The following is a 55,334-nucleotide window of genomic DNA, read 5'->3' as shown; positions in this document are numbered from 1 at the left end:
GGCGGCGCCGGTATCGGCCTGCGCCGGGGCCGCGGCGGCAGGTCCCGCCAGGGTTGCCGGTCCGGCGGCGGCGAGCACGGCGCAGGCGCTGACAGCGCCGGCCGCCCGGACGATGTGGTGGAACACGGACATGAAGGGCTCCCCTCGAGGTCACGAGTCGTGAGGGGAAGGTACTCCGCTGACCAGCGCATTCCGGTCATTTGCTCCGGCATGCCGGACCAGATTCGCGAGGCGAACCGGTCGGTTCAGGCGTTGGCCGGAGCGGCCGAGACCGAATAGCCCAGGTTCGCCAGCACTTCGCTGGTGGCCTTGGCGAAATTCAGGGTGATGAAATGCAGGCAGGGCGCGCCCTCGGAGATCAGGCGTTGCGCCATCTCCGTGGCGATCTGGATGCCCTCGGCCCGGACCGCCGCGCGATCCTCCTCCGGCCCGGTGCCCGCGGCCTTGCGCAGCCGCTCGATCACCTTCGCCGGGAGCGGACGCCCCGACAGCTCCTCCGCGCGCTCGACCGTGCGCAGGGAGGTGACCGGCATGAGCTCGGGAATGATCGGCTTGGCGCCCTCGATCGGATCGGCCGCGATGGCCCGATCCCGCAGGCGCAGATAGTGATCCACGTCGAAGAACATCTGGGTGATCGAATACTCCGCGCCCGCGCGCAGCTTCGACACCAGGAAGCGGGTGTCGTCGTCGAGGTCGGTGGAGCGCGGGTGGCCCTGCGGGAACGAGGCGACGCCCACGTGGAAGTCGCCCAGCTCGCGCACGATGCGCACCAGCTCCTCGGCGTACTCGACGCCCTCGGGGTGCTTGAGCCACTCGCCCAGCACGTCGCCCGGCGGATCGCCGCGCAGCACCAGCAGATTGCGGATGCCCGAGTCGGCGTAGGCGCCGACGATGGAGCGCAGTTCGGCGACCGAGTGGTCCACCGCGGTCAGGTGGGCGACGGTCAGCAGCGTGGTCTCGCGCGCCAGCTCGCCGGTGACCCGGATGGTGCGGTCGCGGGTGGAGCCGCCCGCGCCGTAGGTCATGGACACGAACGCCGGATGCAGCCGCTCGAACTCGCGGGCGGCCCGCCACAGGCGCGCCTCGCCGGCGGCGTCACGCGGCGGATTGAACTCGACCGAGAACGGAACCGACCCATCGGGACGTGGGCCCAGCTGCTGCACCACGGAGCGAGTTCCGGACACATGAGGTGTGCGGGAAACTCGGCCAGGGGTCGAATATCCCCGTACATTGTCGAAACTCACGCCAGTATTTTACGGGCCCGCACCCGAGCCCCGGACCCCGACCTGTGCCTATCCCAGCAGGTGGGACCGGACCGGGCCCGACCGATTCCCGGTCGCGACCCGGTGGTCGGTAGAGTCGGGGCGAACCCCGCGCGCGGACCTGACGCCCGCGCGATCGGGCCGGTCAATAGGGGCGTTCGCCATCGTCGCACGCACACCGGGACCGATCACCGGGGAATCGCGCTCGCGCCGCGCCGCGCACTCACCAAGGAGGCTCCCCTGTCCGCCGGACCCGGTACCCCGACCCGCCACCCGGTCGGCGCGGGATCACTCGTCGCCGCCGTGGAGGACCGTCTCACCGCCTTCTTCCGCACCCGGGAACCGATCGTCGAACCCCTCGGCCCCGTCTTCGTGGACGCGGCCGCGGCCCTGGAGGACTTCGTCATTCGCGGCGGCAAGCGCACCCGCCCCGCCTTCGCCTGGACCGGCTGGCTGGGCGCGGGCCGCAGCCCCGAGGACCCGGACGCCGACGCGGTGCTCACCGCCTGCTCGGCGCTGGAACTGGTGCAGGCGTGCGCGCTCATCCACGACGACATCATCGACTCCTCGCGCACCCGGCGCGGCTTCCCGACCGTGCACGTGGATTACGAACAGCGGCACCGCGACCAGCACTGGACCGGTGACGCCGACCACTACGGCGTCAGCGTCGCCGTCCTCATCGGCGACCTGGCCCTGGCCTGGGCCGACGACATGACCCGCGACGCCGGGCTGCCCGCCGACGCCGCCGCCCGCTTCGCCCCGGTCTGGGCGGCCATGCGCACCGAAGTGCTGGGCGGCCAGCTGCTCGACATCCACGGCGAGTCCGCCGGCGACGAGTCGGTGGAGGCCGCGCTGCGGATCAACCGGTTCAAGACCGCCGCCTACACCATCGAACGCCCGCTGCACATGGGCGCGGCGCTGGCCGGGGCCTCCCCCGACGTGATCGCCGCCTACCGCGAATTCGGCACCGATATCGGCATCGCCTTCCAGCTGCGCGACGACCTGCTCGGGGTGTTCGGCGATCCGGCCGTCACCGGTAAGCCGTCCGGCGACGACCTGCGCGAGGGCAAGCACACCGTGCTCATCGCCGAGGCCCTGCGACGCGCCGACGCCACCGCGCCCGCCACCGCCGCGCTCATCCGCACCAGCCTCGGCACCGACCTCAGCGCCGAGCAGGTCGCCCAATTGCGCACGGCCCTCACCGAACTCGGCGCGGTCGACGCTGTCGAGCAGCGCATCGCCTCGCTCACCGAGCAGGCCCTGACCGCGCTGGACGCCAGCACCGTGACACCGGAGGCGGCCCGGCAGCTGCGGGGCATGGCTCTCTCGGCCACCGCGCGGCACTACTGACGCCGGATCCGACAGACAGCACGCCGCAGGAGGGTGGCATGAAAACGGTTGCGGGACCGACCGATCGGGTGGTCGTGGTCGGCGCGGGACTGTCCGGGCTGGCCGCGGCGCTGCACCTGCTGGCGGCCGGGCGACAGGTGACCGTGCTGGAACGCGATGACCGCCCCGGCGGCCGGGTCGGGTCCTACCGCGGGCCGGACTACGAGATCGACTCCGGGGCAACGATTCTCACGCTGCCCGAACTCATCGACGAGGCGCTCGGCGTGGTCGGGCACACCCGGGAATCGGTCGGCCTGACGATCCTCGACATGGCCCCGGCCTATCGGGCGCGATTCGCCGACGGCACCCGGATCGGCGTCTACTCCGACGAGGAGCGCATGGCCGAAGAAGTCGCGCGAGTGCGCGGACCCGCCACCGCCCGCCGCTACCGGCGGCTGCGCGGCTGGCTGCGAGGCGTGTACGAAGCCGAGTTCCGGCAGTTCATGGACACCAACTTCGAGTCGCCCCTGGACATGGTGCGGATTCCGGAGAAGCGGACCGCGCTGGCGCGGCTCGTGCGGCTCGGCGCCTTCGGGCGACTCGGCCCCAAGGTCGGTCGCGTGATCCGGGACCCGGACATCGCCCGGCTGTTCAGCTTCCAAGCCCTCTTCGCGGGCATGGCTCCGAACAAGGCGCTCGGCGTCTACGGCGCGATCCCGTACATGGACACCTGCCTGGGCGTCACCTACCCCGAGGGCGGCATGCGGGCCATCGCCGCGGCGCTGAGCCGCGCGTTCACCGCCGCCGGCGGGACCCTGGAACTGAACGCCGAGGTGATCGGCGTCGACTACACGGGCCGCCGCGCCACCGCCGTGCACACCGCCGACGGCCGCGTCTTCGACTGCGACGCCCTGGTGGTGACCGCCGACATCGGGTCGCTGACCCGGTTCGGGCTGCGGCATCGCCGCGGACTGCGGGCCTCCCCGTCCGCGGTGGTCGCGCACGGCACCATTCCCGCGGAGGTGGCGGCCGCCTGGCCGGTGCAGGCGCATCACACCATCGACTTCGGCGCGGAATGGGACCGGACCTTCGCCGAGATCGCCGCCCGGCGCGGCAGCGGCGCGCTGATGAGCGACCCGTCGCTGCTGCTCACCCGCCCCGCCCTCACCGATCCGACGCTCTACATCGACCGCCCCGAACAGCACATCGACGCTGCCGGCCACCTGCGCGACACGGTCCGCTACGAACCGCTCTCGCTGCTCGCCCCCTGCCCGAACCTGGATGCCGCGCCGCTGGCCTGGGACGAACTCGGCCCGCACTACCTGCGCGAACTGCTCCAGATCCTGGAAGCGCGCGGCTACCAAGGCATTTCGCGGTACTTCCGGGTCGACCACCTCGACACCCCGCGCACCTGGCGGGCCAAGGGCATGCTCGCGGGCACCCCGTTCTCAGCCGCGCACCTGTTCCGGCAGACCGGGCCGTTCCGGACCCGGAACCTGGTGGCCGGTCGCGCGAATGTCGTTCTCGCGGGCTCGGGCACCGTACCCGGCGTCGGCGTGCCGACCGTGCTGCTTTCGGGCAGACTGGCGGCGGCACGCATCACGGGTGACGTACGACATGCCGGTATCGGATCCGCCGACACCGGGGCGGTGGCGTCCGCGCACACGCACTAGACTGACCGCGTCCTGAACCAACGCGGCTGCCGCCGCTGACCTTTCCGGGGGGAACGACCGCCTATGCCGACCCCCGATGTGGACGCAGCCACCCCCGACACCGGCGCTGTCGCCACGCGTCCCGCCGGCGCCTCGAGCACCGCCGATGCCGCAGATCCGGACGTTCCGTCTCCGAGCGCCCGGATGAGCTGGCAAAACCGGGTGCGCCACGCGGCCGACTTCGCCCGCACCCCCGAGGGACACGCGGCCACGCTCGGCTTCTTCGGCGCCCTGCTGATCACCTTCGGCGGCTTCGGCGCGGGCGGCGTGCGGCGCAGCGATCCATTGCTCGAGGCCATGCACCTCTCGTGGCTGCGGTTCGGGCACGGCCTGGTGCTGTCGTCGATGTTCGTATGGCTCGGCGTGATCGCCATGATCACCGCGTGGGTCCGGCTGGGGCGCATCGTGATCGGCGGCCAGCCCGGCGCCTCGGTCACGCTCAACGAATTGCGCGGCATCGTCGGCGTCTGGACCTTCCCGCTGCTGTTCGCGGTCCCCATGTTCAGCCGCGACGCCTACTCGTATCTGGCGCAGGGCGCGATGCTGCGCGACAACATCAACCCGTACCTGTACGGGCCCGTGGAGTTGAAGGCCAACGCCGCGGTCCTGCTCGACAATGTCAGCCCTGTCTGGACCACCACCACCGCGCCCTACGGGCCGGTCTTCCTGCTCATCGGGCGCGCCATCACCACCATCACCGGTGACAACGTGGTGGCCGGAACCATCGCGCTGCGGCTGGTCATGCTGCCCGGGCTGGCGCTCATGGTGTGGGCGGTCCCGCACCTGACCAAGCATCTGGGCGGCAAGCCCACCACCGCGCTGTGGCTGGCCGTGCTCAACCCGCTGGTGCTGATCCACCTCATCGGCGGCGTGCACAACGAGATGCTCATGGTCGGCCTGATGGCCGCCGGCATCGCGCTGGTGCTCGAACACCATCACGCCGCGGGCATCGTGGTGGTCGCCATCGGCGTCGCCGTGAAGGCGACCGCGGGCGTGGCGCTGCCATTCCTGGTGTGGATCTGGATGATTCACGAACGCGAACGCCGCGCCGCCCAGCACGAGGGCGAACTGCCGCATCCGCTGCGCACCTTCGCCAAGATCGGCGCGCTCGGCGTGGCGGTGTTCGCGGCCGTGTTCGCCGTCGCCACCTTCGCGACCGGGCTGCGCGATCACCAGATCGGCTGGCTCACCGCGCTGTCGGGCTCCAAGAAGATCATCAACTGGCTCTCGCTGCCGACCATCATGGCCCACGTCGTCACCTGGGTGACGCCGCTGCCGATGGACAAGGTGCTGCCGTGGACGCGCATGCTGTGCGCGATCGCCATGGTCGCCATCCTGGTGTGGGCGTGGTGGCGGTTCAAGAACAGCGAGAAGGAGGCCGTGCTCGGCATTCTGGTCGCGTTCGTGGCCATCGTGATCCTGTCCCCCGCCGCGCTGCCCTGGTACTACTCGTGGCCGCTGGCCCTGGCCGCGGGCTTCGCGCTCTCCACCCGGACATTGCAGGTCCTGGTCGGGCTGTGTACCTGGCTCATGCTGATCTTCCAACCCGACGGCGCACCCGTGTCCGACTACGTGCACGGCACCCTCGCGATCGTCGCCGCCGTGGTGGCGGCGGTCTCGCTGTGCAAGGTGGATCCGCTGAAACTGCGTGCCGGACGCCCGCATTCCGATCAGTTCGGCGGCGCGCCGGCGCCCAGCCCCGCGTGATGCTGGACCGCGCCTACCGCGACTGCCGGCGCATCGCCGCCGCCCACGGACGCACCTACTTCCTCGCGACCCGGCTGCTGGAACCCGAGCGAAGACCGGCCGTGCACGCGCTGTACGCCTTCGCCCGCCTGGTCGACGACATCGTCGACGCGAGCGACGCGCCCAGCCGCGCCGCCGAATCCGCGGCCCGGCTCGACCGGATCGAACACGAACTGCGGGCCCGCCTGGCCGACGCGCCCACCGAACCGGGTGACAGCCGCGAACAGCGGGTGCTGCTCGCGGTCTCCGATACCATCCGCCGGTACTCGATTGCCGCCGAACACTTCTGGGTGTTCCTCGACTCCATGCGCATGGACATTCCGGGCGCACCCCAATACCGAGACCGCTACCCCACCATGGGCGAACTCGAGGACTACATGCGCGGCTCGGCGGCCGCCATCGGGCTGCAACTGCTGCCGGTGCTGGGCACCGTCGTCCCGGTCGCCGAGGCCGAACCGGCCGCGGCCGCGCTCGGGGAAGCCTTCCAGCTCACCAACTTCCTGCGCGACGTCGGCGAGGACCTGGGCCGCGGCCGGGTGTACCTGCCCGCCGACGAACTGGCGGCCTTCGGCGTGGACGACGAATTGCTGTTCCACTGCCGCGAATCGGGCCGGACCGAGCCGCGGGTGCGGCGTGCGCTCGCGCATCTGATCGCGATCAACAGGGGTGTCTACCGTCGCGCCACCCCGGGTATCGAGCTGCTGGCCCCGCGCGTGCGCCCGGCCATCCGGACGGCGGCCACGCTCTACGGCGGCATCCTCGACGAGATCGAGCGCGCCGACTACGCGGTCTTCACGAGCCGTGCGGTGGTCCCCCAGCACCGCCGGCTCCGGGTCGCGGCACGCGAATGCTTGTCCGCCTCTTCGCGGCTCTTGCCGACCTTGGGCGAGCCCCACCGGTAACCGGCCGGACCGGCGGTAGATGATGGTCGGCTTTCGGACGTTCCCGAGGAGTTACTCATCCGGCGCTGAATCAGTTGGCGCCGTGGGCATCGGACCACGCGCGGTGCATCGAGCACCGCGCGCGGAGTGGCGCTATGTCAGAAGGGATCCGCGGCGGCGCGGCGGATCACTTCGCGGGCCAGTGGCCCGTGGATGGCGTCGATGGGACGGCCGGGCAGGGTCTCGTCCTCGGTGTAGATCCACTCGAGGATTTCCTCGTCGGTGTACTTGCCGTCACGCATGACCGTGATCAGACCGGTCAGGTGCTTGGCGACGGCGCCGGTGGAGTCGAAGAACTCCTTCGGGACTCCGGCGATACCGTCGCGGCGGACCGCGATGATCTGATGGTCACGCAGCATCTGATGGACCCGGGTCACCACCATGCCCAGCTGCTCGGCCACGTCGGGCAGCGGGATCAGGGTCACCGAATCCGGCAGGACGTCTTCGCTGCAAGGAAAGGCACTCACGCCGACCACGGTAGTCTCTCGCGTCGCCACAGTCGCATCACACCCCGACGCGGCTACCATCGGGTGAGCCGCGCTGGGCGGCATCGACGAAAATCGGAAGGGTCGCAGTTGATCGGCCAGATGCTGGAAGGGCGCTACCGCATCGACGCGCCGATCGCGCGTGGCGGTATGTCCATGGTGTTCCGAGGGGTGGACACCCGGTTGGACCGACCGGTCGCCATCAAGGTGATGGACCCGAAGTTCGCCTCCGACCCGCAATTCCTCACTCGCTTCGAACTCGAGGCGAGAGCGGTGGCCAAACTCAAACACCCCTCCCTGGTGGCGGTCTACGACCAGGGCGTGGACGGTGACCACCCGTTCCTCATCATGGAACTGGTCGAGGGCGGCACCCTGCGCGAACTGCTGCGCGAACGCGGCCCCATGCCCCCGCACGCGGTGCGCGCCGTCGCCGAACCCGTGCTCTACGCCATCGGCGTGGCCCACGCGGCCGGACTGGTGCACCGCGACATCAAGCCGGAGAACGTGCTCATCTCCGACTCCGGCGAGGTGAAGATCGCCGACTTCGGTCTGGTGCGCGCCGTCGCCGAGGCCAAGATCACCTCCGACAGCGTCATTCTCGGCACCGCCGCCTACCTCTCCCCCGAGCAGGTCACCAGCGGCAGCGCCGACGCCCGCAGCGACGTCTACTCCGCGGGCGTCCTGATCTTCGAAATGCTCACCGGCCGAACCCCGTTCACCGGCGACAACTCGCTCTCGATCGCCCTGCAGCGGGTCGAGAAGGACGTGCCCGCGCCCGGCCGCCTGATCGGCGGCGTGCCCACCGAGATCGACGAGCTGGTCGCGCACGCCACCGCCCGCGAACCCATGCACCGGTTCTCCAACGCCACCGAGATGGCCGACGAACTGCGCCGCGTCGCCCGCGAACTGCAACTGCCGGACTACCGGGTGCCCGCGCCGACCGAATCCGCCGAACACCTCAGCGCCAAGTACCGGGTCGGGCCCACGCCCGCCCCGCGCGGCCCCGTACATCCCCCGTCGCGGCCGATTCCGGGCGCGGCCGACCAGACCACCCGGTTCCAGGCCGATGCCACCACCCGGCTCCCGGCCGACCCGCCGACCGTGTTCGCGCCGACTCAGCAGCCCCAGCACACGCGGGTCATGACCGCGGCGCGCGAGATCCCGGCCGAGTACCGCCAGCACGACTACGCCCCGCCGCCGGGCACCCAGCACCCGGGCTCGGATCTGATCGAGGATCGCGGCAAGTCGCGGCGCCGGGTCGTCGTGTGGCTGAGCATCGTGGTCGCGCTGGCGGTGCTGCTGGGCATCGGCGGCTGGTGGCTGGGCGTCGGGCGCTACTCGCCGGTGCCCACCATCGCCGGCATGGACACCCAGCGCGCGGTCGCGACGCTGAAGGACGCGGGCTTCGAGACCGAGACCCGCAACAAGCCCTCCGACATGATCCCGGTCGGCAATGTGGTCGGCACCGATCCGCCCGCGGGCACCCGCGTCACCAAGGGCTCCCTGGTCGCGGTGCTGGTCTCCAGCGGCAAGCCGAAGGTTCCGGATGTGAGCCCCGGCCAGGACGTCAGCTCGGTCAACAAGGCCATCAGAGACGCCGGGCTCACTCCCGTGGACGCGGGCGAGGTGGGCAGCAGCGCACCGAAAGGCTCGCTCGCCAAGGTGGATCCGGCGCCCGGCACCGTCCTACCGGCCAACGGCCAGGTGAAGGTCTACCGCAGCAAGGGATCCCTGCCGGTGAAGGTGCCGGACCTGCGCGGCAAGACGCAGGAAGAGGCCAAGATCGCCCTGCAGAAGGCCGGGCTGACCGTCAGCTCCACTCGCGAGCAGTTCGATCCGAAGATCAAGTCCGGTCAGGTGATCGGCACCGATCCGGCCGCGGGCGCCAGCGCCGAATCCGGCTCCGGCGTGGTCCTCATCGTCAACAGCGCCCTCGACATGCCGAATCTGCTGGGCGCCAATGTCGGTACCGCGCGCGGCAAGCTCCAGCAAATGGGGCTGTCGGTCACCGTGCGCCAGCTGGCCAGCAATGACGGCTCGATCGTCATCTCGCAGAGCATCGCCCCCGGCGACGCGGTCGAACCCGGTTCCACCGTCACCATCGTCGCGATACCGTAACCGCCTCCCCGCGACTTCAGCGGGCAGCTGAGCGCCGCTGACCGTCCCGCATCCGGACCTCGGTGAGTACCGAACCGCTTCTGGACGTACCCGACGAGTCACCCCAACCGTTACGAGATCAATAGTCGCCTTGGACAAGGCGATACAGACGCGAGTGCCCGGACCGCTGACGTGGTCCGGGCACTCGGATCTCGGCAAGCCGCATCCGGCTAACGCAGCATCTCCGCGACCAGGAAGGCCAGTTCGAGGGACTGCTGGGTGTTCAGGCGCGGGTCGCACGCGGTCTCGTAGCGCTCCTCCAGGTTGAGGTCCGAGATGTCCTGCGCGCCGCCGAGGCATTCGGTGACGTTCTCACCGGTGAGCTCGATGTGCAGGCCGCCCGGGTGGGTGCCCAGCGCGTGGTGCACCTCGAAGAAGCCCTGCACCTCGTCGACGATGCGGTCGAAGTGGCGGGTCTTGTAGCCGGTGGAGGCCTCGTGGGTGTTGCCGTGCATGGGGTCGCACTGCCAGATCACCTGGTGGCCGGTGGCCTGCACCTTCTCGATGATCGGGGGCAGCACGTCGCGGACCTTCTGGTTGCCCATGCGGGCCACGATGGTCAGGCGGCCGGGCTCGTTGTTGGGGTCCAGGCGCTCGACATACTCCACGGCCTGCTGCGGCGTGGTGCTCGGGCCGATCTTGAGGCCGATCGGGTTGGCGATCAGCTCGGCGAACCCGACGTGCGCGCCGTCGAGCTGACGGGTGCGCTCACCGATCCACAGGAAGTGCGCCGACAGGTCGTAGAGCACCGGCTCCCCGGTGACGGGGTGCTCGCTCAGGCGCAGCATGGCTCGCTCGTAGTCGAGCACCAGCGCCTCGTGGCTGGCGTAGAGGCGGGCGCTGGACAGGTTGGGGTCGTTGACCCGGCAGGCCTTCATGAAGGCCAGCGCGCGGTCGATCTCGGTGGCCATCTGCTCGTAGCGGGCCCCGGCCGGGGACTGCGCCACGAACTCGCGGTTCCAGTCGTGCACCTTGTGCAGATCGGCCATTCCGGCCGAGGTCAGCGAACGCACCAGGTTCATCGCCGCGGAGGCGTTGGCGTAGGCGCGGACCAGGCGCGACGGGTCGTGCTCGCGCAGCCCGGCGTCGGCGACCAGCGAGTTCACCATGTCGCCGCGGTAGGACTTGAGGCCCAGCGAATCGACGTCGGCGGAACGGGGTTTGGCGTACTGGCCCGCGATGCGCGCCACCTTCACCACGGGCAGGCTCGCGCCGTAGGTGAGCACCACCGCCATCTGCAGCAGAGTGCGGATATTGCCGCGGATGTGGGGTTCGGTGTTGTCGGCGAAGGTCTCCGCGCAGTCACCACCCTGCATGAGGAAAGCCTCGCCGCGCGCTACCTCGGCCAAGCGCAGGCGCAGTTCCTCGACCTCGGCGGGCACGCAGATCGGCGGCACGCTCTCGAGGACGGTGCGCATCTTCTCGGCCTGCTCGGGATCCCAGGACGGCTGCTGCAGGGCCGGTCTGGCGAGCGCCTCGTCGAGACGCCGACGGAGCTCATCAGGCAGCGGAGGAAGTTCCGGCAGGCGATCGATCGGTACGTCGACAGTCCAGTTCACTGTTTCAGAATACGGATTGCTCCGGGTGAACTGGACTACCCCCAGGGCTTGAATTGCTCACACCGCGGTCGGGCCGCGTGGCGCGGCCGCTTAGGCTGGGACCGGATTGCCCGGAAGCATCCCGGACCCGAGCTGAGGAGAGACCCATCTCATTGCGGTACTTTTACGATTCGGAATTCATCGAGGACGGCACCGTCATCGACCTCGTCTCCATCGCGGTGGTCTGTGAGGACGGACGTGAGTTCTACGCGGTCTCCACCGAATTCGACCCCGAGAAGGCCGGGCCGTTCGTCCGCCGCAATGTGCTGCCGAAGCTACCGGCGCCGTCCTCGCCGCTGTGGCGTTCCCGTCAGCGCATCCGCGACGAACTCTACAAATTCCTGGTCCCGCGCCCCAGCGTGGAACCCGAACTGTGGGCCTGGGTCGGCGCCTACGACCACGTCGCGCTGTGCCAGCTGTGGGGTTCCATGGTGGACCTGCCCAACACGCTGCCCCGCTACACCAACGAACTGCGCCAGCACTGGGACCAGCACGGCCGCCCGCCGCTGCCGCCGGTGCCGAAGGACGCGCACGACGCGCTGGCCGACGCCCGCCACAACCTGGCCAAGTTCGAGGCCATCGAAGCCCACCGACTCCGCCGCCACTCCGCGACTTCAGCGGGCCTCTGAGAGCCGCCAACCGTCTCGGACCCGTGCCGGCGGGTGGGAGCCGAAACGATTCCGGCCGTACCCGGTGAGTTACCGCGATCGATGCGAAATCAGTCGTCACCTTTCATCGAACAGGCCCCCGGAGCTGAGCTCCGGGGGCCTGTTCGCGAACTGCGTTGTGGCGGTGGTCAGCCCGCCATCGTCTCGGGGACGCGGTCGGCGTCGGGGCGGCTGCCCGAGGGCACGCCCTTCTTCAGGCTCGCGGCGTAGACGTCCACGTACTCCTGGTCGCCCATCCGCATCAGCTCGTACATGATCTCGTCGGTGACGGCGCGCTCGACGAAGCGGTTGCCGCCCATGCCCTCGTAGCGCGAGAAGTCGATGGGCGCACCGAACTTCACGGTCACCTTGCGCGGCCGCCAGCGGAACGGACCGGGCGGGCACACCTCGTCGGTGCCGATCAGGGCGACCGGGATCACCGGCACTCCGGTCTCCAGGGCGAGGCGTGCCACACCGGTCTTGCCCTTGTAGAGGCGGCCGTCGGGCGAACGAGTGCCCTCGGGGTACAGGCCGACCAGGCGGCCCTCACCGAGCAGCTTGCGCGCGGTGTTGAGCGCCGACTCGGCGGCGTCCGCACCGGAACGATCGATGGGGTACTGGCCGGTGCCGGAGAAGAAGAACTTCTGCAGCCGACCCTTGAGACCGGGGGTGGTGAAGTATTCGGCCTTGGCCAGGTAGGTGATCCGGCGAGGGCTCATCAGCGGGGTGAACAGCCAGTCGGTGAACGATAGGTGGTTGCCGGCCAGAATGGCCGCACCCTTCGGGGGAATGTTCTCGACGCCCTCGACCTCGGGCCGGTTGATGAGATGCATCAGCGGCCCCACCAAGACGAACTTCAGCAGCCAGTAGAACATTGCGTCCTTTCCCCTGTTTTCGATACCCGGGACCGGCCTCATTGCGGGCACCACCACTCGCTTGCCTACCCTACCGCTGAGACCTGAGAGCAACCAACCGTGGTGACCGGATTCTCCGATGTCGGGACGAACGTCCCATGCTCCGGAATGCGGAACCCGGTGAGCAGGTACGGATCAGCGGCGCGCCGGAGCGACCGGCACGGCGGCGGACTTCGCGAGCACCGCCGCGCGCGCCAGTTCCGCCGCGCCGATCATGCCGGCGGCCTCACCCAATTGGGCGGTGCGGATACGGGCCAGGCGGCGGTGCCGGGCGCCGGTGATGGAACCGGCGTAGTGCTCGCGGGCCTCGTCGAGGAACAGTGGGGCCGAACTGCTGACGCCGCCGGCCACCACGATCAGGTCCGGATCGAAGAGGTCGCTCACGAAGGCCAGACCCAGGCCGAGCCAGCGCGCGAAGTCCGCCATCACCTCGAGGGCGACCGGATCGCCGTCCTGGGCCGCGCCCGCCACCCGGCGACCGGTCAGCGAGCCCGGGTCCCGGCCCGCCTCGCGCGCCAGCACCGTGGAGCGCTGCGGGTCGGTGGCCAGCAGTTCCAGGGCGGTGTCGACCAGAGCGGTTCCGCTGCAATACCGTTCCCAGCAGCCACGCTTGCCGCACGCGCAGGCCCGGCCGTTCGGGACGACCTGCAGATGCCCGAGTTCCGGTGCGACGCCGTAGCTTCCGCGATACAACTGGCCGTTGATCAGGAGAGCCGCGCCGATGCCGGTGCCGATGGCCACCAGCACCACATTGCGCCCGCCCGCCGCCGCGCCGAACCGGTACTCGGCCCACAGCGCGGCATTGGCGTCGTGCTCCAGGATCACCGGCAGGCCGAGCCGATCGGTGAGCCGCTGCGCGACCGGGGCGTCCTCCCACGGCAGATGCGGGGCGAAACGCACGGTGGCGCGGTCCTCGTCGACGAAACCCGCCACGGCCAGCCCGACCGCGCCGATGGCGTGCCGGCCGCGCAGTTCGCGCACCGCGCGGGCCAGGCCGTCCTCCAGGGCGCGCGCCGAATGCGGGGTCGGCGCGGTGACGGTGTCGAGGACCTCGCCCGCACCGTCCACCACCGACGCCCGAATATTGGTGCCGCCCACATCGATACCCACGGTCAACGGCACATCCACACCGCCCGTCATGCCTTGATGGTTACGTCGATGGGCACATACTTGCCGCGTGTCGGCCGCCGCCCGGACTGCGCGGCGCGGCCGGACACGGAGGCTTCACGACCGGAGGGTCCCGCGGCGGGACCGCCCGCATCAGCCGATCGGCCGGGGTCGTCGGCCGGGCGTGCCACCGGCGGCCCGAACGGTTGCGCCGCGGCCCCGACCCGATCGTCGGCACCGTTCGCGGCGCGAAAGCCCGTGCCCGACACCGGGTCCGGGTCCTCGGGACGGCGCGCGGCACCGGGGCCCTGCCCCATGGGTTCGTCGGACCCGTCGCTGTGGTGGGCCCGGGCCGCGGCACGACCCTGCGCGCCCGCGACGAAGCGCGCGAACACCGCCGCGAGGTTCGCGGCCGCGCCGTGGTGGCCGGCGGATTCGGCTGCGCTCGCCGTGGACTCGGGTCCCTCGCCCGGCCCGTCCTTCCCGTCGTGTTCGCCGCGGGCGTTCGCGTAGGCGTCGGCGAACGGCAGATCGCCTGCACCGGACCCGGTTCCGGTCCCGTGCGAATACCGGTGCCAGGCTTGATATTCCGGCGATTCCGGATCCAGATCCGGCGGGATCACCGGGTCCACCGGCACCCCGGCGAGCGCCTCGCGCAGCACGGTCACGATGGCGGTGCCGTGTTCGGCGATGGCGGCCACCACGTCGTGGTGCTCGCCGCGCACGATCGCGGCGGCCGCGCACACCGGGCACCAACTGCAACTGGACCATTCGGTGCGCCCGTCGGAGGCGGTGCGGCGCAGCACCGGTTCCACGCGTTCGAGCAGGGCTTCGGCGAGTAGCCGTAGCTCCTCGGCGAATTCGCCGAGGTTCTCGTCCGGTTGGCCGGGGCGCGGGTGGTGCGTGGTCGTCATTTCGGCCAGACCTGCGGGTCGGGCCGGAAGCGGATCACCAGGTGGTCGCCGTCGAGTTCGGCGGCGTCGACCGTGCACCGCCGCAATACCGGGGCCAGCCGCAATCGCCGCCGGACCCCGTCCGCTCCCACGATCAAATCGTCCTCCACTCGTCCCAGCCGCAGTGTCGACGCATCGACCACCGGCAGATGCATGCGCATCGCGAACACCGAAGCCACCCCCGCCCCGGACTCGAGCCGGACCACCGGTTCCGCGGCGACGGGCGGCTCCCCGTCCGCATCTGTGCCAAGCATAGGGACCGGACGCCATCCCACCCAGTTACCACTCGCGTCCACCGCGTAGGACAGTGCGGCCAGCGAGCCCAACCCCACCGGTTCGGTCCCGGCGTGCCCCACCACCTGCACCGGAACCCCGCGCAACCGCTTGCGCAGCTCGGTCACCACGTCGAGTTGCTCACCGCGCCGGTTGAAGTACCACTGCACGGCCGGATGCGGCGGCGCGGCCGGATGCGGCTCCGGCATCTCCGGCAGCACCTTGTTGACCAGCACCGCGTCCAAACGCAGGCCCAGCAGTGCCGCGGCCGAGCGCACCCGCGCCGATTCCGCCACCGCCACCTGTTCGGCGACGGTCACCAGGCGCGCGCCGGTGCGGGTCCGATCCGCCAGCAGGTCACGGGCTTCGGTCACCGCCTCCACGATCTGCTCGACGGTCACCGCCAGCACCGCCTTGCGGAAGTCGGCGCCGATGGCCTCCATGGTGCGAGAGTGCGCGGGCCACACCCGTTCCAGATAGCCGAGCAGGGTGTCGGGGGCGGTGACGATGCGCAGCATGTCCGCCGAGGGCGGGCAGTCCAGCACGATCACGTCCCACCGCTTGTCCTTCGCGAACTGCGTGATCTCCAGCAGCGCCAGCAGTTCCTGCACCCCGGGCAGCCCGGTGAGTTCGGCGGGATCCAGTGCGCCCAGATCGAATCCGTGCTCGTGCCCGGCGCCGGAGGCCATCATCAGCACCTGCCGGAACCGATCCTCCAGCAGCGCCAGCGAATCCACCTCGATGACGTCGAGGGTCGGCGCGGCGGCGGACCCGATCACCGGCAGCCCCGGATCGGTGGCCTCGGGATCGCTCGCGAGATCCGGTGCGGCCGTGGCGAACACGGGCAGCGGCACACTGGCCACCGCCGGTTTCGCGCCGTGCCGCAGCCGGTAGCCGAGCGCGTCGCCCAGGGAATGCGCCTGATCGAGGGAGGCCAGCAGCACGCGCCGCCCGGTCCGCGCGTAGGCGATCGCGGTCGCACAGGCGAGGGTGGTCTTTCCGACGCCGCCCTTGCCGATGAACAGCTCGACTCGGGCGGCGGGGCGGGTCGGGCGTTCGGTACCGCCGGCGGTCAGCCTTCGACCCGTTTCTTGAGTTCCTTGAGGGCGGTGTCGGTGATGACCTTCTCCGCCTTGCGTTTGAACATGCCGATCATCGGGATGTTCAGGTCGACGGTCAGCTCGTAGACCACCTGGGTGGTGCCGTCGGGCAGGGCGATCAGTTCGTAGGTGCCGTCCTGCGCCTTCTGCAGCTCCCCGGCGACCAGGCTCCAGCTGACCGCGCGGCCGTCGGGCCGCCAGGTGTAGGCCAGCGTGTAGGTGTCCTTGACGACCCCGGCGTCCAGCACGAAGCGCGCGGTGCGGGCCCGGCCGTCGGGTAGTTTGTCGAGGACCTCGACCGAGCGGGCCGCGGAGACCCATTCCGGATACGACTCCAGGTCGGCGATGACGGCCATCACTCGGTCCGAGGGGGCGTCGATCACGATCGACCGCTGAGTTCGATCGGCCATGGGCGGCAACGCTTCCTTTCTAGTGAGCGGCCGCGGGCGCGACCCCGGCCTTGCGCCCCGCCTCCAGGCGGGCCTTGATCTCGAACGACATGACCTTGCCCGCGACCCGGCGGGTGCGGTTGAGCGCCAGCAGGTCACGCCCGGACATACCGGCGACGCCGCCGCGCGGTTCGGCGTGCATGAAGTAATGCATGAGGACGCCGTCCAGCATCGGCTCGAGCCAGAGCTCCATGGTGCCCTCGGCGCCCCCGCTGACGGTCCAGCGGATTCCCTTGTCGCCGCGATCTTCCCGCACGTCCAATTGCAGGTCCGGCCACCACTGACGCCACCGGCCACGATCGGAGAGGATCTCGGCGACGGCCTCGCCCGGCGCGGCGATGAAAGTCATATCGGCAACCTGGATACTGCTCACAGTGCTTATCTTGCCCTACGCTTCGCTCCGGGCGGGTTCGCGGCCCCGAAGTCTCGATTCTTTCCTCCTCCGCTCCCCCACTCCAAGCGCGGGGAGGCGGAGCACAGTCCAGAATCGAGACGGCCGCGAACCTTCGGGTGCGGCTTCAGCGCCTGGTGCCCATCGCCGCGTGGTTCGGATCCAGCAGCTGCTGTAGTCGCTGACCCATCAGGTCCCAGCGCCACTGCTGCTGCACCCAGGCGCGGCCCGCCGCGCCCATGGCGGCCGCCGCGTCACGGTCGGAGAGGATGTCGACGATGGCGTCGGCGAGCGACTCCAGCTTGCGGCCGTTGACCACCCGGCCGGTCTCGCCCTCACGCACGGTCTCGGGCGCACCGCCCGAATTGCCCGCGATCACCGGCACTCCCGTGGCCGAGGCCTCCAGGAACACGATGCCCAGACCCTCGACGTCCAGGCCGGCGCCCCGGGTCCGGCAGGGCATGGCGAACACGTCGGCGATGGTGTGGTGGGCGGCCAGCTCCTGCGACGGCACCCGGCCGGTGAACACCACGCTGTCGGAAACGCCCAGGGCCGCGACCAGTTCGCGCAGCTTCTGCTCGTAGGGTCCGCCGCCCGCGATCACCAGCACCGCGCCCTTGACCCGCTTGCGGATGTCGGGCATGGCCGCGATCAGCGAATCCTGACCCTTGCGCGGCACCAGCCGCGAGAGGCACAGGATGGTCGGCCGGTCCCCCAGCCCGTAGCGCGCCCGCAGTTCGGCGCGCGCGGCCGGATCCGGCTTGAACACCTCGGCATCCACGGCGGGCGGCAGGTATTCGAGCGCCGACTGCGCGCCGAACGCCGCCGCGAACCGCCGCCGCGTGTACTTGCTGACATAGGTGACGACATCGGTGTGATCGCCGATGACGCGCAACGCCTGCCGCGCGCCGGGCAGCATCGACCAGCCCACCTCGTGGCCGTGGGTGGACGCGAGAATCCGTTCGGCCCCGGCCTTGCGCAACACCGGCGACATCAGCGCCAGCGGCGCCGCCGCCCCGAACCACACCCGGTCGCATTGCTCGTCGCGCAGGAGCTTCTTGGCCCGGCGCGCGACCAGCGGAGTCGGCAGCATCAGTGTCGTGGGATGCCGCACCACCTGGAACGGCTGCTGCGCGTCGAACTTCCAGTGGCTGTCGCCCTTCCAGCGCGGCGCGTACACCACCAGCTCGTCGGCGGGCAGCTGCAGGGCGAGCGCGTGCAGATACGACTGAATCCCGCCTGGTCGCGGCGGGAAATCATTGGTAACCAGCAGAGTTCGCCCCATGCGACAAACCTACTGCACCCGCGGATCGGGCGGCCTTACGCGCCCTCGGTCGTACGGCTGGTGAGCCAGGCGCGCCACTCGCCGACCAGGTCGGTGTAGGTCGTGCCGAGCGAGTCGCGCAGCACGGCTGCCACGGCGGCCCGGTCCTTCGGTCCGGAGGCCAGCTGCCGGTACAGGTCGACCAGGGCCGGATCGCCGTAGCGGTCGGCGATGAAAGCGCAGGCGGACCAGCCCTGTTCGTAGGCGAGCGAGGCCTTGCCGCTGGACGGTTCGAACATCGCGTCGGCGGGGAGATCGGCGGGCAGGTCACCGGCGCGGGCGCGGGCGGTGAGGGTCGGGGCGATCTGGGTGATGGGGTGGCGCATACCCCGGTGCGCCGAATACTCGGCGAAGCCCTCGAGCATCCACATCGGCGAACCGTCGACGGTCACCGCACGGCTGGCCATGTGGGTGAGTTCGTGGCGCAGCACCGAGCGCAGGCCGTCCGCGCCGAGGCGGCGTCCGGCGTCGGGCCCGAAAACCACGCGCTGTCCGGTCAATTGCGTGCCGGGCCGGTACGGGTCGGCGACGGTGGAGGCGGCGACCTCGGCGGGCACGTCACCGGTGGCGCGGGTCAGCGCCGCGAATTCCGAAGGGCTGGAGGCGACCACCACGACCGGCGCCCGATTCCAGTCCTGACCCCACAGCGCGGAGACCGCCGCGGTGGATGCCGCGAGTTCGCTCGCCAGCACATCGAGATCGGCGCGCTGGCCCGGATGGCCGAGCACGATGCCGGTGCGGCCCGATCCGGTCGGCACCGGTTCGGCGACCACCTTCCCGTAGGCGTCCATGGACCGCTTCACCAGCGGCACCTGCGGATCGGTGGCCTGGCTCGCGTCCTGGCCCGGCACCACGGCGCGCAGCGTCGGCAGCACCGAGTTCGGCAGCATGAGCAGCGCGCCGCACGCGGCGGTCAGCGCGCTGACCATGACCAGGGTGAGCACGAACTGGAACCGTCGTTTCGCCGACAGCCAGCCGCGGACCTGCCGCAGAGCGCTCATCGCCGCCTCTCGTTCAGTACCGACGAGCCGAATGGAACGGTGTCGAACCCAGTGGCGCGACCTGGACGGGAACGCCGAAAGTCGAAGCGTGCAGCATCAACCCGTTGCCGGCGTAGATGCCCACATGCGAGATGTCCGAGTAGAAGAAGACCACATCACCGGGCTGTAGGTCCTTCTGGTCGACCGGCGTGCCGTATCCGGCTTGCTGCTGTGAGGTGCGCGGCACGCTCTTGCCGACCTGATGGAAGGCCCACTGCACCAGGCCTGAGCAGTCGAACTGGTCTGGTCCGGTGGCTCCCCAGACGTAGGGATCGCCGACGCGGGTCAGGCCCGCGGCCAGCGCGCTGGTGCCAGACCCTGGGACCAAACCCTTGAGCAGGCTGTCGCGATCGAAGCCGGGCGGGAACATGGAGCCCGCCAGCGCGGACTTGTCACCGGCCGAGAGCTGGCCCCACGCGGCGATGACCTGGGCCATCGAGCCTTGCAGCGCAGCCCGTTTGGCCTCGAGGTCCGTACGGACGCGGTCGGCGGCGGCGCTGGCGGCGCGGGCGGAGTCGGCGGCGGCGCGGGCGCCGGATTCGGCGGCGGCGGCCGCGGTGGTGGCCTTCTGATACTGGGCCAGTTGATCATTGGTGCGCGCGCCCACCAGGTCCACGATCGACATCTGGTCGAGCAGCTGCTGCGGCGAATTGCTGACCAATAGCGAGGTGATCCGGTTGGTGCGGCTGCCGAGCAGCGCGGAGGTCGCGGCGCGTTCGATGACCGGTTGGTAGCGGCGGATTTCGGCCTTGGCGGCGTCCAGCGTGGCGGCCGCGTCGGCGGCGCGCTGGTCGGCGGCGTCGGCGGTGGCGGACTTGGCGTCGAGATCGGCCTGGGCGTCGAGCGCCTGCTGATTCATCTGCTCGGACTGCCGGGAGAGATCGATGAGCTTCTGCACCGCGTCCCCGGCGGAAGCCGGTGCGGCCACCGGATCGGCGCCGGCGAAGCCGTAGCCGCCGTACGTGCCGACCATGAGGGCCCCGACCGTGAAGGCTCCTCCTACCAGTCGCCTGGTCCGCTCACTGTGTGTCCGCTGATGTCGCTGCTGCGCTGCCACCGCTGGTGTCGTCCCGTTCTCTTACCCCGAGCCGGTCAGAAGGTCTCGGTAAGATTACGAAACGGCGACCGCTTGTGTCCAGCAGGCCACGGAAGCATTACGGTCGCCGCTTCTCCCGCGGGTCGTCCGCCCACGGTCGGCTGGGAGACGAATCCCCCGGTAGAGCAAGGGATCAGATACGCGTGGCGCCCGAGAACGGCATCGACGAGATCGGGGCGACCTTGACGGGCTGACCGGAGGTCGACGCGTGCACGACATTGCCGTCGCCGATGTAGATGCCGGAGTGGCCGCCGCCGTAGAACGACACCACGTCGCCCGGCTCGAGGGCGTCGTAGGAGACCGGGCTGCCCGCGCCGGCCTGCTCGTAGCTGGTGCGCGGCAGGCTGACACCGGCCTGGGCGTAGGACCACTGGACCAGACCCGAGCAGTCGAAGGCGTTCGGGCCGGCGGCGCCGTACACGTAGGGGTCGCCGATGCGGCTCATGGCGGCGTCGACCGCGGCCTGACGGAAGCTGCGCTGCGGACCCGGACCCGGGACACCCGGAACCCCGATGCCGGGCAGGGCCGGGATGGTGATCGGCAGGGACTCGGGCAGGCCCGGGATCCCGGCGGGAAGCTGGATGGCGTCGGGCACGTCGATGGTTCCGACGGGGGTGTTGACCGGCTGGGCCGACGCGGGCGTGGCGGGCAGCAGCAGCGCGCTCAGCGTGGCAGCGCCGACGGCACCGGCCGCGGCGGCGCGACGCGCAGTGCGCTGCATGCCCCGGACCTGTCGCTTGACGGTGGTGGTCGCCATGGTGAGGTACTTCCAATCTGCCCCGCGACGCCGCACCCGGTGGTGCGTCGGACTCCGCGAGGTCTCAGGAAGATTACGAGGACATAACGGTGCTTTGTAAAGCCAAGGCCGCCGGCGCGTGACTCAAAATTGTTGCGCACTCGCATTTCGGTGCGACAAACGTCACAACAATCACGAAACGATAACAGCGGCCGTTTTTCTGAGAGCGTCCTGAGAGCTACCCGTCGGTAGAAAGCACCCACCCAAGGCCCCTCCGACCTTGGCAAATTCCGCATAAACCCAGGTCAGAGCCATGGCCCGCGACCTGGGGGATTCCCGGACCGACATCCGGCGCGCCCGGGCGCGGGGCACCGGGCCAGCACCCGCCCCGCGCGAATCCGAACCAACCGCCCTCCCCAACAAAATTGATCCATTTTGCGAATAACTGTGACCCTGGCCACAAAGCTGCATATTCGCTCAATTCGGGGATTTCATCTCGAGAATCGCCGTCACATATTCGATCATTTCCCCAGGTCGCCTCGAAAGATCAACTTCGGGCGGAGTTGTCGGACCCTGCGCCTAGGCTTGCCCCTCGTGTCCGGACAGCTGGCCTTCGATGAGCTCGAAACCCCGCTCTATGACACAACGTTCGTGGTCGTAGACCTGGAGACCACCGGAACCAGCCCCGAGGGCGACTCGATCACCGAGATCGGCGCGGTCAAGGTGCGCGGCGGTGAGGTGCTCGGCGAGTTCGCGACCCTGGTCAATCCCGGCTGCGCCATCCCGCCGCAGATCGTGCAGATCACCGGCATCACCACCGCCATGGTGATCGATGCACCCCGGATCGAGCAGGTGCTGCCCGGATTCCTGGAGTTCGCGCGGGGCGCGGTGCTGGTCGCCCACAACGCCCGCTTCGATCTGGGCTTCCTGAAGGCCGCCGCCGCGAAGTGCGCAGTGCCCTGGCCCGCCTTCCAACACGTGTGCACCGTCCAGCTGGCCCGCCGCGTGCTGCCCAAGGACGAGGCGCCCTCGGCCAAACTCTGGTACCTGGCGCAACTGCTCGGCGCGGAGACCCGGCCGACGCACCGCGCCCTCGACGACGCCAAGGCGACGGTCGACGTGCTGCACGCGCTCATCGCCCGGGTCGGCAATCAGGGCGTGCACAGTCTCACCGAGCTGCTCGACTATCTCCCCGAGCTGACCCGCCGCCAGCGCGCGAAACGCGTGATGGCCGCGGACCTTCCGGCGACCCCGGGCGTGTACCTGTTCCGCGGCCCCTCCGACGAAGTCCTCTATATAGGGACGGCGGTGAATCTGCGCCGCCGCGTCCGCAACTACTTCACCGGCTCCGACACCCGCCCGCGCATGCGCGAGATGGTGCAGCTCGCCACCCGCGTCGATCATGTCGAATGCGCGCACGGCCTGGAGGCGGGCGTGCGCGAGCTGCGGCTGCTGATCGCCCACACCCCGCCCTACAACCGGCGCTCGAAGTTCCCGCAGCGCGCGTGGTGGCTGACCCTCACCGACGAGCCCTTCCCCCGCTTCGCCGTCTCGCGCACTCCGACCCGGGATGCGCTGGGCCCGTTCACCTCCCGCACCGACGCCCAGGAGATCGCGGCCACCCTCGCCGAGCAGTCGGGCCTGCGCACGTGCACCACCCGCATCCCGCGGACGGGCCGCCACGATTGCCAGCCCGCCGTCGTCGGCGGTTGCCCCGCAGCCGCCGAGAACAGCCCCCTCTATATAGAGGAGTACGAACCGGCGCCCGCCGCCATCCGCGCCCTGTTCACCGGGGTGGACGACACCCTGCTGCACACCATCGCCGCGAGACTCGAAACCCTGTCCACCGCAGAACATTTCGAGGCAGCAGCCCGCCTCCGGGACCGCACGGTCGCGGTGGTCCGCGCCCTGCGCCGCACCCAGCGCCTCACCGCCCTGGCCGCCATTCCCGAACTGATTGCCGCCCACCCCGACGGCGCCGGTGGCTGGCAGTTCGCGATCATCCGCCACGCCCGCCTGGCCGCCGCGGGCACCGCGGTCCGCGGCATCTCCCCCATGGCCGTCGTCGACCACCTCGCGGCCGCCGCCGAAACCGTCCTCCCCCAACCGCTCCCGGACTCCGGCGATTCCCCCGCCTTCCCTCCACTGCGCGGCGCCCTCCCCGAGGAGGCGGGCCTGCTGGTCCGCTGGCTCGAACAGCCCGGCACCCGCATCGTCCGCACCACCGACGGCTACGGCGAACCCCGCCTCGGCGCGGGCCCCTGGCTCGCCTGGACCGACCGCGCCGAGGCCGCGCGCTCGACTCTCGACCCAGCGGACTGACGAGCCGCCGCACCCCATCGCTGCCAGAATGGCGTGATGTACCTGCCCGACGCCGAGCGCTGGAACCACAACATCGAGTACCACCCGCTGCTGGCCGACGCGGTCTCCGGCGCCGAGAACGTCCTGGACGTCGGTTGCGGGGAAGGCATGTTGGCCAGGCGAATCCGCCGCGCGGGCGCGACGGTCACCGGCATCGACCCCGATCCCGCGAGCATCGCGCTGGCCCGGGAGCAGTCCCCGGACGACGACATCACCTACCTCGAAGCCGACTTCCTCACCCGCCCCTTCCCGCCGGAGTCCTTCGACGGCATCGTCTCCGTCGCCGCACTGCACCACATGGACACCGTCGAGGCCCTCACCCGCATGCGGACCCTGCTCCGCCCCGGCGGCACCCTGGCCGTCATCGGCATGGCCCGCAGCACTTTCCCCGCCGATCTCCCCTGGGAGGCGGCAGCTCTCCTCACCAGCATCAAGGACCGTCTCTTCCGAGCCCAGTGGGCCCACCCCTCCCCCGTCGTCTGGCCCCCACCCCAGACCTACCCCGAAACCCGCCGCACCGCGGCCGAACTCCTCCCCGGCGTCCGCTACCGCCGCCACCTCCTGTGGCGCTTCTCCCTGATCTGGACCAAGCCCTAGGAACGGGGAAGGCCCCGAGTCGAATTCGACTCGGGGCCTTCCCTGGTGACGATCCGATCAGTGATCGGTCTGCTTGCCGGAGGCGGCGTTCTGGGCCGCTTCCAGCACGGAGAGCATCTTGTGCTCTTCCTCGTGGGCGATGGCGACGTTCTCCGCCTGCTCCGACACGGGGTCGGGGCGCATGAACGAGCCGGTGCCGGGCTTGCCGGCGGAACCGAGCTTGACCATCTTCTTGGGCACCGGGGCGCCCTGGTACTCCAGCGGGATCGGGTGGCCGTGCGAGTCGACCGGGCCGAGGGGCTGGTGGACCTCGATGTACTCACCGTGCGGCAGTCGCTTGATGACACCGGTCTCGATGCCGTGCTCGAGCACCGCGCGGTCGGACCGCTGCAGGCCGATGCAGAAGCGGTAGGCCAGGAAGTACGCCAGCGGCGGGGCCAGCAGCAGCGCGATGCGGAAGAACCAGGTGGTGGCGTTCAGCGAGATGTCGAACTTCAGCGACAGGATGTCGTTGACACACGCCAGGGTCAGCACCATGTAGAACGTGATGGCCATGGCGCCGATGGCGGTGCGGACCGGCACGTCGCGCGGACGCTGCAGCAGGTTGTGGCGGGCGGTGTCGCCGGTGAGGCGCTTCTCGATCCACGGGTAGGCGATCAGCACGGTGAACACCAGGCCCATGATGAGGGCGACCCAGAACGGCGCCGGGATCGTGTAGCGACCCAGGTACAGCTCCCACGGCGGCATGAGACGCGCCATGCCGTCGGTCCACATCATGTAGAAGTCCGGCTGCGAACCCGCGGAGACCTGAGACGGGTTGTAGGGACCCAGGTTCCAGATCGGGTTGATCTGGAAGACGCCACCCATGATGGCGACGACGCCCAGGGTGAAGGCGAAGAACGCGCCCTGGTCGGCGGCGAACACCGGGATGATGCGGGCGCCGACGACGTTCTTCTCGGTGCGGCCCGGTCCGGGGAACTGGGTGTGCTTCTGGTACCAGACCAGCGCGACGTGCGCGGCGATGAGCGCCAGGATGATGCCCGGCAGCAGCAGCACGTGCGCGATGTACAGACGCGGGATGATGATGGTGCCCGGGAAGTCACCGCCGAAGATCAGCCAGTGCATCCAGGTGCCGATCACCGGCACACCCATGGTGATACCACCGAAGGCGGCGCGCAGACCGGTGCCCGACAGCAGGTCGTCGGGGATCGAGTAGCCGAAGAAGCCCTCGAACATGGCCAGGATGAGCAGCAGCGAGCCGATCACCCAGTTGGCCTCACGCGGCTTGCGGAACGCGCCGGTGAAGAAGATGCGGAACAGGTGGATGATGATCGACGCCGCGAACAGCAGCGCCGCCCAGTGGTGCACCTGGCGCACGAACAGACCGCCGCGCACCTCGAAGGAGATGTTCAGCGCGGTCTCGTAGGCCCGCGACATGGTGACACCGCGCAGGGGCTGGTAGGCGCCCTGGTACACGGTCTCCGACATGGACGGGTCGAAGTACAGCGTCAGGTAGATACCCGACAGCAGCAGGATGATGAACGCGTACAGCGCGATCTCACCGAGCAGGAACGACCAGTGGGTCGGGAAGACCTTGTTGATCGATCGCTTGGCGAACGCCGCCAGGTGGTAGCGCTCGTCCATTTCGTTGGCCTGGACGGCCGCTTTGCTAGGGCTCATGAACGACGCTCCCAGTAGGCCGGGCCGAGCGGCTCGATGAAGTCGCCGGCGGCGACCAGGTAGCCATCGGCATTGACGGTGATCGGCAGCTGCGGCAGCGCGCGGGCGGCAGGACCGAAGACCGGCTTACCCCATTCGGTCGCCGAGAACTGCGACTGGTGGCAGGGGCACAGGATCCGGTTGGTCTGCTGCTCGAACAGCGAGGTGGGGCAGCCGAGGTGGGTGCAGATCTTCGAGTAGGCGAAGTAGTCGCCGTAGTTGAAGCTCTCCTGGCCCTTGCGCTTGATCGCGGTCTGGGCGTCGTGCGGGCGCAGACGGATCAGCATGACCGCGTTGCGGATGCCGCGCAGCGACTGCAGGGTCGCGTGCTCGTCACCGCGCCAGGATTCCTTCCAGGGGAAGACGGTTTCCATGGCGCCGCCGTCGAGGTCCTCCGGCTTGACGAGGACGATGTCCTCGGGACGGCCGGTGTCGCGACGCAGGTAGACGGTCTCGCCCGGGTAGTCCGGGGTCCAGCCCGAGACCCACAGCGGCGACTTGTCGCGCTTGGCCCACGGGTTCTTGATCATGCCGCCGACGAAGACGAACAGCGCGCCGACGCCGACCAGGCCCGCGCCCAGACCCGCGGTGCGGGTGATGAGCTTGCGGCGGCCCAGGGTCGAGGTGTCGGCGGCGTCCTGCAGCTGCGCGACCAGGGTGCGCCGGTTGACCTCCGAGGACGGGCCGTCGTGGCGGTCCTGGATGGAGATCTCGGCGGGGATGAAGTGCTTGCGGATGAGCACGACCGCGATGCCGATGGCCAGCACGGCGATGCCGAGGGTCAGGCCGTACAGCGGAGTGGTCAGCGTGTACATCGCGTTGCCGTCCTGGTTGCGGCCCTTGTACTCCCAGGGCCAGAACAGGAAGACACCGATCAGCGCGGCACCCGCGAGCGCGGAGATGCCGAACCACAGGGCGACGCGGCGCTCGGCGCGCTTCTCGGCGCGCGTGCCCTCGACCGGCCAGCGGGGGGCGCGGTAGGCGACGTCGACGCCGTCGAGCTCGGTGCCGAGCTTGACCAGCTCGTCACGCGACATGGCGTCGAGCTGCTCATCGGTGGGTTCGGTGGGGTTGTCCCCCATGGTGTTTCGCTCCTGTTCGCTCATGACCGGGAACCGATCCACATCGCGGAGCCGACCAGGACCACGATGCCGACGACCCAGATGGCCAGGCCCTCGGTCGCGGGACCGAAGCCGCCGAGGCCGTAGCCGCCCTCGGACGGGGTCTCCATGCGGTCCTTGATGTAGGCGACGATGTCCTTCTTCTCATCCGGCGTCAGCTGCCGGTCGGAGAACTTGGGCATGTTCTGCGGGCCGGTCAGCATGGCCAGGTAGATCTGCTGCTCACTGGCTTCTTCCAGCGGCGGCGCGAACTTGCCGGAGGACAGCGCGCCACCCTTGCCGGTGAAGTTGTGGCAGGACGCGCAGTTCATGCGGAACAGCTCGCCACCGCGGCCGAGGTCGCGGCCCTCGATGAGGGATTCCTGGGCGATCTCGCCGTTGGCGTCGCGCACGACGGTGGGGCCGCCACCGTTGGCCTGGACGTAGGCGCTGATCGCGTCGGTCTGGTGCGCGTCGAACTTCGCCGGCTTGCGCACGATCTGCGCCTCGTTGCGGGCGGCGGGCATGCGGCCGGAGGAGACCTGGAAGTAGACCGCGGCCTCACCGACGCCGATCAGGCTCGGGCCGCGATCCTGGACGCCCTGCAGGTTGACACCGTGGCAGGTGACGCAGGAGGTGTCGTAGATCTGCTTGCCCTCGCGGATCAGCGCGGACTGATCCTCGTGCGCGGTCGCCACCTGAGCCTGCGGGGTCAGGGCCGATGCCGCGAAGCCGGCTCCGACGAGGCCCATCAGGAGGACCAGACCGCCGGCCAGCTTCCGGCGAATGCGGCGCTGCTTGCGGGTCTTGGTGGCCTGGCCGATCCCCTCGGGATCTGGCGCTGACGGGGGAGATGAACTCATCTGTGTCCCTTTGGAGTAGACGGAACCGACTTGTACAAGTTTGTGGTTGCCGGGGCGGGGGCTGACTGCTCCGGCGGGTGTCCGGTGTTAGCGGACGAAGTAGATCGTCGCGAAGAGGCCGATCCAGACGATGTCGACGAAGTGCCAGTAGTACGACACGACGATCGCCGCGGTGGCCTGCGCCGGGGTGAACTTGCTGAGCTTGGTGCGCACCAGCAGGAAGATGAACGCGATGAGACCGCCGATGACGTGCAGACCGTGGAAGCCGGTGGTGATGTAGAACACCGAGCCGTACACCGAGCTGGAGATCGTGGTGCCCTCGTGGACGAGGTTGGTGTACTCGTAGCCCTGGCCGGCCACGAAGAACGCGCCCATGATGAAGGTGAGCAGGTACCAGCGGCGCAGGCCGAACACGTCGCCCTTCTCCGCGGCGAAAACGCCCATCTGGCAGGTGAAGGAGGACAGCACCAGCACCGTGGTCACCGGCACGGCCAGCTTCAGATTCAGCTCGGTCGGCTCCGGCGGCCAGACGCCGTGTGCCTGGGCACGAGCAACGAAGTACATGGCGAACAGGCCGGCGAAGAACATCAGCTCGCTCGACAGCCAGATGATGGTACCGACGCTGACCATGTTGGGCCGGTTCAGCGAATGCACACGCTGGGTAATGGCCGATCCTGGGGTCCCTACTGCGGTCGTCACGCCGGTAAGTATGACTCGTCGTAGTACGACAGGTGTAGGCGGGTACGAAACTTTGTCGTCCGTGTCGGAAAGCCCAGGGCGAGCGTGGCTCTCGCGGGGTTCCCGGCGTGTCCCCGCAGAGCCTAGATTGCGCAGGTAAGAGGAAGCTGAGGCCCGTTTCGGGGCCCGCGAGAGGGAGTGGACGTGAAGTCGTGGTGGCGGCGGTGGCGAGGGCGCGGCGGCGCAACACAACTGGATCCGGCGCGCCCGGATCTGGTGGTGGTGGCATCGAGTTTCGATGACGCGGAGGCCTGTTCGGCGGCCCTGGGCAAGGCCATGGACTGGACGGCGGACCAGCCGGTGGTGCTCAGGCACCATTTGCGCCTGCCCGCGGCCCAGGTGAATGCGGTGCAAGTCATTGCCGCGCAGGGCGGCTATGAAACCGCCTCGGTCTCCGCCGCGGACCCCGCGAAGCTGGTCCTGCAGCGAGTGCAGCTCCTCGACGCCGTGCACTGCTCCCAGGAGCGTTCCCGCATGGCGGGCCTGGCCCAGCGTCATGACGGCGACGCTCTGGGCTGGGACGCCCTGCAACCCGCCGAGCGGCCCCGATAGTCGGGGGTTCGGAGGCGAAGCACCCTGAGAGTCCCGGGAGTCGGGTTCTCGGCACTAGGCTTGCCTCCGAACCACACTGGTGTCCGGGCATCCGGCAACGGGAAGAGAAGGCAATGAGCGCGCGCAGCTGGCGAGAAGTTCTCGGCATCCTCACCGACGGCAACGACCTGTCCTCGGACGAGGCCGCGTGGGCGATGAACGAGATCTTCACCGATAACGCCACCTCGGCGCAGATCGCGGCCTTCGGTGTGGCCCTGAAGATGAAGGGCCCGACCCCGTCGGAGTTGAACGGCTTGGCCGGGGGCATGCTCGCGCACGCGCGCCGGGTGCGCCACGACGGCGCGGCGGTGGACATCGTCGGCACCGGCGGCGACCGTTCGGGCAGTGTGAACATCTCGACCATGTCCTCGATCGTGGTCGCGGCCTCCGGGGTTCCGGTGATCAAGCACGGCAACCGCGCGGCCTCCTCCAAGAGCGGCGGCGCGGACGTGCTGGAGGCGCTGGGCGTGAAGATCGCCCTGGGCCCGGAGTCGGTCGAGCAGTGTGTGCGGCGGACCGGGATCGGGTTCTGTTTCGCGCCGGTGTTCCATCCGTCGCTGCGGTTCGCCTCGCAGGCGCGCGGTGAGATCGGGATTCCGACGGTCTTCAATATCCTGGGCCCGCTGACCAATCCGGCGCAGCCGGGCGCGGGTCTGATCGGCTGCGCGTTCCGGGAGCTGGTGCCGGTGATCGCGGGCGTGTTCGCCGAGCGCGGGGCCTCGGCCCTGGTGGTGCGCGGCAATGACGGCCTGGACGAGATCACCACTGCCGACACCTCCGACGTCTGGGTGGTGGCGGGCGGCAAGCTGCACGAAACCACCATCGACCCAACGACTCTCGGCATCGAGCGGGTGGATCCGTCGGCGCTGAAGGGCGGCGACGCGGTGACGAACGCGGCGATCGCGCGGGCGATGTTCGCCGGGGAGCCGGGTCCGGTGCGTGACGCGGTGCTGGTGAACTCGGCGGCCGCGCTGGTCGCGTTCGACCTGACCGCCGACGACGTGCACGCCGATCTGCACGGCAAGCTGGCCGAGGCCCTGAAGCGGGTGGCGGAGACGGTGGATTCGGGTGCGGCCACCGCGCTGCTGGAGCGCTGGGTGACCGTCTCCAACGAGCTCGGCGCGGACTAGCCGCCTAGGTCGTGGCCTCGATGAACCGGCGCATGGCATCGAAACTCTTGATGCCGGGCGCGGTTTCGAGGGAGCTGGACACGTCGACGCCGAAGGGCCGGTGGGTGGCGATGACCTCGGCGACATTGTCGGGGGTCAGCCCGCCCGCCAGCACCACCTGACCGGGCGCTTTCTCGAGCCAGTCGGGGAATTCGGCGAAGACGCCGGAGCCATGGCTGGCGTCGTAGAAGAAGTACCGGCAGCTCTGGCCGGGTTCGGGCCGCTCGGCCGAGCAGTAGGCCAGGTTCGGCAGGTCGGTCCAGTGGTAGAGCTGGATGACGTCGAAGTCGTCGATCACCTCGTCGACTTCGCTCCGGTCGAAGGCGACTACGAACGATTCGATCCGGCCGCGCGCGTAGGCGGCGAGTTCGCGGGCTCTCGCGGGTTCGACGTACCGCTTGCTCTTGGTGGTGCCGACCACGCCGATGGCGGTGTAGCCGAGGTCGACGGCCCAGTCGATCTGTTCTTCGGTGGTCAGTCCGCAGACTTTCACGAACATGGGTTCCTGCCTTTCCCTGGGCGGATTGCTCAGAGTGTCCTGGGAGTTCGGGTCCCTCGGCGCCGCGTGGTCGTTCGGCCGTCCACGGCGGCGTTACAGTTCCGCTATGCGATACGCGGTGGTGCTACCCGGCCTGGTGGTCGTGCTTCTGGGCCTCGGAGTCTCGGTGAGCGCCGCTCATCCCTCGGCCCGGGCCGAGGCCACTGATGCCGGAGGCCTCTCGGTGGACGGCCGCGGCTACGGCGTTCCGTCCGATTGTGTGACCGTCCGCCGCTGGCCGCATCGGCTCGAGGTCGCCAATTCGACCAGCTTGCCGGTCAGCGTGTACCTGCTTCCCGGGTGCAAGGGTGGGGTGACGCACGTGATCGAACCGGGTCGGAGCGGCCGGGCGCTGGGCGCCTCGGTGCTGACCCGCTGATCCGGGCGGCTATTCGCCGATCGAGAATCCGGCTTCCACGTCCGCGCGCGAGTAGGACTTGAACGCGATGTGGGTGGCGGTGCGCAGCACGCCGGGCGTCTTGTTGATGTGCCCGGTGACGACGTCGGCGATCTCCTCGTGGTCGCGGACCCGGACCTTGGCGATCAGGTCCACATCCCCCGCGCACGAATAGACCTCGGTCACCCCCTTGATGTCGGCCAGTTCCTGCGCGGTCTCCGGAATCCGATCCGGTTCGGCGGAGATCAACACGATCGCGGTAATCATGTGCCCAACTCTAGTGGTTCGCCGAGCAGGTCGGCGGCGGCGTGGTGGATCTTGGCGAGCGCGGACATCAGGTGTTCGCGTTCGTCGGCGGTGAGGTCGGCGGTGACCTTGTCCGACAGCGCCTTCCGGTCGGCTTCGACGGGTTCGCGCAGTTCGCGGCCGTGATCGGTGAGCCAGAGCCGGACCAGGCGGTTGTCCTTGTCGTCGCGGCGGCGGGTGAGCAGTCCGGCGGCGGCCATGCGGGTGGCCATCTTGACCACGGTCGGCGTGGTGACGTTCAGCGCGGTCGCCAGCTCCCCCGGGGTGCGCCCGTCCCGTTCCCACAGCGCGGCCAGGACGTGGTTCTGCCCCAGGTGCAGGCCGAGGCGGCGCATATCGCGATCAGCCAGGGCGCGCAGGACTTTCGAGGTGCGGCCGTGCAGATCGAGGAACTCGGTCACGGAGCCTCCATACGGGTGTGGTCGGGCATTGACGCTCAATCGTTAGCCGTCTAGTGTTTTTCACTAGACGGCTAACGATCTGGAGATCTCATGCTACTGCTGACCGGAGCGACCGGGAACATCGGCCGCGAACTCACCCGGATTCTCGATTCCCGCGACACCGATTTCCGCGCCCTGGTGCGCGATCCGGCGCGCGCGGCGACCCTGCCCGCCCGCGCCGAGGACGCACTCGGCGATCTCGACGACCCCGCGAGCGTGGACCGTGCCATGTCCGGAGTCACCGCTCTATTCCTACTGGTCCCCGGCATCGGCCTCGACCACACCCGCACCCTGCTGCGCGCCGCCGAACGAGCGGAAGTGCGGCGAATCGTCCTCGTCTCCTCGGCCCACGTCCTGATCGACCCCCTGCCCGCCATGGGCACCTGGCACCGCGATCGCGAGAACCTGGTGCGCGACACCGGAATTCCCGCCACGATCCTGCGCCCCGGCGGCTACATGTCCAATGCCCTGGAGTGGATCCCCCATCTCCGCTCCGGCGACCCGATCCTGGACCCCTCGGGCCCCGGCCGTTTCGCCCCCATCGACCCGGCCGACATCGCCGAGGTCGCGGCCCGCTGCCTGACCGAGCCCGGCCACACCGGGCAGGCCTACCATCTCACCGGCCCAGACCCCCTGACCGTCGCCGAACAGGTCGCGATTCTCGCCCGAATCCTGAACCGGGACATCAAGATTCGCGACACGACGACACCCGAGGAGGCGGTTGCCGCCCGATACCCCCAAGGCGCTCCCCCCGCCCTGGCCGCCGCCATCATCGAAGGCTTCGCACTGCTGCGAGCCAATCGCGCCGACGCCCGGACCGACACCGTCACCGAACTGCTCGGCCGCCCGCCACACACCTTCGCGGCATGGTGCGAGGCACACCGCACCGCCTTCACCGACTGACGGACTCCCCGAATTCTCTTGCACCGGTCGCGGGATGCGAACCGCGACCGGTGTACTCGGAACCGCTACTTCCTGGCAGGCTCGATCGCTAATGTCGAGCGCATGGACGCGGTGCAGGTGCAGAAGAAGCTCGAGCTGTCTCCTGATGAGGACTTCATCCTCACGGTGTGGCAGTACCGGATGATGCAGCGCGACATCGCCGCATCGAAGGGCAAGCACCTGCCGTCCAAGCGCGAAATCCGCAATGCCTTCCGCGACGCCGCGGTTGCGGCGATCATGCAGCGCAGCGAGAAAGATTGGTCCCGCGCTATCGCTGAGGTTGTCAGCCAGATCCTGGTGGAGGGCGAGTCTCCGAATCTCGAGGCGCTCGAATCCGCTGGGCCAGAGATCTTCTCGGTCGTGGCCCGAAGGTCACGAGCTCTGCTTCTGCTGATCGACTTGTATGGCTTCGAGCCATGGGTGGAGGGCAGGTGGGAGAAGGCTGTCCGCGCCGAGGCTCTCGTCGCAGCTCATGGGTCGATGGATCAACTTCATCCAGAAGACCTCCATGCTGTGGAAACCGCATACAAGGACGCGATCAAGAAGCTGTCGAAGGCGAGTAACTGGAGCAAGTACGCGCTCCTCGCCGGAGCCGGTCTCGGACTCGGTGTCCTGACCGGCGGTCTCGCCGCACCCGCAATCGCGGGTGCGTACGGAGCGCTTGTTCTCGGCTATTCGGGCGCGGTCGCTACTTCCGCGGGCATGGCCGCGATCGGTGGCGGCTCTCTTGCCGCCGGTGGTCTGGGAATGGCCGGTGGTGCTGCCATCATCACCGGCGTCAGCGGCGCCGTAGGGGCCGGGGCAGTCACGCTCGCGGGTAAGGCATCCGGGTTCACGGCAGCTCGCATCGCGGCCGACGCCATCCGACTCCACGTCGTGACTCAGCTTGTCCTTCGTGATGTCGACGGAAACGAAGAGGCAGCGAAGGCCGTCATCGTCGGTCTCCGCGCGCGAGTCACAAACCTCGGCAAGACCGTCGTGGCCCTTGCCGAGCGAATCGACGATCTCCGTGCGCAACTCGAGGCCAAGCAGGCGGAGCTGAGCGCGGAGAGGGGCCAACGCCTGGCTGCCGAAGATCGCGTCGCTCGCTTCCGCATCGTCGCCGACCGGCTCAAGGAGCGTGTCGCCGGGCCTGAGAGTGAGGAACTCCAGGCCCTGATCGCCGAACTCGAAGACCTCGAGAGCGAGAAGAAGACCGTCGAGGGCCTTGCTCAGGGCGTGTGCCTCCTCGCAGACGACCTCGAGGACGCGGCGTGAGCACCGCCGGCAACGACTCCAGCGACCGGGTCTCGCCGATCGATGACGACTACATTGGCAACTTGGACGCACTCACACGCGACCTGGACGACATCGAGCTGATCGCCGCAACAGCGCTTTCGGACAAGCCGATCGACCAGGCAGCGAGTGAGCGTATCGCGAGCATTCCGACAGACCTCACCTATTCCGAACTCACATCCTGTCATCAGGATCGTCGCGCAGTCGAGGGTTGGGGAGAGCCCGAACTGGCCGATATCCTCGACCCGATCGCGCTGGAACAGCTCGATGGATGGCGGGCAGCCCAAGGATTTCGTGGGAACGAAGCGACCTGGTGACGGTCGGCATCGCGGGGCTTATCGGCGCGTTCGGCAACCTCTACGACAACTGCGTAGACGCTTCGGTTCTCGGTGGCCTGTCCTTACTGAAGAAGAGCGACCTGCTGCGCCGGTGGGAGAGGGAGGCCGCCCGACTTCCGATCGATTACACCGGTCCAAGATTCGGCGGTCCGGCCCATCGCGTCCGGTCCGCGGGCCACGACATCGGCCGGTTCTTCAACGCCCTCGATCAGATCCGCACCGGAACCTTCGAAGGAACCTGGTGGAACGACGGACAACGGATGGTCGAGCGCGTGACGGCAACTCGATCCGGTCTACCGTTCGTGCAGGCACCCGAGCCACGTCTCGCGCTCGCTCTCTTGCTGAAGCACTGGGTCGCCGACTTTGTCACCCCGATGAACCTTCCGCTGCCCGGGTGGACGCTTCTCTGCGAGATGCCGAATCCCGACCTGCGGAAGTTCGCCAATGACGCGTACGCAGGCACCAATGCCGGTAACGGGTTGAACCTTCGCTCCGCAGTATTGACACCTGGGCTGGGGATGGTCGCGACCGATATAGTCGTGCGAACCCACTCGCACCTCGGGGCCTACCTTTCCACAGGCACCGCACGCCTGACGACCTCCGCGAGGGCCAAACACACGGAGATGCTTCTCGCCGCGCACTCGGTAGCCGGAGCGGTCAGCTTGTCGAAGACCGCGGCGGCGACAATCGCTGGTGAAACCGCAGTTGCCGCTCGACATCTCAATATTCCTGTTCTCATGCGGATCGGCATGCTCGCGCTGAAGGTCCGCTCCGATGCCGCGGCCCGCGCGGAAGCCGGAGCACCGTCGTGGGAACAGCTGCTCGCTGCGGAAGCCGCGACTTGGACCTTGCCCGAGGCCGTCACCATCGCAGACCTGTTGATGACCTAGCCGTGCCCGGACGCCCAGGACGTGCCGGGGCCCCGGAAAACCTGCGGACCTGTGCCGAGGTATCACGACTTCGAGCCCCGTCAGCTTCCGACAGCGCATTCCATCGAATCCGTCTGCATGGCCGCGCATTCCAGCCGAGGCGAACGAGCTGCTGCGCCCAATTGCGGTGGCGGGCACAACACCGGAAGCCATCCAAACCTGCCGTATCCACGAATCACAGTGGTGCAGGTGCGGAGACGATGTTCCGCAGATACGGAGGAATCCTCCGTGAAAACGCGGAAGAAATCAGTGTGTAAATGCGGAAAATATTACCCCGGAAAGCCGCCTTGTAGTGCATAGTAACGGCATGGATGTCCTGCTCACAGGAATCGCGCCTCGTCGGCTCTGCAACGTGCTTCAGGCTCGGGTCGCCGAGGAGCCCGTTGTCGTTCTCAATGGACCTCGCACTGTCGGCAAGAGCACCCTGTTGGCGCACCTCGCGGCCGCCACCAATCGGAAGGTCATCGACTGTGATGATCCAGCGACCCGGGCCGCGGTCCGCAACGACCCGGGGCGATTCGTCGGGGGAGACGACTTGGTGCTGATCGACGAGTATCAGCTTGTCCCGGAACTACTCGATGCGATCAAGGCCGAACTCAACCGCGACCTGCGGCCGGGACGGTACGTACTCGCAGGGTCCACTCGCTATTCAACGCTCCCACAGGCCGGCCAGTCATTGACCGGCCGAGTCGATATCCTCGACGTCCTACCCTTGTCCCAGGGCGAAATCGCCGGCACACGAGAGAGTTTGATTCACAGCCTCCTGGAGGGCGACCAGCCGGACTTCAGCGGCTTCACATCCGATACCAGCCGGGACGAGTACGCACGCCGGATCACCTCCGGCGGCATGCCGGTCGCCCTGCGCCGCCCGCCGGGACGATCACGAAACCGATGGTTCGCGAACTACCTCGAGCTCGTCCTCGAACGGGATGTGATCGAACTCAGCCGCGTTCGCCAACGAGAGATGCTGCCACGTCTGCTCGAGCAGCTCGCCGCCCGCACCGCGCAGGTGCTCAACATCTCCACGGCAGCACAGAACATCGGCATGGAGAAGTCCAGCGCCGAGAACTATGTCCGGCTGCTCGAAGCCGTCTTCCTCGTCCACCGACTGCCAGCCTGGGGAACCACCCTTGGCTCACGGATTGCCCGCCAGCCGAAGCTGCATGTCGTCGATTCCGGCGTCGCGGCCTGGCTGCTCGGCCTGACACCGGGCAAGATCGCCGCGGCAGATCCAGCAGTCCTCACCCAATACGGCCATCTCACCGAAACCTTCGCGGTCGGAGAGATTCTCAAACAACTCAGCTGGTGGGATGCCCCGGTCACGGTCGGCCACTTCCGCACCGGTACCGGTGATGAAGTCGACCTCGTGGTGGAGGCGGACGACGGCTGCGTGATCGCGTTCGAGTTCAAGGCCGGAACCCGAATCCACGGCGAAGATCTCCGCGGCATCCGCGCGCTCCGAACCAAACTCGGCAACCGCCTGACGACCTCGATCATCCTCTACACCGGCCCACACGCCTACCGCCATGAGGAAGGCAGCCTGGTGCTCCCGCTCGATAGTCTGTGGACCGCGTCGAGTGGACACGGAGCCCCCTGAAACTCCTTGCGCCAGTGGCGGGATTCGAACCCGCGACTTCTGCCATCACACCGGCTGGACCACCCCACGTCCTGCGCGCCAGGGCGTCGGTGGCGACAAGGACAGTAGCCGCCCGCCGCGGAAACCGGTACCGAATTTCCGCGGCGGGTGAGCGGTCACCACTGGCCGGGGGTGTATTCGCCGCCCAGTTGCCCGGAGATGACGTTGAGGCGGTTCCAGGCGTTGATGGTCGCGATCAGGGAGATGAGCGCGCCGATCTGGTCGTCGTCGTAGTGCTTGCGGACCTGGGCCCAGGTGTCCTCGGTGATGGCCGAGGATGTGTCGGCCAGGCGGGTGCCCTCCTCGGTGAGTGCCAGGGCGGCGCGCTCAGGCTCGGTGAAGACGGTGGATTCGCGCCAGGCCGCGATCATGGCCAGGCGGACGGGTGTCTCGCCGGCGTGGGCGGCGTCCTTGGTGTGCATGTCCAGGCACATGCCGCAGTTGTTGATCTGCGAGGCGCGGATCTTGACCAGTTCCTGGGTGGCCTTGGGCAGGCTGGAGTCGTCGATGACGCGGGCGGCGGTGACGATGCGCTTGCTGAACTTGGCGGCGATCTCGTTCTCGTACAGGGCGAAGCGGGTCATCGTTCTCTCTTTTCTGGTGGGTGTTCGTTGGCTTCATGAGGTTGACGACGTGGCCCGCACAGGTGTGACATCGCCTCGCATGTGAGCCCGGTCACCCCCGGAAAGAGGGGTCTGGCGCGAAATGTGAATCTGGATTTCACCAATTCGCCTCCGCGCGGCACGATCCCACGCGATCATGAATCGGTAGATTGTGAACCGACCGGTAGTCACATCCCGGCTACCTAGGGGGTTGCGATGCTCGAATCAGGCAGACACCGCCGCGTCTCGTCCGCGAGCCAATGGCAGTGGGTTGTTCCGCAGCTGCGGCGCACCCCGCCCGGCCGACATCATCGGCAGACACCGAACACCTTGCGCACCAAAACCTTACAGGCGCTGCTTCCCGGAGCGACGGTTGTCGCCCTGGCGGCGGTGTCGACCCCGGCCCACGCCGAGGTGGTGAACCCGGCTCCCGCCGAAACGCCCGGCCCGCCGCTCGCGGACTCGGGGACCCAGCCACCGGCCGAGTGGGAGGCGCCGCAACAGGCCGTCTCGGAGACCCGGCTACTACCGGGCGACTCGGCGGACCGGCCGCCGCAGATCGATCCGGTATTCGGCCTGTCCCAGGACCTGCCGGCGACCTTCGACGCGGTCAAGTCCATCAATATTCCGGGCATGGATCTGCCGGGCCTCGATCTGCCCGCGCTGTTCACCCCGGACACCGCGATCGTGGTGCTCGGCTACGGCCTGCTCCCCGACGGCCAGATGCGCCCGGAACTCATGGCCCGTCTCTACGCCGGCTACGTCTCGGCGCTGCTGTCGCCCCAGGCTCCGGTCATCGTGACCGGCGGCAATCCGCAGAACGGCGTCACCGAGGCCGATGCCATGACCGACTGGCTGGTCGAGCGCGGCATCGACCGCAATCGCATCCACGCCGAGACCAAGGCGAACTCGACGGTCCAGAACGCCGCCTTCTCGGCGCATCTGATGGATGTCATCGGCGCGCACGCCGCGATCCTGATCACCTCCGCGGATCACATCGCGCGGGCGCTGACGAATTTCCGGGCTGCCGGAATTTCGGTGGTGGCCACCCTGACCCCGGATTCCGCGCCGCTGTCGGCCCAGCCGTTCGGGCCGGGCATGAAGTAGGCCGGTCTCGGAAACTCGAAGGCCCGCTGATCGATTCGATCGGCGGGCCTTCGGCGTGCGCTGCCCTCAGCCGAGGTAGCGGGCGATGCTCTCGGCGACGCAGGCGGGCTTGTCCGCGCCCTCGATCTCGACGGTCATGGTGCGCACGGCCTGCACACCGCCGGGGATGTCGGTGACGGAGTCGAGGGTGAGCCGTCCCCGGATGCGGCTGTCCACCAGCACCGGGTTGATGAAGCGAACCTTGTTGAGCCCGTAGTTGATCGCCATGGTCGCCGCGCTGACGGTCATGATCCGCGCGGTCATCGGCACCACCAGCGACAGGGTGAGGAACCCGTGGGCGATGGTGCGGCCGTAGGGTCCGGCAGCGGCGCGGGCGGCGTCGACGTGGATCCACTGGTGGTCGTCGGTGGCGTCGGCGAAGGTGTCGATGCGGCGCTGGTCGACGGTCATCCAGTCGCTGACGCCGAGTTCGGTTCCGGCGGCGGCCCGCAGTGCGTCGAAGTCGCTGAAGTCGATCATGGTCCTGCCCTTCAGAGGTATCGCTGCTTCAATTCGCGCTTGAGGATCTTGTGGGTCGGGCCCATCGGCAGCTCGGTGACGAACTCGACGCGACGCGGGTACTTGTACCGGGCCACATGCTCTTTCGCGTACTCGATGACGTCCTCGGCGGTGAGCGGCCCCGACGGCACGACGACCGCGAGGATCTCCTCGCCGTAGTTCTCGTCCGGCACGCCGATCACCGCGACCTGCGAGATGTTCGGGTGCCGCAGCAGCGCGGCCTCGACCTCGGTCGGGTACACGTTGAACCCGCCGCGGATGATCATCTCCTTGATCCGGTCCACGATCCGCAGGTAGCCGTCCTCGTCCTTGACGCCGAGGTCGCCGGTGCGGAACCAGCCGTCCACCATGACTTCCGCGGTGGCGTCGGGCCGTCCGGTGTAACCGCCGAACACATTGTGGCCGCGGATCACGACCTCGCCGACGGTTCCGGCGGGTTGCAGGTCGATGCGTTCGCGGACGGCGGCGTCGGCGATCTCGACGTCGACGCCCCACACCGGGTGCCCGACGGTGCCGGTCTCGGGGCCGAGCAGCGGCTGGTTCACCGTCGCGGTGGGCGAGGTTTCGGACAGCCCGTAGCCCTCGAGGATGTGCGCGCCGAACACCTTCTCGAATTCCTCGATGATGACCGGCGGCATGGCCGCGCCGCCGCTGATGCACAGCCGCAGCGCGGGCAGCGTGGTCGCGGTCGCCGTGGCCGCGAGCAGCCCGTGGTACATGGTGGGCACGCCGTGGAAAGTGTTCACGTTCTCCCGCACCATGAGCTCGATGGCCTGTGCCGCATCGAATCTCGGCATCAGGACCAGGGTCGCGCCGAGCCGCCAGTGCGAGTTCATGGACACGGTCTGCCCGAACACGTGGAACAGCGGCAGCGCGCCCAGCGCGATGTCTTCACGCTTGACCTCGTTGGCGTCGAAGGCGTTGACCGTCGCGCACATGACCATATTGAGGTGGCTGAGCTCGGCGCCTTTGGGGCGGCCGGTGGTGCCGCTGGTGTAGAACACGACGGCGGTGTCGAGCGGGCTGCGGGCGACGAACGCCGGAATCGCCTCGCCCGAAAGCTCTTTCGGATCCACGCAATCGATGCCGACCCGGGTCGCGGCCTCCGTGCCGACGGCCTCGACCATCGGATGACACACCATCAGCTTGGCCCCGCTGTCGCGCAGCACGTACTCGGCCTCGTCGGCGGTGAGCAGCAGATGCACCGGCACCACGGTCGCGCCCGCCGCCAGGATGGCGAAGTACGCGCGCGGGAAGTCGGCGGTATTGGGTCCCATGAGCGCGACCCGGTCCCCCGGCCGTACCCCGAGTTCGATGAGCGCCCCGGCTTGTTCGCGGGCTTGCCGCCACAGGTCGCGGAAGGTGATGCGCTGCTCGCCCTCGATGAGAGCGAGGTGGTCGGGCCGCCGCCACGCCGGTTCGGCGAGGATGCTGGCCAGGGAGAGAGTCGCGTTCATGGAGACCTCGGGTTCGATCGGGTCGGGGTGCGGGCCTAGAGCCCCATGTCCTTGGCGATGATCATCTTCATCACCTCGCTGGTGCCGCCGTAGATCCGATTCACGCGGTTGTCGGCGTAGAGGCGGGCGATGGGGTATTCGTTGATGAACCCGTAGCCGCCGTGCAGCTGCAGGCAGCGGTCGATGACGCGGTGGGCGACCTCGGTGCAGAACAGCTTGGCCGAGGCGGCGTCGGCGGCGGTGAGGGTGCCGTTGTCGAGGGCGTCGAGGGCGCGGTCGACCACGGCCTCGGCGGCGTCGACCTCGGCCTGGCAGGCGGCGAGCTCGAACTTGGTGTTCTGGAAGCTGGCGACCGGCTGGCCGAACACGTTGCGCTGCTGGGTGTATTCCTTGGCGAACCGGATGGCGGCCTTGGCCTGCGCGTACGCGCCGACGGCGATGGAGGCGCGTTCCTGGGGCAGGTTCTGGCCCAGGTAGGAGAAGCCCTGGTGCTTCTCGCCCAGCAGGTCCTCGACCGGCACCTTGACGTCGGTGAAGTTGAGTTCGGCGGTGTCGGAGACCTTGAGGCCGAGCTTGTCGAGCTTGCGGCCGACGGTGTAGCCCGCCGACTTGGTGTCGACCGCGAACAGCGAGATGCCGTGGCGGCGATCGCCTTCCGTGGGCGCGGCGGTGCGGGCGCAGACGATGACGCGGTCGGCGAGCACGCCGCCGGTGATGAAGGTCTTGGAACCGTTGAGCACGTAGTGCGTGCCGTCCTCGGACAGCTTGGCGGTGGTGCGCATGCCGGCCAGGTCCGAGCCGGTGCCGGGCTCGGTCATGGCGATGGCGAACATGGTCTCGCCGGACACGAAGCCGGGCAGCCAGCGCTCCTTCTGTTCCTGGGTGGCCAGGTTCAGGATGTAGGGCAGGCACAGCCCGACGTGCACCCCGGACCCGCCGAGCGATACCGCCGCCCGCGCGCATTCCTCGATGAGAATGGCCTGGAACTTGAACGATTCGATGCCCGCGCCGCCGAACTCCTCGGGCACCTCGATGCCGAAGACGCCGAGTTCGCCCAGCTTGTAGTAGAACTCGCGCGGCGCGATGCCCTGCTCGTACCACTGGTCGTACACCGGCACGACCTCGGCTTCGAGGAAGGCCCGCACGGTCTCGCGGAAGGCTTCGTGATCCTTGTCGAAAACTGTTCTCTGCATTCTGAGCTCTCCAGAAGTCGTTCTTGCGAAAGGGGTTTTCAGGGGAAGCCCGGCCGCGGGGAGGAGGAGGCCCGAGCTCCCGAGAGTTGGGGTGTCCTAGAGACGGCGTCCGCCGTCGACGTAAATGGTCTGGCCGGTGACGAACGAGGCGTCGTCGGAGACCAGGAACGACACCACGTTGGCGATGTCGGCGGGCTCACCGACGCGGCGCAGCGGGGTGATCTTGGCGGCCTCGGCACGGAACTCCTCCGGCGAGACACCGACGCGGGCGGCGGTGGCGTCGGTCATCTCGGTGACGATGAACCCGGGCGCGACGGCGTTGACATTGATGCCGAACGGCCCCAATTCCATGGCGAGCGTGCGGGTCAGGCCCTGGATGCCCATCTTGGCGGCCGAGTAGTTGGCCTGCCCGCGGGCGCCGAGCGCGGACACACTGGAGGTGTTCACGATCTTGCCGGACTTCTGCCTCACCATGTACTTCTGCGCCTCGCGGGTGCACAGGAAGGCGCCCTTGAGGTGCACGGACATGACCAGGTCCCAGTCGTCGACCGACATCTTGAACAGCAGGTTGTCGCGCAGCACGCCCGCGTTGTTGACCAGCACGTCCACCGAGCCCAGTTCGGCGGCGATGCGTTCGAACGCGGCGGCGACCTGGGCTTCGTCGGTGACGTTGCAGCCCACCGCGATCGCGGTCCCGCCCGCGGCGGCGATGGCGTCCACGGCGTCCTTGCAGGCGGCCTCGTCGAGATCGACGATGGCGACGGCGAATCCGTCGGCGGCCAGGCGGGCCGCGGTGCCCGCGCCGATTCCGCGGGCGGCGCCGGTGACGACTGCGACTTTCGACATCCGGTTATCTCCCTGTGTGAGTGGTCAGTTGAAGGCGTTCACGCCGGTGAGGGCGCGGCCGATGAGCAGTTTCTGGATCTGGCTGGTGCCCTCGTAGAGGGTGAGGACACGCGCGTCGCGCAGGTACTTCGCGACCGGGTACTCGTCGATGTAGCCGTAGCCGCCGAACACCTGGATGGCGTTGTTGGCGGCTTTCACCGCGGCCTCGCTGGCGAACAGTTTGGCGACCGAGGCCTCGGTGCCGAAGGGCTTGCCCTTCTCCACCAGGTCCGCGACCCGCCAGGTGAGCAGCCGCGCCGCCTCCACGTCGACGGCGATATCCGAGATCAGTTCCTGGACCAGCTGATACGCGGCGATCGGCTTGCCGAACTGCTCACGCTGTCCGGCGTATTTCACCGATTCCTCGAGGCAGCCGCGCGCGACGCCGACGCATCCGGCGGCCACGCCCATGCGGCCCTTGTCGAGGGCGGCCATGGCGATCTTGAAGCCTTGGCCGAGGTCGCCGAGCCGGTTGGCGTCGGGCACCCGGACCTGGTCGAGGACCAGTTCGGCGGTGGCCTGGCCGCGCAGCCCGAGCTTGCCCTTGATCTCGGTGCGGGTGAATCCGGGTGCGTCGGTGGGCACCAGGAACGCGGTGACGCCCTTGGGGCCGGGTCCGCCGGTGCGCGCGAAGATGATGGCGACCTCGGCCCAGGTGCCGTTGGTGATGAAGATCTTGGTGCCGGACAGCAGCCAATCGTCGCCGTCGGCAACGGCTTTGGTGATCAGGCTGCCCGCGTCCGAGCCGGTGCCGGGTTCGGTGAGGCCGAAGCACCCGAGCGCTTGCCCGGCGCACAGCCGCGGCAGCCATTCTCGTTTCTGCGCCTCGGTCCCGTAGGACTTGATCGACTTCGACACCAGGCCCAGTGACACCGACACGATGCCGCGCACCGAGCTGTCGCCGCGGCCGAGTTCTTCGAGCAGCAGGCAGTAGTCCAGGGCGGTGCCGCCGGAGCCGCCGTACTCCTCGGGGATCTCGATGCCGAGGAAGCCCATGTCGCCGAGCTTGCCGACGATGGCGGTGTCCACCGATTCGGCCCGGTCCCAGGCGGCGGCGTACGGGACGACTTCCTTGTCGACCCAGGCGCGGGCCAGTTCGCGCAGTTCGCGGTGCGACTCGCCGAGTTCGAAGTCCATGGTTGCGATAGCTCCTAACCAAACGTTGTTAGGTTTATGACTCGACGGTATCCTAACAGCGTTCGGTTTATCAAGGATCCGGTGATAAGTTCGAGAGCCACCGGAGCGCCACCGGTGTCGCCGGACCCCAGGAGGTGAGCCGCATGGCCAGGCCGAAAGTGCCGCTGCTGAGCCGCGAACGCATTCGCGATGCCGCGCTGACCCTGATCGACCGCGACGGCCTCGCCGAACTGTCCATGCGCAAGCTCGCCGCCGAGCTGGGCGTGCAGGCCGCTTCGCTCTACACCCACTACCCCACCAAGGACGCCGTCCTCGACGACATCGGCGGCATGCTCATGTCCCGAGTCGACGCCTCATCCTTCGATCGAGGCTGGCGCATCGGCATCACCCACTGGGCCCACTCCTACCGCGACGCCCTGGTCCGCCACCCCAATTTCGTCGCGTACCTGGCCGCGGGCCCCGGCACCCGCGACGAGAATCTGCGCACCGCGGACGCCGTCCACGGCGGCCTGGTCGCCGCGGGCTGGCCCCCGCGCGACGCCACCAATATCGGTGCGGCGACCCGCTACCTGGTCATGGGCGCCACCATGGGCTCGTTCTCGCGCGGCTTCGTCGACGACGTGCAGGTCTACCGGGACCGGTACCCGCACCTGGAGCAGGCCCACCTCTTGCGCGCCAAAGCCGACGAAATCGACGCGGAGAGTTTCGAATTGGCCCTGTCTGCCTTCCTCGACGGCCTGCAACTGCGCTTCGACGCGATCGAGCGGGAGCGGGCCCGCCGCCGGCAGTCGCGCTTGAACCCCCGCGCCGACCAGAAATGAGACCCGCAGGAGTTTCACTCTGCGGGACAATTCTGGTCAATTGTCCGAATTTGCTGCGGAAGTGCCGCACCCCCGCTAACCTGCCGCGCATGTCTGGAACTCGTGCATGGGTGGCCGCCGTCGCGCTGGCCGCACTCCCGCTGGCGTCGGCCGCCCCGGCCACGGCCGCTCCCGTGGTGAACAAGGTCGTGGTGATCGGCATCGACGGCACGCTGTGGAGCGAGGTGCAGGCGGCGAACGCGCCGAACCTGGGCCTGCTCGCCGCGCAGGGCACCCTGGCCCGGACCTCGATCGCCCCGCACACCACCATGTCCTGCGTCTCCTGGGCGACGGCGTTGACCGGCGTGTGGGACACCAAGCACGGCATCAAGGACAACGACGCCACCTGCAACCCCGCGCCTTTCGCGCAGTACCCGACGGTGTTCACGCAGTTGGAGCGCTACAAGCCGAGTCTGGCGACGGCGTCGCTGGGCACCTGGGACAAGATCGGCATGATCGCGCGGACCGGAAGTCCGGCGGCGGACAAGGTGTCGGTGACGCAGGTCGACCCGACGGGCGCGGGAGTCTGTGAGACGACGGCGGATTCGGCCGCGGCGGCGAAGGTGGTGTCCTCGATCACCGACGACGGCGCCGATTTCACCTTCACCCACCTCGATCAGGTCGATATCGTCGGCCACACGCTGCGCGGGGTCTGGCCGCAGGCCTACCGTGACGCCATCGGCCGGGTGGACACGCTGGTCGGCAATATCACCAAGGCGGTGGACGACCGGGCCCGCACGCACGCCGACGAGCGCTGGACGATTCTGGTGACCACCGATCACGGCCACAAGCCCGAGGGCGGCCACGGCGGTCAGAGCGCTTACGAGACAGCGAGTTTCGTGATCGCGCGCGGCCCCGACTTCACCGCGGGCGCCCAGAACAACGGCTACGCGCTGGCCGACATCACCCCGACGGTGCTGGATCTGCTGGGCGCCCCGGCCGATCCGAACTCCGACGGCCGGTCCATGCGGCTGGGCGGCTCGGGCGATCCCGCCGCGACCCCGCCGAACACGCCCGCCCTCGATTCCGGGCTCACCGGTTCGTCGTCGGGTTCGGCGCAGATGCTGATGGTCAACAACCCGCTGTGCCTGGTGGCCAGCGGATCGGCCGGCGGCTCCTACGGCAAGTAGGCTTCGCGACGCCCAAAAGCCGGTCCCGGGTTCGGTTCCCGGGACCGGCTTTCCCGTGGATGGGTGATCAGGAGATGAGCCCCGCCGCGTCCGCGTACCCCGCGGGAGCGGGCTCCTCGGCGGGCCCGTACACCATGTGCACCACCCCGGTCTTGAACGGCGTGGCCGAGATCAACCGCAGCGGAACCGAATTCCCGTCGTCGAACAGCCGCACCCCGCCGTTGCGCAGGGCCACCGGATGCACGAGCAGGTGCAGCTCATCCACCAGTCCGGCGGCGAGCAGCTGCACCACCACCGACGGCGAGCCGCTCATCGCGATGTCTCCGCCCGCTTCCGCCTTGAGCGCCGCGACGCCCTCGACCAGGTCGCCGCGCAGCTGCTCGGAGTTCCGCCACGTGAACTCCAGCTCCTCATGCGAGACCACGACTTTCCGCAGATCGCCGAGCGCCTTCGCGAACCCGGCGTCCTCGCCGCCCGCGGCCTCCCGCTCGGGCCACGCTCCCGCGAACCCCTCATAGGTGGCGCGTCCGAACACCAGGGTGTCCGCCCCGGCGACCTGAGCCGAAACCGCTTCCCCCATCTCGTCATTGAAGTACGGGAAGTGCCAGTCCTGGGGCTCCGCCACGATTCCGTCGAGTGAGATGAACAGTCCCGCCGTTACCTTGCGCATCAGTGTGCTCCTTGCCGATCAGTAGTCGAATGTCTCGCGCGCTCACCTGATACGACGGCGTCCCGGCCCGAATCTCATCGCTCCCTGCCCAATTCCCCCCGATTCCTCCCCGCGCGCCCCACCGCCGCCACCACGCCGCCCATCCCATGGTGCGCCCGCTCCCGACCCTCATACGGTTGAATCCCGACTTGTGGAGCCCACCGTGAAGCGCCTGCTCTTCCTGGCGGCAGCGATCATCTTCGCCGCGTCCACCTACACCTACGCCATCTCCCCCGGCCACTACGGCGCGGTCATCGCCGCGGGCGCGGTCCTCACCCTCTGGTTCGTCGGCAAGGCGATGGACTCCTGAACCGTTCGGCTATCGCTGCCGGCGCACGATCTCGTTGATCCAGAGGGGTGCGTACGGCGAGGTGCAGTTGGGCGGGGTCGGATAGTCCTTCAGAACCTCCAGGCGTTCGCCGATGTCGATGGCGCGGGCACGCAGGTCCGGGTGCGCGATGCCGATCTGGGCCAGGCAGGTGTTCATCGCCCATTGCAGGCGATCGGGAGCGTCCTTCATCTCGGCTTCGATGGTGTCTAGGACGTTGGGTAGATCGAGGCCGTCGGGCCGTTTGGTGACACGGTCGGCGGTGAGGGCCCACCCGGCGCTCGCTACGACCGGGTCGGGGTCGTTCATCCAAGCCAGGCGCAGCACCTCGGTGTTCGGGTTCTTCTTCACGAGGTAGCCGACGAGCCAGTCGTGGACCTTGGGGGTGCGCGCTTCGCGGAGCATGGTGTCGAGGTCGGCGCGGCCGTACTGCTTGGGGCGGGAGATGAGGATCGCGAGGAGTCTGGCGGCGCTGTCGCCGGTCTTCCACAGTTGGCGGGCCAAGTCCTCGCGGGGGCCGAGACGCTTGGCGAGGGCGCGCAACGTGGTCAGGTTGACGCCGTGGTCGTCGCCGTGCCGCTCGTTGACGGCACGGGCCTTGGGGTCTTCCAGGGCGGCCAGGTCGGCCAGCACGGCGGTCAGGGTCGGCTCGGGCACGGAAGTGCTGGTCACGCGACTCACGATAGCGCCGATCGTGATCTCCGAGCGGGAACGGGTATGCGGCAGGTAGTCCTGCTCGACCTGGTTGGGAGGTTGCGATGACCGCTGATCCACAGCGGGCGAAGCGTCCGGTGAGTGCGGCGCTGGCCGGGCCCTACGGCCATCCGTTCCATCCGATCCTGGTCACCGTGCCCATCGGGGCGTGGGTGGCGAGCGTGGTGTTCGATCTGGCCTCACACGTCGCCGGGGATCCGGACGCGCTGGCGTACGGCGCGCGGTGGCTGATCGCCATCGGCGTGCTGGGCGCGCTGGCCGCGGCGACCGTCGGGTTCCTGGATTTCCTGGCCATTCCGGCCGGAACCCCGGCCTTCCGCATCGGGTTGACGCACCTGAGCCTGAATCTGGCGGTGACCGTGGCGTTCGCGCTGGATTTCTGGTGGCGCGGCACGCCGGACGGCGCGGTGCCGATCGGCCCGCTGGTGTTGTCGCTCGTCGCGCTGGCGACGTTGTCGGTCTCGGGCTATCTCGGCGGCAAGCTCGCCTACCGCTACGGCGTCCGGGTCGCCGACGAGTCCACCCAGGCGGAGGGTTTCCGCCGCTGAATCCCCATCCCTCGCATTCGACAGGAGTTCGTCATGGCCATCGCGGCACTGATCACCTGGCTGCTCACCGCAACCGGCGGCTTCGTCCTGCTCGGCACCTGGATCGCCAAAGGCGGTGTGCGCGAACCGCGTACCAGCCATCTGCCCGCGCCCGTCGTCTTCGGCCATTTCCTGCTGGCCGTGATCGGGCTGGTGCTGTGGATCATCTATCTGGTCGTCGATTCCGACGCCCTGGCCTGGGTCGCCTTCGGCTTCCTGGTGCCGGTAGCGGCGCTCGGGTTCGTGATGCTGCTGCGCTGGCTCCCGGTGTTCCGGGAGTCGCGGACGCTTGCCGCGGAACCGGCTCCGGTATCGATCCCGGCGCGGGAACCCGCCGAACGACATTTCCCCGTGTTGATCGTCGGCGGCCACGGCCTGTTCGCCGTGATCACCGTCGTGCTGGTGCTGCTCACCGCGCTGGGGGTGGGAGCCAGCTGAGGAAACCATCAGGCGTGCGCGGTCTTTCCGCCGTCGATCACCAGTTGCGCACCGGTCAGGTAGGGGAACTCCGGTGACGCCAGGGTCAGCGCGAAGGCCGCGATCTCCTCCGGCGTGGCGAGCCTGCCCAGGCCGGGCACATTCGATGCCGCCCACTGCTTCATCGCGAGCCGGTACGCGTCGTCGGGTAGGTGGCCGATCGGGCTGGCATCGCGGACGAGGTCGGTGTCCGTTGTACCCGGGACCAGGGCATTGACCCGAATCCCCTGGCCCGCGTAATCCAGTGCCGTGGACTGGACCAGACCGACCAGACCGCGTTTGCTCGCCGTGTAGGCGGCACGGCCGGAATCGGTGGCCAGCGCATTGCTCGACGCCGTGACCACGATCGTTCCGCCGCCGCGGTGGATCAGGTGCGGGACTTCGTATTTCATGGCCAGGAAGCTGCCGCGCAGATTGGTGTTCACGACGCGGTCGAACTCGTCGGCGGAGTACTCGTGCAGCGGCTTCTGGATGGTGATGCCCGCGTTGTTGAACGCGACATCGAGTCCGCCGTAGCGCTGTACGGCGGCGTCGACGAAGTCGCGGACGTCGGATTCGATCAGCACGTCGGCGTGGATGTAGGTGGCTTCGCCTCCCGCCGCGCGGATCTCGCGCTCGACGGCGCGGCCCCGATCGACGCGGCGTCCGCAGAACGCGACGCGGGCGCCCTCGGCGGCGAACAGCCGGGCCGCGGCGGCGCCGATCCCGGAGGTGGCTCCCGTGATCACGACGACCTTGTTCTCGAACCGTCGCGCCGAGGGCCGCAGGTGTGGTGGATTCGCGTCGGACGCGAGCGCGACTCCGCCCGCGACGCCCGCGGCCGCGCCGGCCACCAGTCCCCCGGCCACCGCGCCCAGGACCCGTCTGCGGCTGGGACGGCGCTGCGGTGGCTGCGCCGCCGGATCGTCCGGCTTGCCCGTCTTCGCGTCGTCGTTCGCCGGATTGTCGTTGCTGCTCATGCCTTCACTCTCGCCGCCGAACCGGCGTGCGGGATCCGACCACGGGCCCCTCCGATCGGCCCGGTGTCGGAGACCGATCTCCTCCCTGCGGAGGAATCGCCGGTCCTCACGGTTACGCCATGATGGGAGCGTGGTTGGTTCCTCCGGCGTGACCCGAAGTGCCGAGTCGCTGCTCGGCGAGCGCATGCTGCCGGTCCGGCTCGCCGTGCTGACAGCGCTGGCAGCGGGTTGTCTGCTGCTGCTCGGGAATGAGCCGACTGTCTTCGACTGGGCGACAGGCCTGCTCGCGGTGCTGGCGACGGCCCTCGGGGTGCGCCGCCCGATGGCGGCCTCGCTGCTGACGACCGGGCTGCTGGTCCTCGGCTTCGAATTCGGCCATACCGGACCGATTGTCGCGAAGGTCGCGGCGGCCTTCGCACTCGCCGAACTGGCCGCTCGCCGTGGCGGCCGGCCTTCCTGGCCGGCGGCGGGCGGACTGGGTGCGGCTTACCTGCTGCATCCGGTCGGCGGAACCGCGGTGATGCTGTATCGCGCGGTCGTCATGGCCGTATTGCCGCTGTTCGTCGGCGGTCTGCTGCGCACCGCGTGGGCCCGCGCCGAACAGTCCGCCCGCGAGGCGGACGCGCTCGAACAGCGCCGGGCGAATGAGATCGCCGCGGCCCGGGAGACCGAGCGGACCGCCATCGCCCGTGAACTCCACGACCTGATCGCCCATCATGTCTCCTCGACCGTGCTGCGGGTCGGAGTCGCCCGCCACGCGGTGCCCGACGCGCCGCCCGCACTCTTGGAAGTCCTCGACGACATCCATTCGACCGGCAAGCAAACCCTCACCGATCTGCGCAAATTGGTGACGATCCTGCGAGACCCGGCGGGTGACGGCGCATCCTTCCTGGCTCCTGCGGACCTGCCCGCCGCGCTCACCGAGACGGTCGAGCGCGTCCGCCGCGGTGGCCTGGCCGTCACCGCGAACGTGGCCGAGGACGTCACGGCGGTGGACGCGTTGCGTGCTCTGACCGTGCTGAGACTGACCCAGGAAGGACTGGCCAATGTCGTCAAACATGCCGGGCCGGAGACCACCGTGTGGCTGACCGTCTCCGTCGACGCCTCTGGTCAGCTCGATTTCACCTTGCGGGACAACGGCTCTCCACGACCGGACCGGTCCCCGCTGCCCGGCGGGGTTGGCCTGATCGGGCTGCGTGAACGCGTCGAGCTGCTCGACGGCGCGTTCGACGCGGGACCGAACGGCTCCGGCTGGCGGATCACCGCCCGCCTCCCCCGCCGCATCGGTGCGGCCGCATGACGATCCGCGTCCTCATCGTCGATGATCAGCAACTGGTCCGCGCGGGCCTGCGCATGCTGTGCCACACCGCCGACGACCTCGAGGTGATCGGCGAGGCCTCCGGCGGTTCGGACGCCGTGCGACTGGCCGCCGACACCACACCCGATGTCATCCTGATGGACTTGCGCATGCCCGGCATGGACGGAATCCGCGCGACCGAACGAATCCTGGCCGCCCGCCAGTCCGCCCGGGTGCTGGCCCTGACCACCTTCGACGACGACGATCACCTCTACCCGGCGCTGGAAGCCGGAGCCTGCGGATTCCTCGTCAAGGACGCCGCCCCCGCCGACCTGCTCGACGGCATACGCCGCGCCGCGATCGGCGAACGCCCGTTCTCCCCGGACGTCCTGCACCGCCTGGTCGAATCCGCGGTGGCCGCCCGCTCCGACACCGAACTCGCCACTCCCCCGGACCTGTTCCCGTTGACCCGCCGCGAAGCGGACGTGCTGGCGCTGCTCACCGAGGGCCTGTCCAACGCCGAGATAGCCGCCCGCCTGGTGCTCGGCGTGACCACCGTCAAAACCCACGTCACCAACCTGATGGCGAAAACCGGCTCCCCCAACCGCGTCCGCCTCGCCATCTACGGCCTCCGCCACAGCGCACCCTGAGACCCCGGAAACGAACTCGGGCCCCGAGCTGAGTTCAGCTCGGGGCCCGCAGGTTTCGCGGCTTACTTCAGCCGCAGGCTGCCGAAGAGGCCTTCCTTCTCGGAGTTCGGCCCGGCGGTGAAGTACAGGGCGTCGGCGTCGCCGAGGCTCTCACCGTTGCCGAACATCAAGCCCCACAGGCCGTCGATCTCGGCGGGCTTGCCGTCGGCGTCACGCAGGTAGTCGACGAACTTGCCGGACTGGTCGTCGAGGGCGAGGATGTGGCCGGCGCCGGCGAAGTTGCCGATCAGCAGCTTGCCGGCGAGCGGCCCGAAGCCCTGCGGGGCGACGACGACGGCCCACGGCGCGTTGAGGCGGCCGTCGGCGTCGATGGTGCGAACCAGCTTGCCGCTCTTGTCGAATTCGGCGACCTGACCCTTCTTGGCCTTGTTGCCTTCCTTCTTCTCCTGGTCCTTGTCGAGGGAGTCCTCTTCGCCGACCTTGAGCTTGTTCGGGTCGCCGCCCTCGGAGCCGGTGATGGCGTAGGTGACGAACACCCGGTCGCCGATGGTGGCGACGTTGAACGGGGCCGGGTCGCCGACCTTGATCTTCTTGCCCTTGGTGGCGTCGGCCGGGTCGACGGCGTCACCGGTGGCGAAGGGGTTGGCGAAACCGGTGGTGGGCACCAGCTTCCAGTCCTTGTCGAAGGTGCGGACCTGCGGATCCTTGCCGAAGTCGGCGGCCAGCAGCTTGGTGCCGGACGGGTCGAGGGCGATGCCCTTGAAGTTCATGCCCTGGGCGGTGCCGTCGTATTCGAGGACGGCGGGGCCGTCGTGGCGGACGATGGCGCCGCCCGCGCCCTGCTCGGTCCAGCCGGAGATCTTGCCGGAGTCGGTGGCGAAGATGAATCGCGCGGAGCCGGTGAGCTTCTCGTCCTTGCCGTCGTAGCTGACGGGCTGGTCCTTCACCAGGAAGATGTCGGAGGTGATGGGGGCCGGGTTGAAGACGACGCCGGTGGTCTTGCCCTCGCCCTCGTCGCCGTCCTCGTCCGGGATGGAGTCGGCGCCGGGGATGGTGACCAGCTTGAGCTGGTCCTGGAACATCTTCTGGTACTTGGCGTCCGGGGACTTGGTGACGTCGCCGACGTACTGGAAGGAGTAGCCGCCCGCGCCGACCCAGAAGTGGCCGCCCGCGCCCTTGGGCCGGTCCGCGATGCCCCAGGCGTTGATGAAGTTGGGGTCGGTGAACTGGGCCTTGTCGGAGGCCTTGTTGGAGGCGATGTTGACCTGGGCGTAATGGTTGCCGTCAAGGGCCTTGACGTCGTCGGAGTCCGACCTCGTGCTGCTGCACGCCGCCGCCACGACCAGCGCCGCACCCAGCGCGGACAGCCGCAGCAGGGTGTTGCGGCCCGGGGTACCGCTCGCTCGTCCGTTCATGTCAGTCCTTCCAACGAAACGCCCAGGTTCGGCGTTAGGTGACGCTAACCATAACTGGATGAAGCGGCCCTGTCGTTAGGGGACCCTCATTTCTATTCGGAAGTGATATTCGCGCCGGTCCAGGGCGCGCGGAGCAGTCCGCGAGCCGTGTCGGAACCGTCCAGAACGCGGGTGACGCGGCTGGTGATCCGCCAGCCTCCGGCGGTGCGGGCGAGCCGGAAATGGTTGGCCCCGGCGCGCCAGACGAAGAACTCGCCGTCGCGGTGGCGGATCAGGAGGGATTCGCACACCGCTTCGGCGGTGTCGCCATCCAGGGTGACCGCCGCCGGGCCCAGGAAATGCGCCGATCCGGCCGCGATCAGTGATTGATGCGCGGTCGAGCCGACCATGGCGCGCAGGTCGTCGCGGCTACGCATGTGCCAGCCCTCCACGTCGTATTCGCCGTCCTCGGTCCACAATTCGGCGACCTCGTCGGCGACTCCGGCGTCCACGAGCGGGCCGTAGGAGGCGATCAGGCGCGTGATGGCGAGCTCGTCCTCGAGACGCAGCAGCCGGGCTTCGAGGGCGGCGAGACGCTCGTCGGTCATGAGAGTCCTTCTTCTAGCGGAGATGGCGGTCGACGAGTTCGCGGAGTGCGGCGAGTTGCTCGCAGTAGTGTCCGGCGTCGGTGGCGCGCACGGTGCAGGTCAGGTGGGTGGCGCCCGCGTCACGCAATGCGGTCAGCCTGCGCAGCGAATCCGCTTCGTCGCCTTGCGGATCCAGCGAGGCGCCGGGCGAGAGCACGATGTCGAAACCCTCGGGGACGGTGACGGTGGCGAGCAGGTCGGCGATCTGTTCGGCCTTCAGCCCGAACGGCACCCACCCGGTGCCGAGCGTCACCGCCCGGCGCAGGGACCGGCGGGTGCGGCCGCCGACCCAGATCGGCACGGCGTGGTCGATCGCATGGGGTTCGATGACGAAGTCCTCGGCTTCTCGACGACCCCAGGCCCGCTTCAGTCGCGCCAGGGCCGCGTCGGCGAGGGCGCCCCGGTCCTCCCAGGCCGCGCCGAGCAGCGCGAATTCCTCCGCGAGAGAACCGACTCCGACGCCGAGCACCACACGGCCATCGCTCAGCCGGTCCAGGGTCCCGTAGCTCTTGGCCAGCGCCAGCGGATGGTGATACCCGAGCACGAGCACCGAGGTGGCGAGCCGGATCCGGCTGGTGTGCGCGGCCAGGTAGGACAGCGTCGCGAGGGGATCCCAGTAGGTCGCGCCCCGCATCGCGGCCGCCGCGGCAGGCACCCCGACGTGGTCGGCGCAGGTGAGGTGGTCGAATCCGAGTTCGTCGGCGGCCCTGGCGATCCGGGTCAGTTCCTCCGCTCCGGCCGTGGCCTCCCACGGCGATGCGATCCCCGGTACTTGTACGACGATGGGCGTGGACAGCCCGAGCTTCACCGTCATCGCGCCACCCGCTCCGGCAGTCCCATGAGCCGCCGCATCCCGCGATCGGCGCGCAGCACCGCGGTCGCCCGATCCGGATCGTTGCGCTGCGCGGCCCCGGCCTCGTTGCCGGACATGATGTGGACCGGCCCACGTCCGAGATTCGAAAGTCCTTCGCGCGCCACGTCATCGGGTTCGGACACCGCCATGCCCGGCACGTCGAAGTTGAGTCCGACCCGCTCCATGGCGGGTGTCCGCGTCACACCGAGCACCAGTTCCAGGACGTCGACCCCGTATTCGCCGAGTTCGAGCCACAGGCTTTCGGCGAAGATCCGCCCGAATGCCTTCACCCCGCCGTACACGGTGTGATGCTGCGACCCCAGATATCCCGCCAGCGACCCGACCATCAGGATCCCGCCCCGCCCACGGGTTTTCATGCGCGCCCCGAAATGGTGGATCAGCCCGAGCGGCGCGGTGATGTTCAGATCGATGACCTGCTGGAACGCGGTGAGATCCCCGTCGACGAACGGCGCACTGTGGGTGTTGGCCCCGGCATTGAGCACCAGCAGCCCGACCTCCACGTCCTCGACCGCGGCCACGATCCGCTCTACGGCGGCCAGGTCGGTCAGATCGGTTGCGAGCGTCCGCACC

Annotated in this window: 58 protein-coding genes (2 of these 58 cut by a window edge); 24 read left to right on the top strand and 34 right to left on the bottom strand. The window is 69.0% G+C overall.

The window, feature by feature from the left end:
• Together ABZ412_RS29865 and ABZ412_RS29860 are read right to left on the bottom strand one after the other, a co-directional pair.
• Positions 1-132 carry the beginning of a hypothetical protein gene (locus ABZ412_RS29865; protein WP_357286682.1) on the bottom strand. Its footprint begins 702 nt before the window's first position, so only the first 132 of its 834 coding nucleotides appear in the window; its start codon is at positions 130-132; the stop codon falls past the left edge of the window.
• Positions 133-245: 113 nt separating this feature from the next.
• Entirely contained in the window at positions 246-1,244 is a 999-nt protein-coding gene (locus tag ABZ412_RS29860) for a methylenetetrahydrofolate reductase (protein WP_357286679.1), read from the bottom strand.
• A 321-nt stretch (positions 1,245-1,565) separates the two neighbouring features.
• On the opposite strand from ABZ412_RS29860, the gene ABZ412_RS29855 reads away from it, so the two are divergent.
• The 4 genes from ABZ412_RS29855 to ABZ412_RS29840 all read left to right on the top strand — a co-directional run bounded on the left by ABZ412_RS29855 (position 1,566) and on the right by ABZ412_RS29840 (position 6,951).
• The gene (locus ABZ412_RS29855) at positions 1,566-2,612 is read left to right on the top strand and encodes a polyprenyl synthetase family protein (protein WP_357286676.1); all 1,047 of its coding nucleotides are present in this window, start codon (positions 1,566-1,568) and stop codon (positions 2,610-2,612) included.
• A gap of 38 nt (positions 2,613-2,650) precedes the next feature.
• A complete protein-coding gene (crtI, locus tag ABZ412_RS29850; RefSeq protein WP_357286674.1) occupies positions 2,651-4,264 on the top strand; it encodes a phytoene desaturase family protein in 1,614 nt (537 codons plus the stop codon).
• Between the two features lie 183 nt (positions 4,265-4,447).
• Positions 4,448-6,010, top strand: a complete 1,563-nt coding sequence (locus tag ABZ412_RS29845; protein ID WP_357286721.1) for an alpha-(1->6)-mannopyranosyltransferase A — start codon at positions 4,448-4,450, stop codon at positions 6,008-6,010.
• On the top strand, positions 6,010-6,951 hold the full coding sequence (locus tag ABZ412_RS29840) for a phytoene/squalene synthase family protein (protein WP_357286672.1): 942 nt from the start codon (positions 6,010-6,012) through the stop codon (positions 6,949-6,951). The genes ABZ412_RS29845 and ABZ412_RS29840 overlap by 1 nt, the downstream gene beginning before the upstream one ends.
• A gap of 137 nt (positions 6,952-7,088) precedes the next feature.
• Here ABZ412_RS29840 and ABZ412_RS29835 read toward each other — a convergent pair whose 3' ends face one another.
• On the bottom strand, positions 7,089-7,457 hold the full coding sequence (locus ABZ412_RS29835) for an Rv2175c family DNA-binding protein (protein ID WP_357286669.1): 369 nt from the start codon (positions 7,455-7,457) through the stop codon (positions 7,089-7,091).
• 108 nt (positions 7,458-7,565) lie between these two features.
• Here ABZ412_RS29835 and pknB point away from each other — a divergent pair, with 108 nt between their 5' ends.
• Positions 7,566-9,593 carry a Stk1 family PASTA domain-containing Ser/Thr kinase gene (gene pknB / locus ABZ412_RS29830; protein WP_357286666.1) on the top strand — a complete coding sequence of 676 codons (2,028 nt, stop codon included), beginning with the start codon at positions 7,566-7,568 and terminating at the stop codon, positions 9,591-9,593.
• Between the two features lie 209 nt (positions 9,594-9,802).
• Here the strand turns inward: pknB and ABZ412_RS29825 are convergent, their stop codons facing one another.
• Positions 9,803-11,191, bottom strand: a complete 1,389-nt coding sequence (locus ABZ412_RS29825) for a class II 3-deoxy-7-phosphoheptulonate synthase (RefSeq protein ID WP_357094978.1) — start codon at positions 11,189-11,191, stop codon at positions 9,803-9,805.
• A 152-nt stretch (positions 11,192-11,343) separates the two neighbouring features.
• Between ABZ412_RS29825 and ABZ412_RS29820 the strand changes: the two genes are divergently transcribed.
• A complete protein-coding gene (locus ABZ412_RS29820) occupies positions 11,344-11,859 on the top strand; it encodes a polyadenylate-specific 3'-exoribonuclease AS (RefSeq protein WP_357286663.1) in 516 nt (171 codons plus the stop codon).
• Positions 11,860-12,026: 167 nt separating this feature from the next.
• Here the strand turns inward: ABZ412_RS29820 and ABZ412_RS29815 are convergent, their stop codons facing one another.
• The 10 genes from ABZ412_RS29815 to ABZ412_RS29770 all read right to left on the bottom strand — a co-directional run bounded on the left by ABZ412_RS29815 (position 12,027) and on the right by ABZ412_RS29770 (position 21,281).
• Positions 12,027-12,752 carry a lysophospholipid acyltransferase family protein gene (locus ABZ412_RS29815; RefSeq protein ID WP_357286660.1) on the bottom strand — a complete coding sequence of 242 codons (726 nt, stop codon included), beginning with the start codon at positions 12,750-12,752 and terminating at the stop codon, positions 12,027-12,029.
• A gap of 174 nt (positions 12,753-12,926) precedes the next feature.
• On the bottom strand, positions 12,927-13,931 hold the full coding sequence (locus ABZ412_RS29810; protein WP_357286657.1) for an ROK family glucokinase: 1,005 nt from the start codon (positions 13,929-13,931) through the stop codon (positions 12,927-12,929).
• Entirely contained in the window at positions 13,928-14,812 is an 885-nt protein-coding gene (locus ABZ412_RS29805; protein WP_357286654.1) for a hypothetical protein, read from the bottom strand. Before ABZ412_RS29805 ends, ABZ412_RS29810 begins: the two co-directional genes overlap by 4 nt.
• A complete protein-coding gene (locus tag ABZ412_RS29800; protein ID WP_357286718.1) occupies positions 14,809-16,149 on the bottom strand; it encodes an ArsA-related P-loop ATPase in 1,341 nt (446 codons plus the stop codon). The genes ABZ412_RS29805 and ABZ412_RS29800 overlap by 4 nt, the downstream gene beginning before the upstream one ends.
• A 47-nt stretch (positions 16,150-16,196) precedes the next feature.
• Positions 16,197-16,634: an SRPBCC family protein gene (locus ABZ412_RS29795; RefSeq protein ID WP_357286651.1), complete on the bottom strand. Its 438-nt coding sequence runs from the start codon at positions 16,632-16,634 to the stop codon at positions 16,197-16,199.
• 19 nt (positions 16,635-16,653) lie between these two features.
• The gene (locus tag ABZ412_RS29790) at positions 16,654-17,046 is read right to left on the bottom strand and encodes a polyketide cyclase / dehydrase and lipid transport (RefSeq protein WP_357286648.1); all 393 of its coding nucleotides are present in this window, start codon (positions 17,044-17,046) and stop codon (positions 16,654-16,656) included.
• A gap of 145 nt (positions 17,047-17,191) precedes the next feature.
• The gene (locus tag ABZ412_RS29785) at positions 17,192-18,349 is read right to left on the bottom strand and encodes a glycosyltransferase family 4 protein (RefSeq protein WP_357286645.1); all 1,158 of its coding nucleotides are present in this window, start codon (positions 18,347-18,349) and stop codon (positions 17,192-17,194) included.
• 35 nt (positions 18,350-18,384) lie between these two features.
• Entirely contained in the window at positions 18,385-19,389 is a 1,005-nt protein-coding gene (locus tag ABZ412_RS29780) for a hypothetical protein (RefSeq protein WP_357286643.1), read from the bottom strand.
• A 13-nt stretch (positions 19,390-19,402) separates the two neighbouring features.
• Positions 19,403-20,401, bottom strand: a complete 999-nt coding sequence (locus ABZ412_RS29775) for an NlpC/P60 family protein (protein ID WP_357286640.1) — start codon at positions 20,399-20,401, stop codon at positions 19,403-19,405.
• 256 nt (positions 20,402-20,657) lie between these two features.
• Positions 20,658-21,281 (bottom strand): C40 family peptidase, encoded by a 624-nt coding sequence (locus ABZ412_RS29770; protein WP_357286637.1) that lies wholly within the window; start codon positions 21,279-21,281, stop codon positions 20,658-20,660.
• Positions 21,282-21,854: 573 nt separating this feature from the next.
• On the opposite strand from ABZ412_RS29770, the gene ABZ412_RS29765 reads away from it, so the two are divergent.
• Both ABZ412_RS29765 and ABZ412_RS29760 read left to right on the top strand, forming a co-directional pair.
• Positions 21,855-23,582 (top strand): DEDD exonuclease domain-containing protein, encoded by a 1,728-nt coding sequence (locus ABZ412_RS29765; protein ID WP_357286634.1) that lies wholly within the window; start codon positions 21,855-21,857, stop codon positions 23,580-23,582.
• A 36-nt stretch (positions 23,583-23,618) separates the two neighbouring features.
• Positions 23,619-24,218 (top strand): class I SAM-dependent methyltransferase, encoded by a 600-nt coding sequence (locus tag ABZ412_RS29760; RefSeq protein WP_357286631.1) that lies wholly within the window; start codon positions 23,619-23,621, stop codon positions 24,216-24,218.
• Between the two features lie 57 nt (positions 24,219-24,275).
• Here ABZ412_RS29760 and ABZ412_RS29755 read toward each other — a convergent pair whose 3' ends face one another.
• The 4 genes from ABZ412_RS29755 to ABZ412_RS29740 form a co-directional block, all read right to left on the bottom strand.
• Positions 24,276-25,898 (bottom strand): cytochrome bc complex cytochrome b subunit, encoded by a 1,623-nt coding sequence (locus tag ABZ412_RS29755; RefSeq protein ID WP_357286628.1) that lies wholly within the window; start codon positions 25,896-25,898, stop codon positions 24,276-24,278.
• Entirely contained in the window at positions 25,895-27,043 is a 1,149-nt protein-coding gene (locus ABZ412_RS29750; RefSeq protein ID WP_357286626.1) for a ubiquinol-cytochrome c reductase iron-sulfur subunit, read from the bottom strand. Before ABZ412_RS29750 ends, ABZ412_RS29755 begins: the two co-directional genes overlap by 4 nt.
• Positions 27,040-27,900, bottom strand: a complete 861-nt coding sequence (locus ABZ412_RS29745; protein WP_357286623.1) for a cytochrome c — start codon at positions 27,898-27,900, stop codon at positions 27,040-27,042. Before ABZ412_RS29745 ends, ABZ412_RS29750 begins: the two co-directional genes overlap by 4 nt.
• 87 nt (positions 27,901-27,987) lie before the next feature.
• Entirely contained in the window at positions 27,988-28,599 is a 612-nt protein-coding gene (locus ABZ412_RS29740; protein ID WP_357286621.1) for a heme-copper oxidase subunit III, read from the bottom strand.
• 177 nt (positions 28,600-28,776) lie between these two features.
• Between ABZ412_RS29740 and ABZ412_RS29735 the strand changes: the two genes are divergently transcribed.
• Both ABZ412_RS29735 and trpD read left to right on the top strand, forming a co-directional pair.
• A complete protein-coding gene (locus ABZ412_RS29735) occupies positions 28,777-29,190 on the top strand; it encodes a hypothetical protein (RefSeq protein ID WP_357286618.1) in 414 nt (137 codons plus the stop codon).
• 113 nt (positions 29,191-29,303) lie between these two features.
• Positions 29,304-30,359 (top strand): anthranilate phosphoribosyltransferase, encoded by a 1,056-nt coding sequence (trpD, locus tag ABZ412_RS29730; protein WP_357286616.1) that lies wholly within the window; start codon positions 29,304-29,306, stop codon positions 30,357-30,359.
• Positions 30,360-30,363: 4 nt separating this feature from the next.
• Here trpD and ABZ412_RS29725 read toward each other — a convergent pair whose 3' ends face one another.
• On the bottom strand, positions 30,364-30,897 hold the full coding sequence (locus tag ABZ412_RS29725; protein WP_357286613.1) for a hypothetical protein: 534 nt from the start codon (positions 30,895-30,897) through the stop codon (positions 30,364-30,366).
• Positions 30,898-31,003: 106 nt separating this feature from the next.
• Between ABZ412_RS29725 and ABZ412_RS29720 the strand changes: the two genes are divergently transcribed.
• Positions 31,004-31,315: a hypothetical protein gene (locus ABZ412_RS29720; protein ID WP_357286610.1), complete on the top strand. Its 312-nt coding sequence runs from the start codon at positions 31,004-31,006 to the stop codon at positions 31,313-31,315.
• Between the two features lie 9 nt (positions 31,316-31,324).
• On the opposite strand, the gene ABZ412_RS29715 is transcribed toward ABZ412_RS29720, so the two are convergent.
• Positions 31,325-31,600: an Lrp/AsnC ligand binding domain-containing protein gene (locus ABZ412_RS29715; RefSeq protein ID WP_213560441.1), complete on the bottom strand. Its 276-nt coding sequence runs from the start codon at positions 31,598-31,600 to the stop codon at positions 31,325-31,327.
• Positions 31,597-32,040: a MarR family transcriptional regulator gene (locus ABZ412_RS29710; RefSeq protein WP_357286607.1), complete on the bottom strand. Its 444-nt coding sequence runs from the start codon at positions 32,038-32,040 to the stop codon at positions 31,597-31,599. The genes ABZ412_RS29715 and ABZ412_RS29710 overlap by 4 nt, the downstream gene beginning before the upstream one ends.
• A 90-nt stretch (positions 32,041-32,130) precedes the next feature.
• Here ABZ412_RS29710 and ABZ412_RS29705 point away from each other — a divergent pair, with 90 nt between their 5' ends.
• The 5 genes from ABZ412_RS29705 to ABZ412_RS29685 all read left to right on the top strand — a co-directional run bounded on the left by ABZ412_RS29705 (position 32,131) and on the right by ABZ412_RS29685 (position 37,160).
• Positions 32,131-32,982, top strand: a complete 852-nt coding sequence (locus ABZ412_RS29705) for an NAD(P)H-binding protein (protein ID WP_357286604.1) — start codon at positions 32,131-32,133, stop codon at positions 32,980-32,982.
• A gap of 102 nt (positions 32,983-33,084) precedes the next feature.
• Positions 33,085-34,278, top strand: a complete 1,194-nt coding sequence (locus ABZ412_RS29700) for a hypothetical protein (protein WP_357286601.1) — start codon at positions 33,085-33,087, stop codon at positions 34,276-34,278.
• Positions 34,275-34,613, top strand: a complete 339-nt coding sequence (locus ABZ412_RS29695) for a hypothetical protein (RefSeq protein WP_357286599.1) — start codon at positions 34,275-34,277, stop codon at positions 34,611-34,613. The genes ABZ412_RS29700 and ABZ412_RS29695 overlap by 4 nt, the downstream gene beginning before the upstream one ends.
• Positions 34,610-35,524 carry a hypothetical protein gene (locus ABZ412_RS29690; RefSeq protein ID WP_357286596.1) on the top strand — a complete coding sequence of 305 codons (915 nt, stop codon included), beginning with the start codon at positions 34,610-34,612 and terminating at the stop codon, positions 35,522-35,524. The genes ABZ412_RS29695 and ABZ412_RS29690 overlap by 4 nt, the downstream gene beginning before the upstream one ends.
• Before the next feature lie 346 nt (positions 35,525-35,870).
• Positions 35,871-37,160 carry an ATP-binding protein gene (locus ABZ412_RS29685; RefSeq protein ID WP_357286593.1) on the top strand — a complete coding sequence of 430 codons (1,290 nt, stop codon included), beginning with the start codon at positions 35,871-35,873 and terminating at the stop codon, positions 37,158-37,160.
• A 155-nt stretch (positions 37,161-37,315) separates the two neighbouring features.
• Here ABZ412_RS29685 and ABZ412_RS29680 read toward each other — a convergent pair whose 3' ends face one another.
• Positions 37,316-37,783, bottom strand: coding sequence for a carboxymuconolactone decarboxylase family protein (locus ABZ412_RS29680; RefSeq protein ID WP_357286590.1), 468 nt, complete (start codon positions 37,781-37,783; stop codon positions 37,316-37,318).
• Between the two features lie 348 nt (positions 37,784-38,131).
• Between ABZ412_RS29680 and ABZ412_RS29675 the strand changes: the two genes are divergently transcribed.
• On the top strand, positions 38,132-38,908 hold the full coding sequence (locus ABZ412_RS29675; protein WP_357286587.1) for a YdcF family protein: 777 nt from the start codon (positions 38,132-38,134) through the stop codon (positions 38,906-38,908).
• Between the two features lie 66 nt (positions 38,909-38,974).
• Here ABZ412_RS29675 and ABZ412_RS29670 read toward each other — a convergent pair whose 3' ends face one another.
• From ABZ412_RS29670 to ABZ412_RS29650, 5 genes are all read right to left on the bottom strand, one after another.
• A complete protein-coding gene (locus tag ABZ412_RS29670; protein WP_357286584.1) occupies positions 38,975-39,427 on the bottom strand; it encodes a MaoC family dehydratase in 453 nt (150 codons plus the stop codon).
• Positions 39,428-39,438: 11 nt separating this feature from the next.
• On the bottom strand, positions 39,439-40,923 hold the full coding sequence (locus ABZ412_RS29665; RefSeq protein WP_357286582.1) for a long-chain fatty acid--CoA ligase: 1,485 nt from the start codon (positions 40,921-40,923) through the stop codon (positions 39,439-39,441).
• 35 nt (positions 40,924-40,958) lie between these two features.
• Positions 40,959-42,116 (bottom strand): acyl-CoA dehydrogenase family protein, encoded by a 1,158-nt coding sequence (locus tag ABZ412_RS29660; RefSeq protein ID WP_357286579.1) that lies wholly within the window; start codon positions 42,114-42,116, stop codon positions 40,959-40,961.
• Positions 42,117-42,212: 96 nt separating this feature from the next.
• Positions 42,213-42,962 carry a 3-oxoacyl-ACP reductase FabG gene (fabG, locus tag ABZ412_RS29655; RefSeq protein WP_357286577.1) on the bottom strand — a complete coding sequence of 250 codons (750 nt, stop codon included), beginning with the start codon at positions 42,960-42,962 and terminating at the stop codon, positions 42,213-42,215.
• Between the two features lie 24 nt (positions 42,963-42,986).
• On the bottom strand, positions 42,987-44,138 hold the full coding sequence (locus ABZ412_RS29650) for an acyl-CoA dehydrogenase family protein (RefSeq protein ID WP_357286575.1): 1,152 nt from the start codon (positions 44,136-44,138) through the stop codon (positions 42,987-42,989).
• A gap of 143 nt (positions 44,139-44,281) precedes the next feature.
• On the opposite strand from ABZ412_RS29650, the gene ABZ412_RS29645 reads away from it, so the two are divergent.
• Together ABZ412_RS29645 and ABZ412_RS29640 are read left to right on the top strand one after the other, a co-directional pair.
• Positions 44,282-44,959, top strand: coding sequence for a TetR family transcriptional regulator (locus ABZ412_RS29645; RefSeq protein ID WP_357286573.1), 678 nt, complete (start codon positions 44,282-44,284; stop codon positions 44,957-44,959).
• Positions 44,960-45,048: 89 nt separating this feature from the next.
• A complete protein-coding gene (locus ABZ412_RS29640; protein WP_357286571.1) occupies positions 45,049-46,128 on the top strand; it encodes an alkaline phosphatase family protein in 1,080 nt (359 codons plus the stop codon).
• A 67-nt stretch (positions 46,129-46,195) separates the two neighbouring features.
• On the opposite strand, the gene ABZ412_RS29635 is transcribed toward ABZ412_RS29640, so the two are convergent.
• Complete coding sequence (locus tag ABZ412_RS29635; RefSeq protein ID WP_357286569.1) at positions 46,196-46,798, bottom strand: dihydrofolate reductase family protein; 603 nt, start codon at positions 46,796-46,798, stop codon at positions 46,196-46,198.
• 202 nt (positions 46,799-47,000) lie between these two features.
• Between ABZ412_RS29635 and ABZ412_RS29630 the strand changes: the two genes are divergently transcribed.
• Positions 47,001-47,147: a hypothetical protein gene (locus ABZ412_RS29630; protein ID WP_357286567.1), complete on the top strand. Its 147-nt coding sequence runs from the start codon at positions 47,001-47,003 to the stop codon at positions 47,145-47,147.
• Positions 47,148-47,156: 9 nt separating this feature from the next.
• Here ABZ412_RS29630 and ABZ412_RS29625 read toward each other — a convergent pair whose 3' ends face one another.
• Positions 47,157-47,837: a DNA alkylation repair protein gene (locus ABZ412_RS29625; RefSeq protein ID WP_357286565.1), complete on the bottom strand. Its 681-nt coding sequence runs from the start codon at positions 47,835-47,837 to the stop codon at positions 47,157-47,159.
• An 86-nt stretch (positions 47,838-47,923) separates the two neighbouring features.
• On the opposite strand from ABZ412_RS29625, the gene ABZ412_RS29620 reads away from it, so the two are divergent.
• Both ABZ412_RS29620 and ABZ412_RS29615 read left to right on the top strand, forming a co-directional pair.
• Positions 47,924-48,427: a DUF2231 domain-containing protein gene (locus ABZ412_RS29620; RefSeq protein ID WP_357286563.1), complete on the top strand. Its 504-nt coding sequence runs from the start codon at positions 47,924-47,926 to the stop codon at positions 48,425-48,427.
• A 33-nt stretch (positions 48,428-48,460) separates the two neighbouring features.
• Positions 48,461-48,904, top strand: coding sequence for a hypothetical protein (locus tag ABZ412_RS29615; RefSeq protein WP_357286561.1), 444 nt, complete (start codon positions 48,461-48,463; stop codon positions 48,902-48,904).
• Between the two features lie 8 nt (positions 48,905-48,912).
• Here ABZ412_RS29615 and ABZ412_RS29610 read toward each other — a convergent pair whose 3' ends face one another.
• Entirely contained in the window at positions 48,913-49,902 is a 990-nt protein-coding gene (locus ABZ412_RS29610; protein ID WP_357286559.1) for an SDR family NAD(P)-dependent oxidoreductase, read from the bottom strand.
• A gap of 148 nt (positions 49,903-50,050) precedes the next feature.
• On the opposite strand from ABZ412_RS29610, the gene ABZ412_RS29605 reads away from it, so the two are divergent.
• The gene (locus ABZ412_RS29605; RefSeq protein WP_357286557.1) at positions 50,051-51,202 is read left to right on the top strand and encodes a histidine kinase; all 1,152 of its coding nucleotides are present in this window, start codon (positions 50,051-50,053) and stop codon (positions 51,200-51,202) included.
• On the top strand, positions 51,199-51,849 hold the full coding sequence (locus ABZ412_RS29600; protein ID WP_357286555.1) for a response regulator transcription factor: 651 nt from the start codon (positions 51,199-51,201) through the stop codon (positions 51,847-51,849). Before ABZ412_RS29605 ends, ABZ412_RS29600 begins: the two co-directional genes overlap by 4 nt.
• A gap of 62 nt (positions 51,850-51,911) precedes the next feature.
• Here ABZ412_RS29600 and ABZ412_RS29595 read toward each other — a convergent pair whose 3' ends face one another.
• The 4 genes from ABZ412_RS29595 to ABZ412_RS29580 form a co-directional block, all read right to left on the bottom strand.
• A complete protein-coding gene (locus ABZ412_RS29595; protein ID WP_357286553.1) occupies positions 51,912-53,264 on the bottom strand; it encodes a TIGR03118 family protein in 1,353 nt (450 codons plus the stop codon).
• A 92-nt stretch (positions 53,265-53,356) separates the two neighbouring features.
• Positions 53,357-53,851 (bottom strand): nuclear transport factor 2 family protein, encoded by a 495-nt coding sequence (locus tag ABZ412_RS29590; RefSeq protein WP_357286551.1) that lies wholly within the window; start codon positions 53,849-53,851, stop codon positions 53,357-53,359.
• Between the two features lie 13 nt (positions 53,852-53,864).
• Complete coding sequence (locus ABZ412_RS29585; protein ID WP_357286715.1) at positions 53,865-54,698, bottom strand: TIGR03619 family F420-dependent LLM class oxidoreductase; 834 nt, start codon at positions 54,696-54,698, stop codon at positions 53,865-53,867.
• 2 nt (positions 54,699-54,700) lie between these two features.
• Positions 54,701-55,334, bottom strand: the 3' portion of a protein-coding gene (locus ABZ412_RS29580) for an SDR family NAD(P)-dependent oxidoreductase (RefSeq protein ID WP_357286549.1). It continues 179 nt past the right edge of the window; 634 of the gene's 813 nt are visible here — the last part of the coding sequence; the start codon falls outside the window, past its right edge; it ends in the stop codon at positions 54,701-54,703.

Source organism: Nocardia sp. NPDC005746 (assembly GCF_040630785.1).
In the GTDB taxonomy this organism is placed as follows: domain Bacteria; phylum Actinomycetota; class Actinomycetes; order Mycobacteriales; family Mycobacteriaceae; genus Nocardia.
This window is presented reverse-complemented; position numbering and strand designations above follow the sequence as displayed.

Coding starts and splice junctions, on each gene's coding strand:
- ABZ412_RS29645 (WP_357286573.1), top strand. CDS start 44,282: ATGGCCAGGCCGAAAGTGCCGCTGCTGAGCCGCGAACGCATTCGCGAT.
- trpD (WP_357286616.1), top strand. CDS start 29,304: ATGAGCGCGCGCAGCTGGCGAGAAGTTCTCGGCATCCTCACCGACGGC.
- ABZ412_RS29770 (WP_357286637.1), bottom strand. CDS start 21,281: ATGGCGACCACCACCGTCAAGCGACAGGTCCGGGGCATGCAGCGCACT.
- ABZ412_RS29755 (WP_357286628.1), bottom strand. CDS start 25,898: ATGAGCCCTAGCAAAGCGGCCGTCCAGGCCAACGAAATGGACGAGCGC.
- ABZ412_RS29600 (WP_357286555.1), top strand. CDS start 51,199: ATGACGATCCGCGTCCTCATCGTCGATGATCAGCAACTGGTCCGCGCG.
- ABZ412_RS29670 (WP_357286584.1), bottom strand. CDS start 39,427: ATGATCGACTTCAGCGACTTCGACGCACTGCGGGCCGCCGCCGGAACC.
- ABZ412_RS29635 (WP_357286569.1), bottom strand. CDS start 46,798: ATGCGCAAGGTAACGGCGGGACTGTTCATCTCACTCGACGGAATCGTG.
- ABZ412_RS29665 (WP_357286582.1), bottom strand. CDS start 40,923: ATGAACGCGACTCTCTCCCTGGCCAGCATCCTCGCCGAACCGGCGTGG.
- ABZ412_RS29725 (WP_357286613.1), bottom strand. CDS start 30,897: ATGTTCGTGAAAGTCTGCGGACTGACCACCGAAGAACAGATCGACTGG.
- ABZ412_RS29760 (WP_357286631.1), top strand. CDS start 23,619: ATGTACCTGCCCGACGCCGAGCGCTGGAACCACAACATCGAGTACCAC.
- fabG (WP_357286577.1), bottom strand. CDS start 42,962: ATGTCGAAAGTCGCAGTCGTCACCGGCGCCGCCCGCGGAATCGGCGCG.
- ABZ412_RS29615 (WP_357286561.1), top strand. CDS start 48,461: ATGGCCATCGCGGCACTGATCACCTGGCTGCTCACCGCAACCGGCGGC.
- ABZ412_RS29845 (WP_357286721.1), top strand. CDS start 4,448: ATGAGCTGGCAAAACCGGGTGCGCCACGCGGCCGACTTCGCCCGCACC.
- ABZ412_RS29610 (WP_357286559.1), bottom strand. CDS start 49,902: ATGAGCAGCAACGACAATCCGGCGAACGACGACGCGAAGACGGGCAAG.
- ABZ412_RS29720 (WP_357286610.1), top strand. CDS start 31,004: ATGCGATACGCGGTGGTGCTACCCGGCCTGGTGGTCGTGCTTCTGGGC.
- ABZ412_RS29780 (WP_357286643.1), bottom strand. CDS start 19,389: ATGAGCGCTCTGCGGCAGGTCCGCGGCTGGCTGTCGGCGAAACGACGG.
- ABZ412_RS29595 (WP_357286553.1), bottom strand. CDS start 53,264: ATGAACGGACGAGCGAGCGGTACCCCGGGCCGCAACACCCTGCTGCGG.
- ABZ412_RS29640 (WP_357286571.1), top strand. CDS start 45,049: ATGTCTGGAACTCGTGCATGGGTGGCCGCCGTCGCGCTGGCCGCACTC.
- ABZ412_RS29815 (WP_357286660.1), bottom strand. CDS start 12,752: ATGTTCTACTGGCTGCTGAAGTTCGTCTTGGTGGGGCCGCTGATGCAT.
- ABZ412_RS29700 (WP_357286601.1), top strand. CDS start 33,085: ATGGACGCGGTGCAGGTGCAGAAGAAGCTCGAGCTGTCTCCTGATGAG.
- ABZ412_RS29685 (WP_357286593.1), top strand. CDS start 35,871: ATGGATGTCCTGCTCACAGGAATCGCGCCTCGTCGGCTCTGCAACGTG.
- ABZ412_RS29660 (WP_357286579.1), bottom strand. CDS start 42,116: ATGCAGAGAACAGTTTTCGACAAGGATCACGAAGCCTTCCGCGAGACC.
- ABZ412_RS29715 (WP_213560441.1), bottom strand. CDS start 31,600: ATGATTACCGCGATCGTGTTGATCTCCGCCGAACCGGATCGGATTCCG.
- ABZ412_RS29650 (WP_357286575.1), bottom strand. CDS start 44,138: ATGGACTTCGAACTCGGCGAGTCGCACCGCGAACTGCGCGAACTGGCC.
- ABZ412_RS29775 (WP_357286640.1), bottom strand. CDS start 20,401: ATGGTCGGCACGTACGGCGGCTACGGCTTCGCCGGCGCCGATCCGGTG.
- ABZ412_RS29785 (WP_357286645.1), bottom strand. CDS start 18,349: ATGGGGCGAACTCTGCTGGTTACCAATGATTTCCCGCCGCGACCAGGC.
- ABZ412_RS29805 (WP_357286654.1), bottom strand. CDS start 14,812: ATGACGACCACGCACCACCCGCGCCCCGGCCAACCGGACGAGAACCTC.
- ABZ412_RS29620 (WP_357286563.1), top strand. CDS start 47,924: ATGACCGCTGATCCACAGCGGGCGAAGCGTCCGGTGAGTGCGGCGCTG.
- ABZ412_RS29840 (WP_357286672.1), top strand. CDS start 6,010: ATGCTGGACCGCGCCTACCGCGACTGCCGGCGCATCGCCGCCGCCCAC.
- ABZ412_RS29795 (WP_357286651.1), bottom strand. CDS start 16,634: ATGGCCGATCGAACTCAGCGGTCGATCGTGATCGACGCCCCCTCGGAC.
- ABZ412_RS29705 (WP_357286604.1), top strand. CDS start 32,131: ATGCTACTGCTGACCGGAGCGACCGGGAACATCGGCCGCGAACTCACC.
- crtI (WP_357286674.1), top strand. CDS start 2,651: ATGAAAACGGTTGCGGGACCGACCGATCGGGTGGTCGTGGTCGGCGCG.
- ABZ412_RS29745 (WP_357286623.1), bottom strand. CDS start 27,900: ATGAGTTCATCTCCCCCGTCAGCGCCAGATCCCGAGGGGATCGGCCAG.
- ABZ412_RS29750 (WP_357286626.1), bottom strand. CDS start 27,043: ATGAGCGAACAGGAGCGAAACACCATGGGGGACAACCCCACCGAACCC.
- ABZ412_RS29680 (WP_357286590.1), bottom strand. CDS start 37,783: ATGACCCGCTTCGCCCTGTACGAGAACGAGATCGCCGCCAAGTTCAGC.
- ABZ412_RS29590 (WP_357286551.1), bottom strand. CDS start 53,851: ATGACCGACGAGCGTCTCGCCGCCCTCGAAGCCCGGCTGCTGCGTCTC.
- ABZ412_RS29810 (WP_357286657.1), bottom strand. CDS start 13,931: ATGACGGGCGGTGTGGATGTGCCGTTGACCGTGGGTATCGATGTGGGC.